The organism is Planosporangium mesophilum (assembly GCF_016863255.1).
Lineage (GTDB): Bacteria > Actinomycetota > Actinomycetes > Mycobacteriales > Micromonosporaceae > Planosporangium > Planosporangium mesophilum.
The window spans coordinates 1-56581 of sequence record NZ_BOON01000053.1 but is presented as its reverse complement, the minus strand read 5'-3'; the positions used below and the strand labels follow the sequence as shown (position 1 = coordinate 56581).

At 72.2% G+C, this 56581-nt stretch carries 54 protein-coding genes and 2 tRNA genes (1 of these 56 cut by a window edge); 26 read left to right on the top strand and 30 right to left on the bottom strand.

What is annotated here, in order from left to right; all coding sequences use genetic code 11:
• A protein-coding gene (locus Pme01_RS31865) for a protein kinase domain-containing protein (protein ID WP_168117512.1) crosses the window boundary here: on the bottom strand, nucleotides 1-1150 show its 5' portion. The gene continues 662 nt to the left of window position 1, outside the view; 1150 of the gene's 1812 nt are visible here — the first part of the coding sequence; the start codon lies at nucleotides 1148-1150; its stop codon lies beyond the left edge, outside the window.
• 81 nt (nucleotides 1151-1231) lie between these two features.
• Between Pme01_RS31865 and Pme01_RS25645 the strand changes: the two genes are divergently transcribed.
• On the top strand, nucleotides 1232-2467 hold the full coding sequence (locus tag Pme01_RS25645; protein WP_239088461.1) for a GNAT family N-acetyltransferase: 1236 nt from the start codon (nucleotides 1232-1234) through the stop codon (nucleotides 2465-2467).
• A gap of 270 nt (nucleotides 2468-2737) precedes the next feature.
• The gene (locus tag Pme01_RS31950) at nucleotides 2738-3124 is read left to right on the top strand and encodes a hypothetical protein (protein WP_420850539.1); all 387 of its coding nucleotides are present in this window, start codon (nucleotides 2738-2740) and stop codon (nucleotides 3122-3124) included.
• 52 nt (nucleotides 3125-3176) lie between these two features.
• Here the strand turns inward: Pme01_RS31950 and Pme01_RS25635 are convergent, their stop codons facing one another.
• From Pme01_RS25635 to Pme01_RS25615, 5 genes are all read right to left on the bottom strand, one after another.
• Nucleotides 3177-3644, bottom strand: a complete 468-nt coding sequence (locus Pme01_RS25635; RefSeq protein WP_168117511.1) for a ribose-5-phosphate isomerase — start codon at nucleotides 3642-3644, stop codon at nucleotides 3177-3179.
• Between the two features lie 13 nt (nucleotides 3645-3657).
• Entirely contained in the window at nucleotides 3658-3924 is a 267-nt protein-coding gene (locus Pme01_RS25630) for a hypothetical protein (protein WP_168117510.1), read from the bottom strand.
• A gap of 49 nt (nucleotides 3925-3973) precedes the next feature.
• A complete protein-coding gene (locus Pme01_RS25625) occupies nucleotides 3974-5197 on the bottom strand; it encodes a DUF1015 family protein (protein ID WP_168117509.1) in 1224 nt (407 codons plus the stop codon).
• Nucleotides 5198-5266: 69 nt separating this feature from the next.
• The gene (locus tag Pme01_RS25620; RefSeq protein ID WP_168117508.1) at nucleotides 5267-5629 is read right to left on the bottom strand and encodes a hypothetical protein; all 363 of its coding nucleotides are present in this window, start codon (nucleotides 5627-5629) and stop codon (nucleotides 5267-5269) included.
• Between the two features lie 104 nt (nucleotides 5630-5733).
• Nucleotides 5734-6360 (bottom strand): mycothiol-dependent nitroreductase Rv2466c family protein, encoded by a 627-nt coding sequence (locus Pme01_RS25615; protein ID WP_168117507.1) that lies wholly within the window; start codon nucleotides 6358-6360, stop codon nucleotides 5734-5736.
• Nucleotides 6361-6547: 187 nt separating this feature from the next.
• On the opposite strand from Pme01_RS25615, the gene pepN reads away from it, so the two are divergent.
• Nucleotides 6548-9130: an aminopeptidase N gene (gene pepN / locus Pme01_RS25610; RefSeq protein WP_168117506.1), complete on the top strand. Its 2583-nt coding sequence runs from the start codon at nucleotides 6548-6550 to the stop codon at nucleotides 9128-9130.
• Between the two features lie 57 nt (nucleotides 9131-9187).
• On the opposite strand, the gene Pme01_RS25605 is transcribed toward pepN, so the two are convergent.
• Together Pme01_RS25605 and ctaJ are read right to left on the bottom strand one after the other, a co-directional pair.
• Nucleotides 9188-9601, bottom strand: coding sequence for a DUF5130 family protein (locus tag Pme01_RS25605; protein WP_168117505.1), 414 nt, complete (start codon nucleotides 9599-9601; stop codon nucleotides 9188-9190).
• On the bottom strand, nucleotides 9588-9896 hold the full coding sequence (ctaJ, locus tag Pme01_RS25600) for an aa3-type cytochrome oxidase subunit CtaJ (RefSeq protein ID WP_205864376.1): 309 nt from the start codon (nucleotides 9894-9896) through the stop codon (nucleotides 9588-9590). The genes Pme01_RS25605 and ctaJ overlap by 14 nt, the downstream gene beginning before the upstream one ends.
• A gap of 179 nt (nucleotides 9897-10075) precedes the next feature.
• Between ctaJ and kynU the strand changes: the two genes are divergently transcribed.
• Nucleotides 10076-11329, top strand: a complete 1254-nt coding sequence (gene kynU / locus Pme01_RS25595; protein WP_203935860.1) for a kynureninase — start codon at nucleotides 10076-10078, stop codon at nucleotides 11327-11329.
• Between the two features lie 3 nt (nucleotides 11330-11332).
• On the opposite strand, the gene Pme01_RS25590 is transcribed toward kynU, so the two are convergent.
• Nucleotides 11333-11857, bottom strand: a complete 525-nt coding sequence (locus Pme01_RS25590) for an HNH endonuclease (RefSeq protein WP_168117502.1) — start codon at nucleotides 11855-11857, stop codon at nucleotides 11333-11335.
• Nucleotides 11858-12180: 323 nt separating this feature from the next.
• On the opposite strand from Pme01_RS25590, the gene Pme01_RS25585 reads away from it, so the two are divergent.
• The 4 genes from Pme01_RS25585 to Pme01_RS25570 all read left to right on the top strand — a co-directional run bounded on the left by Pme01_RS25585 (nucleotide 12181) and on the right by Pme01_RS25570 (nucleotide 16794).
• Nucleotides 12181-13290: a mechanosensitive ion channel family protein gene (locus Pme01_RS25585; RefSeq protein WP_239088462.1), complete on the top strand. Its 1110-nt coding sequence runs from the start codon at nucleotides 12181-12183 to the stop codon at nucleotides 13288-13290.
• Between the two features lie 235 nt (nucleotides 13291-13525).
• Nucleotides 13526-14974 carry an MFS transporter gene (locus tag Pme01_RS25580; RefSeq protein WP_239088459.1) on the top strand — a complete coding sequence of 483 codons (1449 nt, stop codon included), beginning with the start codon at nucleotides 13526-13528 and terminating at the stop codon, nucleotides 14972-14974.
• A gap of 74 nt (nucleotides 14975-15048) precedes the next feature.
• Nucleotides 15049-15453, top strand: coding sequence for a globin (locus tag Pme01_RS25575; protein ID WP_168117500.1), 405 nt, complete (start codon nucleotides 15049-15051; stop codon nucleotides 15451-15453).
• A 90-nt stretch (nucleotides 15454-15543) separates the two neighbouring features.
• Nucleotides 15544-16794 carry a delta-60 repeat domain-containing protein gene (locus Pme01_RS25570; protein ID WP_168117499.1) on the top strand — a complete coding sequence of 417 codons (1251 nt, stop codon included), beginning with the start codon at nucleotides 15544-15546 and terminating at the stop codon, nucleotides 16792-16794.
• A gap of 58 nt (nucleotides 16795-16852) precedes the next feature.
• Here the strand turns inward: Pme01_RS25570 and Pme01_RS25565 are convergent.
• Nucleotides 16853-16928, bottom strand: a tRNA-His gene (locus Pme01_RS25565).
• Between the two features lie 132 nt (nucleotides 16929-17060).
• Nucleotides 17061-17675 (bottom strand): oligoribonuclease, encoded by a 615-nt coding sequence (gene orn, locus Pme01_RS25560; protein ID WP_168117498.1) that lies wholly within the window; start codon nucleotides 17673-17675, stop codon nucleotides 17061-17063.
• Between the two features lie 168 nt (nucleotides 17676-17843).
• Between orn and Pme01_RS25555 the strand changes: the two genes are divergently transcribed.
• Nucleotides 17844-19154 (top strand): glycosyltransferase 87 family protein, encoded by a 1311-nt coding sequence (locus Pme01_RS25555; RefSeq protein ID WP_168117497.1) that lies wholly within the window; start codon nucleotides 17844-17846, stop codon nucleotides 19152-19154.
• 286 nt (nucleotides 19155-19440) lie between these two features.
• On the opposite strand, the gene Pme01_RS25550 is transcribed toward Pme01_RS25555, so the two are convergent.
• The 3 genes from Pme01_RS25550 to Pme01_RS25540 all read right to left on the bottom strand — a co-directional run bounded on the left by Pme01_RS25550 (nucleotide 19441) and on the right by Pme01_RS25540 (nucleotide 26007).
• Complete coding sequence (locus Pme01_RS25550) at nucleotides 19441-20643, bottom strand: hypothetical protein (RefSeq protein ID WP_168117496.1); 1203 nt, start codon at nucleotides 20641-20643, stop codon at nucleotides 19441-19443.
• A 183-nt stretch (nucleotides 20644-20826) separates the two neighbouring features.
• Nucleotides 20827-24165, bottom strand: a complete 3339-nt coding sequence (lysX, locus tag Pme01_RS25545; protein ID WP_205864375.1) for a bifunctional lysylphosphatidylglycerol synthetase/lysine--tRNA ligase LysX — start codon at nucleotides 24163-24165, stop codon at nucleotides 20827-20829.
• A gap of 84 nt (nucleotides 24166-24249) precedes the next feature.
• On the bottom strand, nucleotides 24250-26007 hold the full coding sequence (locus Pme01_RS25540; protein WP_168117495.1) for a copper resistance CopC/CopD family protein: 1758 nt from the start codon (nucleotides 26005-26007) through the stop codon (nucleotides 24250-24252).
• 139 nt (nucleotides 26008-26146) lie between these two features.
• On the opposite strand from Pme01_RS25540, the gene Pme01_RS25535 reads away from it, so the two are divergent.
• From Pme01_RS25535 to Pme01_RS25520, 4 genes are all read left to right on the top strand, one after another.
• Nucleotides 26147-26677: a MauE/DoxX family redox-associated membrane protein gene (locus tag Pme01_RS25535; RefSeq protein WP_168117494.1), complete on the top strand. Its 531-nt coding sequence runs from the start codon at nucleotides 26147-26149 to the stop codon at nucleotides 26675-26677.
• A complete protein-coding gene (locus Pme01_RS25530; RefSeq protein ID WP_168117493.1) occupies nucleotides 26674-27378 on the top strand; it encodes a DsbA family protein in 705 nt (234 codons plus the stop codon). The genes Pme01_RS25535 and Pme01_RS25530 overlap by 4 nt, the downstream gene beginning before the upstream one ends.
• A gap of 17 nt (nucleotides 27379-27395) precedes the next feature.
• Complete coding sequence (gene bcp, locus Pme01_RS25525) at nucleotides 27396-27869, top strand: thioredoxin-dependent thiol peroxidase (RefSeq protein ID WP_168117492.1); 474 nt, start codon at nucleotides 27396-27398, stop codon at nucleotides 27867-27869.
• Nucleotides 27870-27999: 130 nt separating this feature from the next.
• Nucleotides 28000-28083, top strand: a tRNA-Leu gene (locus Pme01_RS25520).
• Between the two features lie 11 nt (nucleotides 28084-28094).
• On the opposite strand, the gene Pme01_RS25515 is transcribed toward Pme01_RS25520, so the two are convergent.
• Both Pme01_RS25515 and Pme01_RS25510 read right to left on the bottom strand, forming a co-directional pair.
• Nucleotides 28095-28421, bottom strand: coding sequence for a hypothetical protein (locus tag Pme01_RS25515; RefSeq protein WP_239088458.1), 327 nt, complete (start codon nucleotides 28419-28421; stop codon nucleotides 28095-28097).
• 23 nt (nucleotides 28422-28444) lie between these two features.
• Nucleotides 28445-28915: a hypothetical protein gene (locus tag Pme01_RS25510; RefSeq protein WP_239088457.1), complete on the bottom strand. Its 471-nt coding sequence runs from the start codon at nucleotides 28913-28915 to the stop codon at nucleotides 28445-28447.
• A gap of 184 nt (nucleotides 28916-29099) precedes the next feature.
• Between Pme01_RS25510 and Pme01_RS25505 the strand changes: the two genes are divergently transcribed.
• Nucleotides 29100-29699 carry a TetR/AcrR family transcriptional regulator gene (locus Pme01_RS25505; protein ID WP_168117490.1) on the top strand — a complete coding sequence of 200 codons (600 nt, stop codon included), beginning with the start codon at nucleotides 29100-29102 and terminating at the stop codon, nucleotides 29697-29699.
• Nucleotides 29696-31324: an isovaleryl-CoA dehydrogenase gene (locus Pme01_RS25500; protein WP_168117489.1), complete on the top strand. Its 1629-nt coding sequence runs from the start codon at nucleotides 29696-29698 to the stop codon at nucleotides 31322-31324. The genes Pme01_RS25505 and Pme01_RS25500 overlap by 4 nt, the downstream gene beginning before the upstream one ends.
• Nucleotides 31325-31381: 57 nt before the next feature.
• On the opposite strand, the gene Pme01_RS25495 is transcribed toward Pme01_RS25500, so the two are convergent.
• Together Pme01_RS25495 and Pme01_RS25490 are read right to left on the bottom strand one after the other, a co-directional pair.
• The gene (locus Pme01_RS25495; RefSeq protein ID WP_168117488.1) at nucleotides 31382-32191 is read right to left on the bottom strand and encodes an MOSC domain-containing protein; all 810 of its coding nucleotides are present in this window, start codon (nucleotides 32189-32191) and stop codon (nucleotides 31382-31384) included.
• Between the two features lie 31 nt (nucleotides 32192-32222).
• On the bottom strand, nucleotides 32223-32657 hold the full coding sequence (locus tag Pme01_RS25490; RefSeq protein WP_168117487.1) for a hypothetical protein: 435 nt from the start codon (nucleotides 32655-32657) through the stop codon (nucleotides 32223-32225).
• Between the two features lie 164 nt (nucleotides 32658-32821).
• On the opposite strand from Pme01_RS25490, the gene Pme01_RS25485 reads away from it, so the two are divergent.
• Genes Pme01_RS25485 through hutH form a run of 6 tightly spaced genes read left to right on the top strand, consistent with a single transcriptional unit; the run spans nucleotide 32822 to nucleotide 40571 of the window.
• Entirely contained in the window at nucleotides 32822-33661 is an 840-nt protein-coding gene (locus Pme01_RS25485) for a MurR/RpiR family transcriptional regulator (RefSeq protein ID WP_168117486.1), read from the top strand.
• A 12-nt stretch (nucleotides 33662-33673) separates the two neighbouring features.
• Nucleotides 33674-35332, top strand: coding sequence for a urocanate hydratase (gene hutU, locus Pme01_RS25480; RefSeq protein WP_168117485.1), 1659 nt, complete (start codon nucleotides 33674-33676; stop codon nucleotides 35330-35332).
• On the top strand, nucleotides 35322-36530 hold the full coding sequence (locus Pme01_RS25475; RefSeq protein WP_168117484.1) for an allantoate amidohydrolase: 1209 nt from the start codon (nucleotides 35322-35324) through the stop codon (nucleotides 36528-36530). The genes hutU and Pme01_RS25475 overlap by 11 nt, the downstream gene beginning before the upstream one ends.
• Nucleotides 36527-37840: a formimidoylglutamate deiminase gene (locus Pme01_RS25470; RefSeq protein ID WP_168117520.1), complete on the top strand. Its 1314-nt coding sequence runs from the start codon at nucleotides 36527-36529 to the stop codon at nucleotides 37838-37840. The genes Pme01_RS25475 and Pme01_RS25470 overlap by 4 nt, the downstream gene beginning before the upstream one ends.
• Nucleotides 37834-39036: an imidazolonepropionase gene (gene hutI, locus Pme01_RS25465; protein ID WP_168117483.1), complete on the top strand. Its 1203-nt coding sequence runs from the start codon at nucleotides 37834-37836 to the stop codon at nucleotides 39034-39036. The genes Pme01_RS25470 and hutI overlap by 7 nt, the downstream gene beginning before the upstream one ends.
• A complete protein-coding gene (gene hutH, locus Pme01_RS25460; RefSeq protein ID WP_168117482.1) occupies nucleotides 39033-40571 on the top strand; it encodes a histidine ammonia-lyase in 1539 nt (512 codons plus the stop codon). Before hutI ends, hutH begins: the two co-directional genes overlap by 4 nt.
• A gap of 69 nt (nucleotides 40572-40640) precedes the next feature.
• Here the strand turns inward: hutH and rdgB are convergent, their stop codons facing one another.
• The 6 genes from rdgB to murI all read right to left on the bottom strand — a co-directional run bounded on the left by rdgB (nucleotide 40641) and on the right by murI (nucleotide 45989).
• Nucleotides 40641-41234 (bottom strand): RdgB/HAM1 family non-canonical purine NTP pyrophosphatase, encoded by a 594-nt coding sequence (gene rdgB, locus Pme01_RS25455; protein ID WP_168117519.1) that lies wholly within the window; start codon nucleotides 41232-41234, stop codon nucleotides 40641-40643.
• 2 nt (nucleotides 41235-41236) lie between these two features.
• Nucleotides 41237-41962, bottom strand: a complete 726-nt coding sequence (gene rph / locus Pme01_RS25450) for a ribonuclease PH (protein WP_168117481.1) — start codon at nucleotides 41960-41962, stop codon at nucleotides 41237-41239.
• Between the two features lie 33 nt (nucleotides 41963-41995).
• Nucleotides 41996-42994 (bottom strand): YihY/virulence factor BrkB family protein, encoded by a 999-nt coding sequence (locus tag Pme01_RS25445; protein ID WP_168117480.1) that lies wholly within the window; start codon nucleotides 42992-42994, stop codon nucleotides 41996-41998.
• A 184-nt stretch (nucleotides 42995-43178) separates the two neighbouring features.
• A complete protein-coding gene (locus Pme01_RS25440) occupies nucleotides 43179-44324 on the bottom strand; it encodes a glycosyltransferase family 4 protein (RefSeq protein ID WP_168117479.1) in 1146 nt (381 codons plus the stop codon).
• 80 nt (nucleotides 44325-44404) lie between these two features.
• Nucleotides 44405-45154, bottom strand: a complete 750-nt coding sequence (locus Pme01_RS25435) for an MBL fold metallo-hydrolase (protein ID WP_168117478.1) — start codon at nucleotides 45152-45154, stop codon at nucleotides 44405-44407.
• 22 nt (nucleotides 45155-45176) lie between these two features.
• On the bottom strand, nucleotides 45177-45989 hold the full coding sequence (gene murI, locus Pme01_RS25430) for a glutamate racemase (RefSeq protein WP_168117477.1): 813 nt from the start codon (nucleotides 45987-45989) through the stop codon (nucleotides 45177-45179).
• A gap of 186 nt (nucleotides 45990-46175) precedes the next feature.
• On the opposite strand from murI, the gene Pme01_RS25425 reads away from it, so the two are divergent.
• Nucleotides 46176-46592: a hypothetical protein gene (locus Pme01_RS25425; protein ID WP_168117476.1), complete on the top strand. Its 417-nt coding sequence runs from the start codon at nucleotides 46176-46178 to the stop codon at nucleotides 46590-46592.
• Between the two features lie 61 nt (nucleotides 46593-46653).
• Here Pme01_RS25425 and Pme01_RS25420 read toward each other — a convergent pair whose 3' ends face one another.
• From Pme01_RS25420 to Pme01_RS25395, 6 genes are all read right to left on the bottom strand, one after another.
• Nucleotides 46654-47604, bottom strand: coding sequence for a PLP-dependent cysteine synthase family protein (locus tag Pme01_RS25420; RefSeq protein WP_168117475.1), 951 nt, complete (start codon nucleotides 47602-47604; stop codon nucleotides 46654-46656).
• Nucleotides 47605-47608: 4 nt separating this feature from the next.
• Nucleotides 47609-47902, bottom strand: a complete 294-nt coding sequence (locus tag Pme01_RS25415) for a MoaD family protein (protein WP_168117474.1) — start codon at nucleotides 47900-47902, stop codon at nucleotides 47609-47611.
• 74 nt (nucleotides 47903-47976) lie between these two features.
• Nucleotides 47977-48468: a M67 family metallopeptidase gene (locus tag Pme01_RS25410; protein WP_168117473.1), complete on the bottom strand. Its 492-nt coding sequence runs from the start codon at nucleotides 48466-48468 to the stop codon at nucleotides 47977-47979.
• A gap of 62 nt (nucleotides 48469-48530) precedes the next feature.
• A complete protein-coding gene (locus Pme01_RS25405) occupies nucleotides 48531-49022 on the bottom strand; it encodes a DUF2017 family protein (protein ID WP_168117472.1) in 492 nt (163 codons plus the stop codon).
• Nucleotides 49022-49312: an ATP-dependent Clp protease adapter ClpS gene (gene clpS, locus Pme01_RS25400; RefSeq protein WP_168117471.1), complete on the bottom strand. Its 291-nt coding sequence runs from the start codon at nucleotides 49310-49312 to the stop codon at nucleotides 49022-49024. Before clpS ends, Pme01_RS25405 begins: the two co-directional genes overlap by 1 nt.
• Before the next feature lie 83 nt (nucleotides 49313-49395).
• Nucleotides 49396-51099, bottom strand: a complete 1704-nt coding sequence (locus Pme01_RS25395; protein ID WP_168117470.1) for a GTPase — start codon at nucleotides 51097-51099, stop codon at nucleotides 49396-49398.
• Between the two features lie 179 nt (nucleotides 51100-51278).
• Between Pme01_RS25395 and Pme01_RS25390 the strand changes: the two genes are divergently transcribed.
• The 4 genes from Pme01_RS25390 to Pme01_RS25375 all read left to right on the top strand — a co-directional run bounded on the left by Pme01_RS25390 (nucleotide 51279) and on the right by Pme01_RS25375 (nucleotide 56315).
• Nucleotides 51279-53903: a LuxR C-terminal-related transcriptional regulator gene (locus Pme01_RS25390; protein ID WP_168117469.1), complete on the top strand. Its 2625-nt coding sequence runs from the start codon at nucleotides 51279-51281 to the stop codon at nucleotides 53901-53903.
• A gap of 32 nt (nucleotides 53904-53935) precedes the next feature.
• The gene (locus tag Pme01_RS25385) at nucleotides 53936-55237 is read left to right on the top strand and encodes a nicotinate phosphoribosyltransferase (RefSeq protein ID WP_168117468.1); all 1302 of its coding nucleotides are present in this window, start codon (nucleotides 53936-53938) and stop codon (nucleotides 55235-55237) included.
• On the top strand, nucleotides 55234-55809 hold the full coding sequence (locus Pme01_RS25380; RefSeq protein ID WP_168117467.1) for an isochorismatase family protein: 576 nt from the start codon (nucleotides 55234-55236) through the stop codon (nucleotides 55807-55809). The genes Pme01_RS25385 and Pme01_RS25380 overlap by 4 nt, the downstream gene beginning before the upstream one ends.
• A gap of 125 nt (nucleotides 55810-55934) precedes the next feature.
• Nucleotides 55935-56315 (top strand): STAS domain-containing protein, encoded by a 381-nt coding sequence (locus Pme01_RS25375; RefSeq protein ID WP_168117466.1) that lies wholly within the window; start codon nucleotides 55935-55937, stop codon nucleotides 56313-56315.
• The last annotated feature ends 266 nt before the right edge of the window (nucleotides 56316-56581 follow it).

The following is a 56581-nucleotide window of genomic DNA, read 5'->3' as shown; positions in this document are numbered from 1 at the left end:
GCCCGGCCACCCGGGTGGCCGGTTGCTCGTGGCTACCGAGGGCGCCGCGCAGCTCGACCAGCTCGCGCTCCAGCTTCTCGATCCGCTGGAACGCGTCGGTCTCGGTACCGGCAACCGGCGGCCGCGGCCTGGCCCGGCCGATGATGCGCGCCGTCTCCTGCTCACCCCAGTCGACCCCGACGTCCGGGGTGTCGCTGCGGCGCACCAGGTCGGCGAGGCGCTCCAGCCACCCCGACAGCTCGAGCGTGCTCGGCCGGTCGGCGGGCCGGTCGGCGAGGATCTGGTGCAGGTGGTCGCGCAGCGCGGGCACCTGCTCCAGTACGTGGTGGCGCCGGAGCACGCTCCAGGCCGGCGGCGACTCCTCGCCGCCCGCGGACTGGCGACCGGGCTCGCGCGGGTACTCACCGGTGACCAGGAAGTAGGCGACGGCGCCGAAGCCGTGCACGTCGTACGCGGGTCCAACCTGGGAGACGCCGCCGAAGGCCTCCGGGCCACCGGACTCCGGCGTGTACGCGATCTGGGTGATCTCCTCGGGCCGCCAGTACCGGGCCCCGGTGAAGTCGATCAGCTTCACCTCGCCGGTGGCGAGCACCATGACGTTGGACGGTTTGACGTCCATGTGCAGCACCGGGGTGGCCCCGGACTCCTGCGGGTGGTGCAGCGCGCGCAGGACGCCGGCGAGCGTGGCCAGCGCGGTGACGGCGTTGAGCCGGCGGGCCCCGTCTGCCAACCCGGCCCGGTTGACCACGTACTCGCGCAGGTTGACCCCGTGCAGGTAGTCGTACACCTGGTAGGGCACCGCGTCGCCGTCTTCCGGGGGCTGGCCCGGGCGGTGCGGCGGTGGCCCGTAGAAGCCGTCGGCCCGGCGGCAGATCGCCTGGACGCCCCGGTTGTTGAGGTCCATGAGGGCGGCATCGCCCTTGTCCCAGGAGCGAAGCTCGTCGACGAGCGGTCGGCGCGGGTCGACCCGGAAGACCTTGACCGTCAGCGGCGCGGACGTCACTCCCCCGCACAGCCGTACGGCACGGTACACATCGGCCTGTCCCCCGGAGCCGAGGTGCGCCACGAGCTGGTACCGCTGGTACGTCTCCGGCAGCGGACCGGCCGGACCACACACGAGATCCAGCAACCGCGTACCGTTCGCAGTCATCCAACCTCCCCGAAGCGAACCTCAGCGTAGCGGTCCGGCAAATGCCTCGCGGTCGACAGGCGGGACGGGTAGACAGAGCCGGTGACCACTGACCCGTACCGCCTGCGCACCCTCGAGTCGATCGACGACTTCCACGCTGCCTTCGATGTTCTCCGGGCCGCGTTCGGGGAGGACTTCCCCGAGGCGGAACTCGAGGGGAACCGGCTGGTCTTCGAGCCGACGCGGTCCCACGTCATCGACCACGACGACGGGACCGTCGCGCACGCCGGGGTGTACACCCGGGAGGTGACGGTGCCCGGCGGCGTCGTGCCGGCGGCCCACGTCACGCTGGTCGGAGTCCGCCCCACGCACCGCAGGCGGGGCCTGCTGACCCGGCTCATGACCCACCAGCTGCGCCAGATCCGTGAGGGTGGCGAGCCGATCGCGATGCTGTGGGCCAGCGAGGGCCGGATCTACCAGCGGTTCGGGTACGGGCTGGCGGGCATGCGCCACCTGCTCACGGCCGACAAGCGCGAGGTACGGCTGAACCGGTCGGCCGACCCGGCGGCGGGCCGCCTGCGCGACAGCACCCCGGAGCAGGCCAGAAAAGACCTACAGCAGGTGTACGAGCGGGTGCGCGCCGAGCGGCCGGGCTGGTCGAGCCGCGACGAGAACTGGTGGGGTCGCCGGCTGGCCGACCCACCGAGCCGCCGGCAGGGCTGCACCGAGTGGCGGGCGCTGCTGTTCGAGTCGCACGACGGCCCGGACGGGTACGCGCTGTGGCGGCGCAAGGGCGACTGGGACGAGACCGGCCCGAAGGGCAAGGTCCAGGTGGCCGAGGTGGTCGCCGTGACGCCCGAGGCCTACCTGGCGCTGTGGGAGTTCCTGTTCTCGGTCGACCTGACCCGGACCGTCCAGTACGGGTTCGGCGCGACCGACGAGCCGCTGCGTTACCTGGTCAACGAGCCCCGGGCACTCGGCGAGCGGGTGAGCGACTCGCTGTGGGTACGGGTGGTGGACGTGCCGGCCGCGCTGTCGGCCCGCCGGTACGCGGCGCCGGTCGACGTCGTGCTGGAGGTCACCGACGCCCTGCTACCCGACAACGCCGGCCGCTGGCGGCTGACCGGCGACGCGAACGGTGCGACCTGTACCGCGACGACGGACGCGGCGGACCTGGCGTGCGACGTGGCCGACCTGGGGGCGCTGTACCTGGGTGGGACGGCGCTCGGCGCGCTGGTGGCGGCGGGCCGCGTACGCGAACTGCGTCCCGGAGCCGTCACCGCGACCGCGGCGGCGTTCGGCTGGCAGCGCCAACCGTCGGCGCTGGAAATCTTCTAGGGTCCGGGGATGGGGACGGAGCGGCGCCGCCGACGGACAAGGCGACAACGGCCCGGCGAGGCGACCGGCCCTTCGGCCGGCGCGCGACAGGCAGGTGGGCAGGGCAGCGGCCTGGCCGGCGAACCGGCAAGCGGGCCGGTCATGGAGCCGGTCAGCGGTCCGGCCCCCGGGTCCGGTGACGCGGGTCCGGCGGCGCCCGGGGTGACACCGCGCGTCGCCACGCCGAACGACCTCGCCGAACGGGGCGGCGCGTTCGCGATCACCGCCGAGGTGGCCGATCCCGAGGACGACGAGCCGGAGGCCGGTACCGCCCGGAAGCGCCCGGCCGCGACCGGCGGGCGCGGCGAGCCCGGCAGCGGGCGCGGCGAGCCCGGCAGCGGGCGCGGCGAGCCCGGAGGCGACAAGAGCGACAAGCCGGAGTTGACCGGGGATCCGGCCGGTCCCGGGCGGCTGACCGACGAGGCGCAGACCGAGCGGGGGCTGCGTGGCCTCGTCGGTGGCGGCTCGTCGCAGGTGAGCATCGGGGCGGCGCTACGGGCCCGGGACGCCGCACGGCCGACCGAGGCCGACCTGGTGGCGGCCGAGGAGGAGTTGGTCATCGTCCGCCGCGGCTGGGTGCCCCGCGAGGACCTGCCGCCCCGCTCCCCCCGCCATTGATCCTGAACACCTGGGCCGCGTGTAGCCGGCCCAGGTGTCCAGGTTCGATGAACTAGGGCAGTGGGGGAAGCTCGTGGGTCTTCTCGTACTCGGCGATCTGGGAGATCCGCCGTACGTGCCGCTCGCCGCCGGAGAACGGCGTGGTCAGGAATGCCGTGACGATCTCGGTCGCCTCGTCGAGGGTGTGCATCCGGGCGCCGACCCCCGCCACGTTGGCGTCGTTGTGCTCGCGGGCCAGTCGCGCCGTCTCGACGCTCCAGGCCAGCGCCGCGCGTACGCCGGGGACCTTGTTCGCGGCGATCTGCTCGCCGTTGCCGGAGCCGCCGACCACCACCCCCAGTGAGCCGGGGTCGGCCACCACCCGGGCGCCCGTGTGCAGGCAGAAGGCCGGGTAGTCGTCGTCGGGGTCGAAGCTGGACGGCCCCACGTCGACCACCTCGTACCCCTGCGTGCCGAGGTGGCTGGCGAGATGCACCTTCAGTTCGTAGCCGGCGTGGTCGGAGCCCAGGTAAACGCGCATGCGACAGAGTCTTTCACCAGAGGATCAGGCCCGCGCACGAGCCAAGCATCAAGATCGTGCCGATCACAAGGACGATGAGGATCGTCACGGACGGCGGCAATGCGGTGACCGCCCGTACCAGCGTGGCCGCGCGGCCGCTCGGTACGGGCGTCTCGGCCGCCTCCGCGGAGCGGGCGGCGCGCCACCCGTACAGCACACGGCGCCGGTCGAACATCAGCGCCGCCGCCGCGTACAGCCCCAGACCGACGGCGAACACCGCCAGCGTCAGGATGAAGCTCATGCACAGACCCCCAGGTCCACTCGATGAAGCGGCCTGGGTATATCACGCCTCACGCCTCGGCCGCGAGATCGGCCACTACCAATCCGGCCCGTGCCTTGGGCGTGAACCAGGTGCTCTTGCGGGGCATCTTCTGCCGGGCGAGATTGACCGCCACGAAGTCCCCGACCGTCACCGGGGCGATCAGCACGGCCAGCTCCGCGCGGCCGGAGTCGACCTCTCCGCGCAGCCAGTCGGCCGGATAGTCGCCCCCGACGTAGGTGATCCGCTTGTCCCCCGGCTCCAGACCGAGGGCGTCGCCGAGCAGGTGCCGCTCGACGAGCGCGTGGTCGAGGTTGTCCACCGCGCTGTCCGAGCCGGCTGTGGGCAAGGTCACCGCCCAGGCGCCGGCCGCCGTGTACAGGTGCACCACACCACCCTGGTTCGGCACCTCGGTCGTACCGGCCAGCGGGGTGACCGTGGCGCCGGCCGCCGCCAGGCGCGCGACCAGGTCGGCGGGGGCCATCCCCAGCTCGCTCACGAGCCGGTTGTACGGCTGGATCGCCACCGAGCCGGGCGTCGTCACGACCGCGAGGAAGCGCGGCAGGCCGGCGGTCTGGGCGGCCAGGCTGCGGTGGTTGCCGTCGGCTACCACCAGCTCGCCACCGCCGGCCAGGTCCAGCAGCCGGTCGCGGGTGGTATCGGCGCCGAGCGCCCAGATCTCGTGGGTACGGCCGGCCGGGTCGACGTCACTGGCGGCCGGCGCGCCGGCCTCGGCGATCGCCGAGGCGAGCGCGGCGTGCAGGTCGTCGCCGCGCGCGGTCTGGAGCAGGAGTACGGGTGAGAGCAGGTGGCCGGTGGCCTGCGCGAGCGCGACCCGCTCGCGGACCTTCTCGAGGAACACGTCCTCGTTGCGGATGACCAGGCCCGGCTCGTCGGCGCTGGTGGAGATCTGCGCCGTCTCGACCATCGTCCACAGGCCGTAGCCGCGCGAGCCTTCGGGTGAGGTGATCCGGTACACGACGGCGACGTCGTCGTTCTGCGCGTAGTGGCCGTCGGCCTTGGCCGTGGCCAGCCGCGCGACCGCGTCGGGCAGGCAGTCGGCGAACGGCCGCCCCAGGCTCTCGGGCGCCCGGTGGGGCATCTCGACGGCGAGGGCGCTGGCCGGGTTGGCCGCGATGATCGCGGTGATCTCGGCGTCGTCGGCGAACTCGTCGTAGTTCTGCGCCGCGGTGGTCTGCCCGGCGCGTCCGCCGGTCGTCAGCCAGGCCCGGGCGATCGGGTGGGCGATCGTCATGGGCCGACGGTATCCGGTCGAGGAGCGTCGCTTCCCGCGCGGGGTGCGCCGCTCAGACCGCCGAGAGGACTACGCCGCGTGGGCCGGGCGCCGGTTGCGCAGCCGCCGGTGCAGGCCGGGCGTGATGAACCGGCTCGTGGCGTCGTCGGGCGCGGCGTGCCGGGGACCGTAGGCGACCGGCGCGCTGTTGTCGCGCGGCGTGCGCCCCGAACCGGCCGACGCGCCGTTCTCGTGGCGCGACCGGACGGTGGTCGGGGCGAACGCCTCGGCCGAGACGATCACCGGCGGGGCGAGCAGCGCGGCCACCTCGGCGGGCAGCCCGGCGGACCACGCGCCCTCCCGTACCGACCAGCAGGCGCGGGGTCGGCTGCCCTCCACCTCCTCGGCGGAGACGGTTACCTCACTGGGCGCCGGATCCATGCTGGTCGACACCGGTCCTCCTCATGCGCGAAAAGCGGAAAGCCTCCGCCGAGGAGTAACGATGCGCGATGAGCGGACGTGACGCACACCACGTCGAGAAATGCGACAGTGGCGGATTACTCAAATGACGGCGGGACGTCGCGCGTCCGCTTCAGCTCGAAGAATCCGGGGGTACCGGCGACGAGCAGAGTGCCGTCCCACAGCCGGCCGGCCGCTTCGCCCTTGGGCGCCGGCGTGACCACCGGTCCGAAGAAGGCGATCTGCTGTCCGTCGGGTCCGGGTACGTGGATGACCGGCGTGCCGACGTCCATCCCGACGGGCCGCATGCCCGCCTCGTGGCTGGCCCGCAGCGCCTCGTCGTACTCGCTGGACTCCGCCGCGGCGGCCAGTTCGACCGGCAGGCCGGCGTCCGCGAGGGCCGCCTCGTACAGGGCCCGGCCCCGCTCCTCCTTGCCGAGGTGGATGCGGGTGCCCATGGCGGTGTACAGCGGACGTAGCGACTCGTTGCCGTACTTGCGCTCGGCGGCGATCGCCACCCGGACCGGCCCCCAGGCGGTCTTCAGGAACTCGCGGTACTCCTCCGGCAGTTCCTCGCGGTTCTCGTTGAGGACGGCGAGGCTCATCACGTGGAAGCGGATGTCGACCGGGCGTACCTGCTCCACCTCGAGAAGCCAACGGGAGGTGATCCAAGCCCAGGGGCAGGCCGGGTCGAACCACATATCGGCGGTGACGCGCTCGGTCACGGCGACTCCTCACGATTTTCAGGTATGACAGGCGGTGGCGCTCCTTACCGATCCTCACCCCACCCGGTGCGCGCGGCGAAACTAACGTAACGTGACCTGCGCCACTTCGTGGCCGACAACCAGTTGTGAAAAGATCGCTTCCCAGCCGCGACCCGGACCATTGGGGCGGCGATCGCACCGAATACAGATGGAGACGACAACCGTGGCCGGAGTTCGAAACCTCAGGCAGGTGGAGGCCGCCGAGCGGGCCCGCCTGCTCGACGTCTCGGCGTACGACATCAGCCTTGACCTCACGGACGGCGCCGGTTACCCGGGAGAGGGCACCTTCCGCTCGGTGACCGAGGTCCGCTTCACCTGTCGCGAGCCCGGTGCGACCACGTTCGTCGAGATCGCCGCCGACTCGCTACGCGGGGCCACCCTCAACGGCGAGCCGCTGGACGTCTCCGACTGGGCCGCCGACTCCGGGCTGGTGGTGCCCGGCCTGGCCGCGGAGAACGTACTGGTCGTCGACGCCGACTGCGCGTACTCCTCCACCGGCCAGGGCCTGCACCGCTCGGTCGACCCGGTCGACAAGGAGGTGTACCTCTACAGCCAGTTCGAGACGGCCGACGCGCAGCGCGTGTTCGCCTGCTTCGACCAGCCCGACCTCAAGGCCGAGTTCACCTGGCACGTGACTGTTCCCAACCATTGGCGTGTCGTGTCGAACATGCCCATCGAGGATGAGTCGGTCGGACCAGGGTCGGGTGCGGCGAAGCTTGTCCACTTCGCGCGCTCGCCACGGATGAGCACGTACGTCACGGCGATCTGCGGCGGCCCGTACCACGAGGTGCGCGACAGCCACGACGGCATCGACCTCGGCGTGTTCTGCCGCGCGTCGATGGCCCGGTACCTCGACGCCGACGACATCCTGCTGATCACCAAGCAGGGCTTCGACTTCTTCCACCGCGAGTTCGGCGTGCGGTACCCGCTGGCCAAGTACGACCAGGTGTACAGCCCGGACTTCAACGCCGGCGCGATGGAGAACTTCGGCTGCGTCGTGCACGCCGAGCAGCACTACATCTACCGCAGCCCGGTCACCGACTACGAGTACGAGCAGCGGGCCAACACGATCCTGCACGAGATGGCCCACATGTGGTTCGGCGACCTCGTCACCATGCGGTGGTGGGACGACCTGTGGCTCAACGAGTCGTTCGCGGAGTGGGCCAGCCACTGGGCCAACACGTCGGCCACCCGCTTCACCGACGCCTGGACGACCTTCCTGTCGGTACGCAAGAACTGGGGGTACCGGCAGGATCAGCTCTCGTCGACCCACCCGGTGTACTGCGAGATGCCCGACGTCGACGCGGTCGAGGTCAACTTCGACGGCATCACGTACGCCAAGGGCGCGAGCGTGATCAAGCAGCTCGTCGCGTACGTGGGGATCGAGCCGTTCCTGGCCGGCCTGCGCGCCTACTTCAGCCGGCACGCCTGGGGCAACGCGACCTTCGACGACCTGCTCACGGCCCTCGAGGCGGCGTCCGGCAAGGAGCTGCGCAAGTTCGCGGCACAGTGGCTGGAGACGGCCCAGGTCAACACGCTACGCCCGGAGATCATCCTCGCCGGTGACGGCACGTACGAGTCGGTGGCCGTGCTCCAGGACGCGCCGGAGCGGTACCCGACGCTGCGCACCCACCGCATCGGCATCGGGCTGTACGACCTGACCGAGGACGGGACGCTCACCCGGCGCGAGCGCATCGAGGTCGACGTGGACGGGGCCCGTTCCCTGATCCCGCAGCTCGCCGGGGTACCCGCCGCCGACGTCCTGCTGCTCAACGACGACGACCTGACGTACGCGAAGCTGCGGCTGGACGAGCGCTCGATGGCGACCGTGGTCGACCACATCGCCGGCTTCGACAACCCGCTGGCCCGGGCGCTGTGCTGGGCGGCCGCGTGGGACATGGTGCGCGACGGCGAGCTGGCCGCCCGCGACTACGTCCGGATGGTCGTCGCCGGGCTGCCCGGCGAGCAGGACATCAACCTCGTCACCGCGACGCTCGCCCAGGCCCGGTCCGCGCTGGCGTTCTACACCGACCCGGCCTGGGCCGCCGAGGGGCTGCAACTGCTCAACGCCGCCGCCGAGCGGGCGCTGGGCGCCGCCGAGCCTGGCGGCGGCTTCCAGCTCGCGTGGGCGCGTACCTTCGCCGTCTCCGCCCGCCGGGAAGAGCAGCTCGCCGTGCTGGCCAGCTGGCTGCGCGGCGAGAACGTACCGTCGGGGCTGGTGATCGAGGCGGATCTGCGGTGGAGCCTGCTGCACGCGCTGGTCGCCAACGGTGCCGCCGGACCGGACGAGATCGAGGCCGAGCTGGACCGGGACCGGACCGCCAGCGGTGAGCGGCAGGCGGCGCTCTCCCGGGCGCTGGTGGCCACGCCGGAGTCGAAGGCGGAGACCTGGCGCCGGCTGGTCTCCGACAGCCACCTGCCGAACTGGCTGCAGCGGTCGATGCTGCAGGGCTTCCAGCACCCGTCGCAGACGGAGCTGACCGCGCCGTACACGGCGGAGTACTTCCGGGTCGTGGACGACATCTGGGAGACCCTGGACAGCGAGCCGGCGCAGGACTTCGTGGCGCTGGCGTACCCGGCCTATCAGGTCAGCACGGAGACGGTGGCGCTGACCGACGACTGGCTGGCCCGCGAGGGTACCCCCGGCCCGCTGCGGCGACTGGTCGCCGAGGGGCGCGACGGGGTGGTGCGTGCCCTACGGGCGCGCGCCAAGGACGCCGACGCGGCCTGAGACCGCGGACGAAAAGGGCCCCCGCCGAGATCGGCGGGGGCCCTTTTAGTATCAGTCTCAGCTTGCTGCCTTGCCTGCCTGGTTCGCGAGCTGGGCGATCCCGGTGACGACGCCGCCGGCCAGGTCGCCGCCGCCGAACGCCGCCGCCATCGACAGCGCGGCCAGCTTGGCCGAACGGTCCGGGATGCGCTTGCGGGCCGCGGCACCGGTCACGACCTCGAGCATCCGCTGGTTGGGCGACACCACGATCAGGACCGAGTGGTCCGGGTTGGTCAACTGGCCGTGCAGCTTCTCGGCATGACCGCGTACCGGTTCGTCGAGGTCACCCACGTACACGCTGAAGGTCAGGCCGGTCGTCCGGTCGGCCACCCGCAACGCCTCGTCCAGCCGCAACAGCTGCCGGGTGTTGAACGGACCGTCGAGGACCTCTGGACGTCCGGTCACCCGGTTGTCCTGCTCACCAGCGGTCACTTGCGCCTCCAGTCGCGCGCTCCTCGGCCGACTTGCGGGCGGACCACTCCGTCGCGGGGCTCGAGCCACCAGCGGGCAACGCGGTCGCCGCAGCGGCGCCGTGCAGCGCCCTGTGCTCGTCGGGGCCCTGTTCGGTCAGCCGCTCCGGCGAGGAGAGGAACCAGACGGGCCGGAACTCGAAGGGCCGACCCGGCCGGTACCGCTTGCCACGCCGCACGTCACCGGCGAAGACCAGGCCGGTGATGACCAGGATGACGAGAGCCGGTATGCCGACGTAGATGAGCACCGTCTCCATTATTGACAAGCCAACGCCCCCGGCGTCGAAGGGACCATATGCGGACCTCACGTTAGCGGCTGGCGCATGCTACTCCGCGACGGGGGTGCCGGAAACCCCGAAGAGTGCCGACCGGGGAGGGCACGCACGAGCGGGCGCGCCTCCCCACTACGGTGCCCTTCCCCACTACGGTGCCCTTCGTGAAGGATCTTCATGCCGCGGCCCGGGCGCTGGACGCCGAAGACCCGCTCGCGACGTACCGGGAGCGCTTCGTCATCGCCGACCCGGACCTGGTGTACTTCGACGGCAACTCGCTCGGGCGGCTGCCCGTCACCACCGGGCAGCGGCTGGTCGAGGCGGTTTCCCGGGAGTGGGGCGGTGAGCTGATCCGCGGCTGGGACCGCTGGATCGGGCTGGCCCGCGAGGCCGGTGACGTGCTCGCCACCGGCGTGCTCGGAGTCGATCCCGGCGAGGTCGTGCTGTCCGACTCGACCAGCGTCAACCTGTACAAGCTGGCCGCCGCCGCGCTGGACGCCCGGCCGGGCCGGAGCGTGATCGTCACCGACGACGACAACTTCCCCACCGACCGGTACGTGCTGGCGGGGCTGGCCGAGACGCGCGGGCTGACCCTGCGGGTGGTCGAGACCGACATCAACCAGGGGCTGGACCCGGCGCACCTGCGGGCGGCGCTCGACCCCGACGTCGCGCTGGTGTGCCTGTCGCACCTGGCGTACCGCTCGGGCGCGCTGGTCGACCTGGTGGCGGTGACCGAGGCCGCGCATGAGGTGGGCGCGCTCACGCTGTGGGACCTGTGCCACTCGGCCGGGTCGGTACCGGTACCGCTGCGCGAGGCCGGCGCGGACCTCGCGGTGGGCTGCACGTACAAGTACCTGAACGCGGGGCCGGGCGCGCCCGCGTTCCTGTACGTACGCGCCGACCTGCAGTCCCGGCTGCGCCAGCCGATCTGGGGCTGGTTCGGCCAGCGCGACCAGTTCGCCATGGGTACCGACTACGACCCGGTCGAGTCGGTCGAGCGGTTCGTGGTCGGTACCCCGCCGGTGCTGGGCGGGTACGCCGTCCTCGAGGGCGCGTCGATCACCGCGGCGGCCGGTATCGGGGCGATCGCGGCCAAGGGCGCGGCGCTCACGTCGTACGCGATCTCGCTCTTCGACGCCTGGCTGGCGGCGGAGGGCTTCGAGCTGGCCACACCGCGCGAGCCGGAGCGGCGGGGTGCGCACGTCACGCTGTACCACCCCGAGGCCTGGCGGATCTGCCAGGCGATGAAGGCGGCGGGCGTCGTACCGGACTTCCGCACCCCGGACCGGCTGCGGATGGGCTTCGCCCCGCTGTACACGCGGTTCGTGGACGTACACGAGGGATTTGCGCGGCTGCGGGAGGTCATGCGGTCGGGCGGGTGGACGCGGTTCCCGGCCGAGCGCGGCCGGGTCACGTAGGCGCTACGCGACCTCGGGCAGGTTGAGCCAGTCCGACCAGCGGGGATCGGGCGTGCGGTGGCCCAGCACGCGCCACGCCGTTCCCTTGGGGGCGGCGGGCGCGGCGTGCAGCCGCCAGCCCAGCTCGTTCGGCGTCCGGTCGCCCTTGGTGTGGTTGCATCTGGCGCAGGCGGCGACGACGTTGTCCCAGGCGTGGGCGCCACCTCGGCTGCGCGGAAGGACGTGGTCGATCGTCTCTGCCGCCCCCCGGCAGTAGGCGCACCGGCCGCCGTCACGCGCGAAGATCGCGCGCCGGGAGAGGCCGACATGGGTGCGGTAGGGCACCCGAACATACCGGGTCAACCGCACCACGGACGGGACTGGCAGCTCGGTCCGGACGCTGTGCAGCGTCCCGTCACCGTCGCTGACACACACCGCCTTCGCGGATAAGACAAGGATTGCGGCCCGCCTGACCGACACGACACACAGCGGCTCGTACGTGGCATTCAGAACCAGGGTGCTGCCGACTGTCAGTCGTATGTCAGGCATCGCTGCCGCCCTCCTAGGGTGAAGCGGTCTCCCGTCGTCGCCTCGACCTGTCCTGGCGCCAATCGTCCCCGATAGATCGCCAAATTGCACGCGCTAATCGGGGGGGCCTCGGGGTGAAGCTCTACCCACTCGGACCGCCGCCTCGCCCACAGGAGAGGGTCGCGGAGGGGGAAGTTAGCCGAGAACGGGTGATTTGCCGCCATCTGCGGAACGTTCCCCATCACTGTTCCGGGGGGCCGTGCCGCGGCGGCGCGGGCGATGCGGTACGAAACTATCCCGTGACCCCCCTTCACCAGATCGCCACGGCGGTCCGGGCCAATGCCGTGCTGGCCGCGTCGCCGTCGCCCCACCCGACGCCGAGTTGCCCGCAGGCTCCCGTGTTGTGCGGGTGGGTCTTCGACAAGACCGGGCAGGCCTGGCTCGCCGAGGGCAGCTACCTGTTTCTGCTGAAGCCGCTGCGGATCGTGCTGATCGTCGCGCTGGCGATCCTGGCGCGGACGTTGATCCACCGCACGATCAACCGGCTGGTGCGCACGACCAACGGCTTCAACGGCTCCGGCTCCGCCCCCGCGCTGCTGCGGCCGCTGCGCGAGAAGATGCCGGCCACCCTGTTACGCGACGCGGTCGCCCTGCCCGAGCGGCGCCGGCAGCGGGCGGAGGCGCTCGGCTCGGTGCTGCGCAGCATCGCGTCCGCCGTCATCTTCGTGATCACGTTGATGCTCGTGCTGAGCGAGCTCGGTCTCAACCTCGCACCGCTGCTGGCCAGCGCCGGAATCGTCGGCCTCGCCGTCGGCTTCGGCGCGCAGAACCTAGTCAAGGACTTCGTGGCCGGCATGTTCATGCTGCTGGAGGACCAGTACGGGGTGGGCGACGTGGTCGACGCGGGCCAGGCGAGCGGGACCGTCGAGGCGGTGGGGCTGCGCATCACGACGATCCGTGACGCCCAGGGCGTGGTCTGGTACATCCGCAACGGCGAGATCACCCGGGTGGGCAACAAGAGCCAGGGCTGGGCGCAGGTCGTGGTCGACATCCCGGTCGGGTTCGCCGGCGTGCGCGAGGCGGCCGAGATCCTGCGTACCGCTGCGGCGAAGCTGGCCGACGACCCGCAGTGGAGCGACGATCTGATCGACCCGCCGGAGGTGCTCGGCGTGGAGCAGATCACCGCCGACGGCGCGGTCCTGCGCACCACCGTGAAGACGACCTCCGAGTCGCAGTGGCGGGTCGGCCGGGAACTGCGGCGTTGCCTCACCGACGCGCTGGACCGGGCCGGCATCGCGGAACGGCTCGGCGCCGGACGGATACTCCTGCACCCCGCCGGCGGCGCCGTGGACCAGCCGCCGCCACCCACCGCCACTCCGGCCGGCACGGCCGGCCCCGCGGACACCGGGCAGCACAGCGGCGAGAGCGGACTCGGTACCGGTTCCCAGGTCTGACCCGCCGAAATCCGGAGGTTTTTCAGCTCTGACGACGTCGCGGCGCCGACCTGTATGGCTATAGCCGTTTTGCGCAATACCGCTGGCAACCTTCGGATGAGGGCTCGCGCGCCGGCCGGTTGCTGAGCTATGGTCCGTTCGTTCAGGTCCGACGACAACATCACCCTTTCGGCTGAGCGCTCTCTCCCGGAAGGGACGACAGCGACGTCGGCCGCCGCCGCACCGACTGGACGCCATGTCGGACCGGACCTTGGAGGACCCACCGGTGTCCGAGCCGGATCTCGTCGATCGTCCGGCGACTTTCCGCGACGTTCTGGCGAACGGTGAATTCCGAGCGGTCTTCTATGCGGGTGGGCTGTCGGCCTTAGGCGACTCGATGGCGCGGGCCGCCGTGACGGCCCTCGTCTACCAGCGCACCGAATCCACGCTGATCGCAGCGGCCACCTTCGCGATCAGCTTCCTGCCGTGGTTGGGGCTGGGCCCGATCCTCGCCGCGCTGGCCGAGCGGTACCCGTACCGGCGGACCATGGTCCTCTCCGACCTGGTGCGCATGGCCACCATGGCCTTGGTCGCCATTCCGGGCGTGCCGGTGCCCGTCCTGCTGGTCCTGCTGTTCGTGACGGCGCTGTTCGACCCGCCGTTCCGGGCCGCCCGGTCGGCCCTCACCCCACGACTGCTCCACGGTGACCGATACGTGCTGGGCATGTCCCTGATGGACACCAGCGCCCACCTCGCGCTCATCACGGGATACTTCGCCGGCGGCGCCATCGCGGCGTACCACCCCCACATGGCGGTGCTGTTCAACGCGGCCACGTTCGGCATCTCGGCGTGTGTCATCGGCCTGTGGGTCCACCACCGCACCCCGGCGCTCGCGCCGGACCAGCGCAGACACCTGCTACGGGAGACCGCCGAGGGCATCGGCGTCGTGTTCGGCAGCCGGGTGCTGCGGGCCATCACGCTGATCGTCTTCTCCACGGTGCTGTTCGGGGTCGTCCCGGAAGGTCTCGCCGCCGCCTGGGCAGGTCACCTCACCGGGAACGAGCACGACCGCGGCTGGATGCAGGGCTTGATCATGGGCAGCACGCCGGTCGGCTTCATCGCGGGAAGCCTCCTGATCAACCGTTTCGTCGGGCTCTCGACGCGTCAGCGGCTCATCCGCCCGTTCGCGGTCGTGGCGCCCCTCGCCCTGGCCGCCGCGCTCGCGGACCCCAACGTGTACGGGACCGCGGCGATCGCGCTGGTCAGCGGCTTCGGCGTGGCGGCACTGCTGCCCGCGGCCAACGGACTGTTCGTACAGGCCCTGCCCGACCACTTCCGGGCACGGGCGTTCGGCGTGGTGAGCAGCGGCGTGCAGCTCTGCCAGGGCGGGGCGGTGTTCCTCACCGGCGCGCTCGCCAACCGCTTCGACCTGCCGCTCGTGGTCGGCCTGTGGGGAGCCGGCGGCGTCGTGTTGATGCTGCTGGTCAGTCTCATCTGGCCCGGGCAGGACGCGGTGGCCAGGGCGATCGACCGGGCACGGCGCGGCAACGCCGGCGCGACGGTCCCCGAGCCCGCGCCGCGCGTACAGCCCCCGCGGACCGACGAGCCGTTCGCCGGCCCCCGTGCCGGTGAGACCACGGGACCGATCGCCGCGCCCCGTACCGGCGAGACCGCCGGGCCGCCGCTGCCGACCGCCTCGCACTGAGGCGCACCGGCGCCTCGGCGCCCGCGCTGCCGAGATCGGCGCTGAGTTCACACCCATTCGCCTGGCAGAATCGAATGGTGACCACGCCAGCCCAGACCCCCTCGTTCTACGACCAGGTCGGCGGCGAGCCGACGTTCCGGAAGCTCGTCGACGAGTTCTACACCGGGGTCGCGACCGACCCGGTGCTGCGACCGCTGTACCCGGAGGAGGACCTGGGCCCGGCCAACGAGCGGTTCAGGCTGTTCCTGATCCAGTACTGGGGCGGCCCGAACACGTACTCGGCCACCCGCGGGCACCCACGGCTGCGCATGCGCCACGCGCCGTTCCGGGTCGGCCCGGCCGAGCGGGACGCCTGGCTGCACCAGATGCGCCGCGCCCTGGACACCCTGGCACTCCCGCCCGAGCAGGAGGCCGAGCTGTGGAACTACTTCACCCGGGCGGCGTACTTCATGGTCAACACGCTCGACGACGAAGGCTGAGACAGGGCGCGCCCATTCGGGACGGTGAATCGTTGGTCCGTTTGTGCCCGATTTCCGGGCATTCGGGTGACCACGGAGGACCGAACCGACATGCGCCGAAGACTGATCATCCTGGCCGCAGTCCTCGCCGGGCTGGCCGCGACGCTGCCCGCGATGGCCGACACGGCGCAGCCGAGGACCGTGTCCGCGAACCCGGTCGACAACACACCGCACATCCTCGACGGCACGGTGCGAGACATCGCCGTCGTCGGCGGCACGGTGGTCGTCGGCGGAGACTTCACCCAGGTCACCGACTCGTCCCGGCGCAACACGTACCGGCGCAACTACCTGTTCGCGTACGACCTGGGCAGCGGCCGGGTCCTCGACTTCGCACCGGCCCTGGACGGCCCGGTCCTCGCGCTCTCGCCCGGCGCCGGCGGCACGGTGTACGCCGGTGGGTCCTTCCGCCAGGTCGGCGGCGTCGCGCAGCGCGGTCTGACGCAGCTGCGCGTCGACACCGGCGCCCGGGTCGCGACCTTCGCGGCGGCGATCAACTACGGCGAGGTCCGCAGCCTGGTGGCTCGGGGACCGTGGGTGTACGCCGGCGGCACGTTCACGGCGGTCAACGGGGCCCCGCGCACGGCGCTCGCCCGGCTGTCGGCGACGACCGGCGCCGTCGACGCCGGCTTCGACATGAAGCTGGCCGCACCCCGCCACGGCGGGGCGAAGCTGCAGGACCTGGCGGTGAGCCCGGACGGTAGCCGGGTGGTGGCGGCGGGGGCGATCGAGCAGGCCTCCGGCCAGTACCGTGCCCAGCTCGCTGTGATCGACACCGCCGCCTCGCCCGCCCGGCTGGCCGACTGGTGGACCACCGCCTACGACGCCGAGTGCTGGTACGGCTTCGACACGTACCTGCGGGGGGTGGACTTCTCCCCCGACGGCTCGTACTTCGTGGTCGTCACCACCGGCAAGATGTCGGACCCGAAGCTGGCCTGTGACACGGCCGCGCGCTTCAACGTGGCCGGCACCGGGGCACACAGCCCCGTCTGGGTCAACCACACCGGCGGCTACTCGCTGTACGCGGTGTCGGTGACCGGCCCGGCGGTCTACGTCGGCGGCCACCAGCTCTACCAGGACAACCCGTACGGGCACAAGTCGGCCGGCCCGGGCGCGGTGAGCCGGATCGGCATCGCCGCCCTCAACCCGGTGACCGGAAAGGCGCTGCCGTGGAACCCCACCCGTACCCGCGGCGCCGGGGTGCGGGCGTTCGCGGCCACCCCGGCCGGGCTGATCGTCGGGTCGGACACCGAGGAGCTGGGCCACGAGTACCACGGCCGGATCGGCATGTTCCCGCTCGGCTAGGTACCCCACAGACGGTTCAGGCCCGGTCGCGTGACCGGGCCTGAACCGTCTTACCAGCTGGGGTGACTGAAGGGATTTGAACCCTCGACACCCGGGACCACAACCCGGTGCTCTGCCAACTGAGCTACAGCCACCACGTACTGCGCCGAAGCGCAGCCTGTGACGAAGCGCAGCTTCGTCACGCCGCCGCGGAGCGATGTCCGCGGCGCCGACCCATGATAGCCATACCGGCCCCCTCCGCGTCGAGCGGGATCCGGCGTGGCGCGTCAGCCACCGTCGCGGTCGCTCTCCAGCAGCGCGGCGGCGACCGCCTTGGCCGTGTCGACGTCCGGGCCGGGCTGCGGCACGAACACGGTGCGCCGGTAGTACTCGAGCTCCCGCACGCTCTCCAGGATGTCTGCCAGGGCGCGGTGTGCCAGCCCCTTCGCCGGCTGACCGAAGTACACCCGCGGGTACCACCGGCGGGTCAGCTCCTTGATCGAGGAGACGTCGATCATCCGGTAGTGCAGGTGCGCGTCCAGCCTCGGCATGTCACGCGCCAGGAAGCCCCGATCGGTGGCGATCGAGTTGCCGCACAGCGGCGCCGTACGCGGCTCGGGAACGTGGCGGCGCACGTACTCCAGGACGATGTCCTCGGCCTGCTCAAGCGTCACGGTCGACTGCCGGACGGCCTCGGTGAGGCCGGAGCGTGCGTGCATGTTCCGTACCACGTCGACCATGCCGTCCAGGGCGGTGTCGTCGGCGTGGATCACCACGTCGATACCGTCGTCCAGAAGCTTGAGGTCCGGATCGGTGACCACCACGGCGACCTCGATGAGGGCGTCGCTGGCCAGATCCAGTCCGGTCATCTCACAGTCGATCCAGACCAAAAGATCACTCACGCAGTAAGCCTAGTCCGCCGGCGAACTTTCTTGCGGCAACCCGTAGTGCGATTAACGCCCAGGGCGCCGTGCGGTGGGGCTTCGCGGCACCCCGCTCGCCGCACTCCGGCAGACCCGGCCGCCGGCCGATAGAGTGGCCACGTTCCGGTTGGACCGAATGGGAGCGCCATGGCCATCACACGCGCCACAACCGGGCGCGTCGGCTCCGCCGAGCACGCCGGTCAGGCCGGGCGCGTCGGCCCCGCTCACCTGGCCGCCGTGGCGCTGCTGTGGGCCGGCGCCGTCGCGGGCCATCTCTGGTACGGCAACCGCCACGACTTCTTCGACTTCAACATCTACTACAGCGCGGTCCGCTGGTGGGCGGACGGGCACGACGTGTACTCCTACAGCCGACCCGACCCGGTACAGGGCGCCCTCGGCTTCACCTATCCGCCGTTCGCCGCCGTGGTACTGCGTCCACTCGTGGAGCTGCCCCTGGGGGCCGCCCAGGCGGTGTTCGGCGCGATCTCGGCCGCCGTCCTGGCCGCCGTGGTCTGGCGGCTGGTCGCGCCGGTGGCGGTGCGGCACGGGTACCCGCCCTGGTTCGCCGTCGCGCTCGTGCTCCCCCTGGTGAGCTGGCTGGAGCCGGTACGGGAGACGTTCTCGTTCGGGCAGATCAACGTGATCCTGCTCGGGCTCGTCGTGGCGGACGTGCTGGTCGCCGTGGACCGGCGGTCCCGGCTGGCCGGGGTCGGCATCGGGCTGGCGGCAGCGATCAAGCTGACACCGGCGATCTTCGTGGTGTACCTGCTGCTGACCCGCCGGTGGCGGGCCGCGGCGACCGCCGTCGGCACCGCGGTCGCGGTGAACCTGGCCGGCGCCGCGCTGCTGTGGCACGACACCTGGTGGTTCTGGACCGATCTGCTGTGGCGGACCGAGCGGGTCGGCCACACCGACCGGCTCGAGAACCAGTCCCTGATGGGCGCGCTGGCCAGGCTGGGCGACGGCGGGCCGAACCGACTGGCGTGGGCGTTGCTGGTCGTGGTGGTTCTCGGGTACGGGCTGTGGCGGGCCCGGCGGGCCGCGCTCGCCGGGGACGAGGTGACCGGTCTGACCCTGACCGCCCTGGTCGGTTGCCTGGTCAGCCCCGTGACGTGGTCACACCACCTGCTGTGGTTCATACCCGCGCTGGTCGTGCTCGTCGACGCGGCAGCCGACACGGGCCGCGCCCGGTGGCGGCGGTGGTCGCTCGCCACCCTGGCGCTGGTGCTCTATTCGACCGTGTCGTTCTCGGTGATCAGTTGGTACGACTGGCACGTCGTCGAGCGCTCCACGACCACGGGCCTCGCGGCCGTCCTCATCGGCGACTGGTACCTCGCACTGATGATCGCGCTGCTGGTCGCGCTGCCGGTACGGGCGGGCGGGCCCGTCCGGGGGCGATCCGTCACAGTGAAAACTCCACTGACGGATCGCCCGTATAGCACACCTCAACACAAATAGACAGGCTGTTGCGAACGCTTTGCTCGCATTACCGTGTGGCTTGTCCGAAATGATCCCCACGGACAGGAAATACGGCACGGTCATACCGTCGCCGCCGACGGTCAGGTGCATCCCCCCGCGCCGAACCGCCGACAACCGACAACGTCGCCATCCCCCCGGTGACGTACGTGGCCTCCGTCGCGGCGGAGGCCACGGTCGTTTCTGGCATCTTGATCGTCACAACGTGTGGAAACTCGTTGTCTCCGGGGCAGGCTGAGGCCACGACCTCGCCGACGTGGTGACGGTCTCAGCGGTCACCGCCGACCCCGACCGGCGCAGCGTCGCTGTCGGCCGACAGCCACGGCGGCAGGAGCAGCGAGTCGGCGTCCGAGGCGGCCAGGTACCACCGGGAGTCGTCAGCTGGCGGTACCAGCGTGACGGGCTGCGTGGCGCGGTCGGCCCGTACCGGCGGCCAGGCGCCCGGCAGCGGATCGCCGGCCGGATCCGGCTCGTCCGCCCCGACCTGATCAGCCCGGGGCGTGGAGAGGTCGGCGACCGGTCCCGGGTCCGTGGAGGCCGTCAGGCTCGGGTCGTCGGGTGGGCGGATGTACCGGCGACCGGTGGGCGCGACGCTCGAGGCGTGCGGCGGGCAGCCGCCCACCCGGGCGAACCAGGGCGCGGGCCCCGAACCGCCGGACCCCTCCGCGGACGCCGAACCGCCGGACCCCTCCGCGGGCTGCGAACCGGACTCGCGGCGGGATGCGGCCGGGCCCGCCGGCGTCCCCACCCCCAGCCGGGCGGCGATCTGGGGTAGCTGGGCCGGCTCCACCACGTACACGATGTCGCGGTTGCGCCGCCACACCAGCGCCGCCGAGCCGACCACGAACAGCACGGTTCCCAGGATGAGCAGCGCCCAGGTGGTCGGGCTGATCCAGCCGGGGTGTACGGCGGCGGTGAGGTCGGCGGTGACCCCCGCGGCGCCGCTCGCGTTCATCACGACCAGCGTGACCTCGTGGCCGCGCATCGACGAGGGTGACCACGTCAGGTCCGTGCGGCCGGTGGACCGGTCGCCGACCGCGAGCCAGAACGGCCACGCGGCCGGCGGCGGCGCCGCGAGGCTGTCGACCGGCTGCGGTACCTGCGTCACCTCGACCGGCAGCGGGCCGTGCGCCAGCCGTACCCGGTTCAGCCGGGCGTACGACCGGTCCCGCAGGTACCGTTCGACGTCGGCGGTCGGTCCGATACCGACGAACAGCCGCTGCGGCCCGGTGGCCGTGATCCGCAGCGTCGTCTGCCCGCCCCGCGCGAACGGCGCCTCCCGGCGCAGCAGGCCGTCGAGGTCGGGCGCTGAGATCGCGTACCCGCTGGTGGTCAGCGGCGAGATCCGGGCGCTGAACGTACCGTCGGGCGCCCGGTGGTGCATCGCGCCCCACAGCGCTCCGCCGGTGACCAGCATCGGCAGTGCGACGACGACCAGAAGTGTGCCGGTGATGATGCGCATGACGCGCATTCGCGGCCTCCCTTTCCCGCGGCTGCCCACAGGGCGCGAACCGGCCGCCCCACGACCGGAGTGTCGGTTTTAGGGCGACTATCCGTATTCGCCCGTTCAACGAGCGGGAGGTCCGTTCAGGTGCGCGGCACTAACCCGAACGGCTGAGCCGCGCCGGCCGTCCGGCCGACAGCGAAGGTCTACTCAGGAGATCGGTTTCACCAACGGGAACGGCAGCGTCTCGCGGATCGTGCGGCCGGTCAGCAGCATGACCAGCCGGTCGATGCCCATCCCGAGACCGCCCGTCGGCGGCATCGCGTACTCGAGCGTGCGCAGGAAGTCCTCGTCCAGCTCCATCGCCTCCGGATCGCCACCGGCGGCCAGCAGCGACTGGGCGGTCAGCCGGCGCCGTTGCTCCACCGGGTCGACCAGCTCCGTGTACGCGGTGCCCAGCTCCATCCCGAACGCCACCAGGTCCCAGCGCTCGGCCAGCCGGGGGTCGTCGCGGTGCTGGCGGGTCAGCGGCGACACGTCGGTCGGGAAGTCGGTGTAGAACGTCGGCTCCTCGGTCTGCCCCTCGACGAGGTGCTCGTACAGCTCCAGCACGACCTGGCCGGCGCCCCAGGACGGCTGGACCGGCACGCGCGCGGCGGCCGCCAGCTCCCGCAGCCGCTCCAGCGACGTGTCCGGGGTGACCTTCTCCCCCAGTGCCGACGAGATCGCCTCATGCACCGGTAGCACCGGCCACTCGCCGCTGATGTCGATCTCCACGCCGCCACGGCGTACCACCGGCTTGCCGTACGCGGCGACGGCCGCACCGATCACCAGATCACGGGCCAGGGCCCGCATCGAGGTGTAGTCGGCGTACGCCTCGTACGCCTCCAGCATCGTGAACTCGGGGTTGTGGGTGGCGTCGACGCCCTCGTTGCGGAAGTCGCGCCCGAGCTCGAAGACCTTCTCCACCCCACCGACGGCGAGCCGCTTGAGGTACAGCTCGGGCGCGATGCGCAGGTACAGCCGCAGGTCGTAGGCGTTGCTGGTGGTGATGAAGGGCCGGGCGTTGGCCCCACCGTGGATGCGCTGCAGGATCGGGGTCTCGACCTCGAGGTACCCCCGGTCCACCAGCGCCGTACGGACCGAGTGCAGCGTGGCCGCGCGGACCCGGAGCATGTCCCGCGCGGCCGGGTTGACGATCAGGTCCAGGTGCCGCTGACGCACCAGCGTCTCCGGGTCGGCCAGGCCGTGGTGCTTGTCCGGCAGCGGGTGCAGGCACTTCGCGGTCAAGGTCCACTCCCGGGCGGACACCGACACCTCGCCGCGCCGGGACGTGATCACCTCGCCCGTGACCCCGACGTGGTCGCCGAGGTCCACGGTCCGCTTCCAGTCGCCGATCGCGTCGCCGGCGAGCATGACCTGCACGTCACCCGACCAGTCCCGCAGCGTGGCGAAGATCAGCCGGCCGTGGTCGCGGACCAGGACCACCCGGCCGGCGACCGCGACCTCGTCACCGGTCGCCGTGTCCGGCGCGAGGTGCGCGTACTGCTCCCGCACCGTGCCACAACCCCGGGTACGGGCGAAGCCCGGCGGGTACGGTTCGACCCCGCCCGCCCGCAGGGTGTCCAGCTTCGCCAGCCGTACCCTCGTCTGCTCCGGCAGCGGCGCGGCGGCCGGCACCGAGGGGGCCTGGTCGACCACCTCGGCGGGCTCCGGCGCCACCGACACGTCCGGCGGCAGCACCCGGGCCGGCGCGGCGGAGCCCCGGCGCAGCAGGGTGCGCAGGCTGGGCACCACGACGAAGCCCTCGGCGATGCCGGAGGCGAGCCCGACCTTGGCCAGGTCGCGGATGTCCTCGAAGCACAGGTAGCGCGGCACCCACTCGGGCCGGTACTTGACGTTGGAGCGGTACAGCGACTCCAACTGGAACCACCGCGAGAAGAACAGCAGCAACCCGCGCCACGCCCGCAGGATCGGGCCGGCGCCGATGCGCGCCCCCTCCTCGAACACGGCGCGGAACACCGCGAAGTTCATCGAGATCCGCTCGACCCCCAGCCGGGGCGCGGCCGCCACCAGCTCGGCGACCATGAACTCCATCAGACCGTTGTCGCTGGACCGGTCGCGGCGCATGAGGTCCAGCGAGAGGCCGGTCGTCCCCCACGGGGTGAACGACAGCAGCGCCGCCTCCCGCCCCTGTTCGTCGAGCGCCTCCACCAGCACGCAGCGGCCGTCGGCCGGGTCGCCCAGCCGACCGAGCGCCATCGAGAAGCCGCGCTCGGTCTCGGTGTCGCGCCAGCGGGCGGCGAGGTCGATGATGTGCGTCATCTCGTCGGTGGAGATCTGCGAGTGGCGGCGGATCCGGACGGTGTACCCGGCGCGGCGCACCCGGTTGACGGCCTGCCGGACCGGGCGCATGTCCCGGCCGTCGAGCCCGAACTCGCGTACGTGGACGATCGCCTCGTCGCCCAGCTCGATCACCCGCAGGCCGGCGCGGGCGTACGCGGTCGCGCCCTCCTCGCCGGCGCCCATCACCGCCGGCGTCCACGCGTACGCCCGGCACAGCTCCAGCCACGTGGTGATGCCCGGCCCCCACGCCTCCGGGTCGCCGATCGGGTCACCGCTGGCCAGGCACACCCCGCCCACCACCCGATAGGTGACGGCGGCCTTGCCGGTGGGCGAGAACACGACCGACTTGTCGCGGCGGGTCGCGAAGTAGCCCAGCGAGTCCCGCTCCCCCGAGGTGGCGAGGAGGGCGCGTACCGACCGCTCGTCGTCGGGCGACAGCGCCGCGGCCGCACGCTGCGAGCGGAACAGCACGTACAAGGCGGTGAACAGGCTGATCGCGCCGAACAGGCCGAGCACCAGGTTGACCCAGCCGGGCGCCTTGCCGGTACGGGCGATGTCGAAGACAAACGCGCCACCGGTGACCCGCTCGGCGGCGTACGTGAACTCGTCCACGCCGTCGCGCAGCGAACCCGGGAACGCCTCGACCAGCGCCCATCCGGCCAGCAGGAAGCCGGCGAGCAGGCCGAACAGGGTGATCAGCGCCTTGGGCAGGCTGGCTCGCTGCACCCGGGCGTAGAACTGCCGGTGCGAGGCGGCCAGTACGGCGAGCACGGCGGTGGTGAGCAGCAGGTTGCCGGCGGCGATCCACGGCTCGAAGGGCTTGAGGTCGCTCTCCCAGTACTCCGACGGGGACGTGCGGATCAGGTCGTACACGCCGAACAGGGCCAGGTCGGCGACGGCCTGCAGCCCGAAGCCGACCACCAGCATCCAGAAGGCGACCCGCTTGCGGTGGGCCACCGCGACGGCCAGCACCCCGACGAACGCGGCGTAGCCGAGGTTGGCCGGCGCCGGTACGAGCAGCTCGTCCACGGCCACCCGCACCCACTGGACCCGGTGGTGGAACGCCCCGCTGACCGCCGCGACAGCGCAGAGAGCCGCCAGTACGGTGAGCGCTGCGGCGAACACCCGCGGTACCCAGTCCTGCCAGCCGCGCCGACCCTCCGCCGCTCGCCGGGTCTCTCCTCGCACCACCGCTTCAGTCACCACGACTCCTGCTACCCGCTGTCGATCCCAAAGATAGGCGCCCGGCCGGGGCGAATGCTGCCCCGGCCGTTGTTTCGTTCTCGCTTACCTGATGGGAACGGTCGCGACGACGGTCGCGGCGTCGATCTCGGTGGTCCGCAGCGTGAACCGCAGCTCCCAGGTCCCCGGCGTGGAGAGCTGGGCCTGCGCCAGCGCGTGGTTGCCGGCGATCGGGAGTACCGGTACGTCGACCGGTTCGATGCCCTGGGCGGGCAGGGCGGCGGTCGCCTTCCACTCCTTGATCTCCAGCGCGGCACCGCCATCGGGGGCGAAGGCGTACAGGTGGATCGTGTTCGCTCCGGTGCGCTTCGGTTCGAGCTGCACCTGTACGGAGTACAGGTTCGTGCTCAACGTCGCGGTGTACTCCGAGCTCACCCGGCTGTCGGCCTGCTCCAGCGCGGCCCGGGCCGGCGTGGTCTGCACGAGTGCCGCGCTCAGCGCGAGGACGACCACGGTGCCGGCCAGTTCGAGCAGGACCGATCGGCGCAGCCGCCGGGCCGGCGGCGCGGCGGGGTTCGGCTGCAGGGCCTCGTCGGGCTCCGCTGCGTCGTCCGGCTCCGCTGCGTCGTCCGGCTCCCGGATGTCGTGCGGCGGCTCGGTGCCGTCGGCGCCCAGCCGCCGCAGGGCCAGCCGTCGGGAGTACCACGCGGCGGCGAGCACCAGGGCCAGGATGCCGATCTTGACCAGCAGGAGCCGCCCGTACGTGGTGCCGTAGAGCCCGCGCACCGAGCCGAGCGAGACCAGCGCCTGGGCGGTACCCGCGAGCACGAGCACGCCGACGGCGGTCATCGCCCAGCGCGACCACACCGGCAGGATCGCCGCCAGCTCGCGGCCGTCGGCCCGCCGCAGCACGAACCCGAACAGCATCACCAGCCCGCCGAGCCAGACGGCCATCGCGCCCAGGTGGGCGGCGTCGGCGACGGTGGTCAGGACGGGTACCGAACTCGCCGCCGGATGGCCCGAGATCGGCCAGGTGGTCAGTCCGACCACGGCGAGGATCGCGATGAGGGCCCGGTCGGTCCAGCCGGCCCGGTCCGCGCCCGCTCGGACGAACACGGGCAGCAGCACCATGAGCGCGGCGATGACGCCGATCCGGACCAGGTGCGCCGCTCCGAACTGGCTGTTGAACACCTCGCGCAGGTCGTCGGCGCCGGCCCCGAGCAGGCCGGTACCCGCGTGGTAGGGCGCCTGCAGGTACTGCTCGGCCAGCGCCGACACCGCGATCAGGCCCACGCCGACCCTGATCAGCCGCAGCGGGCCGCGCCGGGACAGCCGCTGCGGCCACAGCAGCGACAGGAACAGCGCCGGGCCGGTCACGAGGACGAGCCCCGCGTACCCGAGGTAGCGCGCACCGGCCAGCAGCGTGGTCACCACCGGGTCACTCGGCGCCCCGCTCGTGGTGGCGCTCGGCGCGTTCGCCGAGGGCGCGCCGATCGAGAACGGGATGCTGCCCGAGATCGGGTGGCTGTCCGCCGAGATGACCCGGAAACTGATCAGGTACGTGCCGCGCTCGGTGGTCGGCTTCATCGGGATGCGAAGCCGCGCGCCCTCGGTGGTCGGGTTGCCGCGCTCGACCTTGCGCCCGTCCGGGCCGATGAGGTGGCTCTTGCCCGGCGCCAGGCGTACCGGCTCGCTGAAGGTCAGCACCACCTCGTTCGGCGCGTTCGCCAGTACCGCCCCGGACTGCGGATCGCTCTGCAGCAGCGCGGCGTGTGCGCTGGCCGGGGCGGCCGGCGAGGCGAGAGCCACCAGCAGCCCGAAGATCAGCCCCGCCAACGCGGCGGCGGCACGGCAACGTGTCATGCGCTCATGTTTCCCACGTTTCGGGCGCGAGTGCCAGTTCGGCCCCGGTCGTCAATCACGCGGGATAGTCGCCCCATCCGGTCGGAAAGTTCCAGGGGACCCGGCAGGCGCGACCATGCCGGGAGTGATACAGACCACTATGAGGAACTGGACCTCGGACGGGAGGCGACAAACCCCGGTGAGCATCGCGCATCGCTGGTCGGACCTCAGGCCCTGGCTCGGCACGCTGGCCCGGCTCGGGCTCGCCGCCGTATGGCTGGTCGCCGGCGGGTCCAAGGTCGGTGACCTGGCGGGATCCGGCCGCGCCGTGGCCGCGTTCCGGCTGATGCCGGCGGACGCGGCCCGGCTCGTGGGCGCCGCCCTGCCGTTCGTGGAGATCGCTCTCGGCGTACTCCTGCTGGTGGGCCTGGCCACCCGGCTGGCCGCGGCCGTCTCGGCGGCGCTGTTCGCCATCTACATCGTGGGTATCGCGGCCGCATGGGCGCGGGGGCTGTCCATCGACTGCGGCTGCTTCGGCGGGGGCGGGCAGCTCGCGCCGGGCCAGCACCCCAACTACGCCCCCGACATCCTGCGTGACGTGGGCCTGCTCCTGGTCGCCGGGTTCCTGGTGATCTGGCCGCGCACACGTCTCGCCCTCGACGAGTGGCTCCTGGTGGGAGAGGCGACATGAGTTCACGGGCCAACAAGAAGCAGGCCGCGCGGGTGGTGCGCGACCAGATCGCCCGGGAACGGGCCCGGGCCCGGACGTTGTGGATCTCGATCGCGGCCGTGGCGGTGCTCGTCATCGCCGGGCTCGCCGGCCTGGTGGTGTACCAGAGCCAGCGCTCGGGCGAGCACGTCAACCCGCAGCACGCCACCGCGAACGGCGACGGCCTGGTCGTCGGTTCCGGCCCGAAGACCGTCGACGTGTACCTGGACTTCATGTGCCCGCACTGCAAGGACTTCGAGGAGACCGCCGGCGGCAGCCTCAACCAGATGGCCGCCGCCAACCAGATCACGCTCGCGTACCACCCGGTCGCGTTCCTGGACAACGCCTCCACGACGAAGTACTCGACGCGGGCGGCCTCGGCGACCGGGTGCGCGTCGGACGCCGGGAAGCTGACCGAGTACGTGCAGGCGCTGTTCGCGAACCAGCCGGCCGAGGGCAGCGCCGGCCTCAGCGACGACCAGCTGATCCAACTGGGCCACACGGTCGGGATCTCCGGTTCGGGCTTCGACACCTGCGTCCGTGACGGCAAGTACCGACCCTGGGTGCAGCACGTCACCGACCAGGCCCTCAACCGCGGCGTCTCCGGCACGCCCACGGTGTACGTCAACGGCAAGCAGGTCGAGCCGAGCCTGCCCGCCATCACCCAGGCCCTCGGCGGCTGACCGGTAGGTTGGGACGCATGACCGCGACTCGGCTCTCCCCGGGTGACCAGGCCCCGGACTTCACTCTGCCCACCGCCGACGGTGGCCGGCTCTCGCTGCAAGACCTGCGTGGCCGCAAGGTCGTCCTGTACGCGTACCCGGCCGCCATGACGCCGGGGTGCACCACGCAGGCCTGCGACTTCCGCGACTCGCTCGCCTCGCTGCAGGGCGCCGGGTACCAGGTGGTGGGTATCTCGCCGGACAAGCCGGAGAAGCTGGCGAAGTTCGTCGAGCGGGACGCGTTGACCTTCCCCCTCGTCGGCGACGAGGACCGGTCGGTGCTGAGCGCGTACGGGGCGTACGGAGAGAAGCAGAACTACGGCAAGACCGTCGTCGGGGTGATCCGCTCGACCTTCGTCATCGACGAGGAGGGCCGCATCGAGCGGGCCCTGTACAACGTGAAGGCGACCGGTCACGTCGCCAAGCTGCGCCGCGACCTGGGCATCGACTAGTCCTCTTCCCGCGATCTTGGCCATCTGGCGGTGCTGTCGGCCTGCCGGGTGGCCAAGATCGGAGAAGGAGCGGGGAACGACAACCCGGGCGACACCAGTCACGCCGGAGCCCTAGACTCAGGGGCGCCGCGCGGGAGTGGCGGAATGGCAGACGCGCCAGACTTAGGATCTGGTGTCTTCGGACGTAGGGGTTCAAGTCCCCTCTCCCGCACCAGAGTAATCGCGCTACTCGGTCAGTTTCGGATGGCCGGTGCCGGCGTGCTTGATCCAGCAGGTCCGGGTCTCGTGGTCGACGAGGTACCAGATCCGCCCACCGCTGGTGACCTCGTACTGCCACTGAGCCAGCAACTTTCCGGCGTGGGTGTCGGTGGCCAACCGGCCTTTGAGCGGATGATGGCGGGGCGTCGGCGGGTTCGGGCACGGGTCGACCTCGATCGCGTCGTAAGCGGCGCGGGTGTTGGCGGCTGCCTGGCGGCACAGCTCCTCCCAGCCCTTGGCCGCGTCGTTGGTGGCGAACCGCAGTGCGTACCCACCGGGGCGCGGTGGTGGCACGGCCCGGTCACCTCGCTTGGCCCTCACCGGCCGTCCGGCCGGGGCACCGCAGCGAAATCGCCGAGCTTCTGGCCGGTCAGCGCGTGGTACAGCTGCGGGTCGGCGTGGATTTCGGCGGTGTGCCGCCACTCGGTGAGCAACTGCGACACCGCTGCGGTATTGCCGATCGCCGCAGCGGCCTCGGCGGTCGTCACGAACTCGTCCGCCATGGTGTTCGCATCCTCGAGCGGCAGGAACCGCACCCACGGCAGCACCGTGGGCAGCACATCGCGCACCAGGTCCGGGTCGCGGCGCACCAGACTGGCCAGCAGCCGGGCGGCCAGGTCGACGACCTCCCCCTCCGCCTCAGCTCGGTCAGCCGACATCAGGACCAGGTCAGCGGCGTCACGGCGGCGCAGCCGTACGGCACGGGCCCGGGTCAGCCGCTCGGCGGTCTCGGCCGGCTGACGCAGCAGATCGGAAAACGGCACGGACTCCACGGGCACACTCGTCACACATCAACACTACTTCTGAAGTTGGTCGGGAGCCATGCATCCGCCGTCAGCTTCTGAAGATCCGCGCAGTTTGGGCGCATTGCCGTCCACCGTCACTGGATGGCAGCAGTTTGGCCTGAACTGCCGCTGAATCAGACCGGAGCAGGCGTTGCGCTCAAGGTTTGAATCCTGGTTCACTTCTTGTATGGCGTACCGGAGCACCGACCGCGTGAAGGCGCGGCTGAACGCTTCCCGGGACCGGATCGTCGCCGCGGCGCTCGGCATCATGGCCGAGCAGGGGTACGCGGGCTGCTCCGTCGCGGCCGTCGCCGAGCGCGCCGGGATGGCGACCGGCAGCGTCTACCGCCACTTCCCCACCAAGGCCGACCTGTTCGCCGAGGTGTTCCGCATCGCCTCGCAGCGGGAGGTCGACGCCGTCGCGCGTGCCGCTGCCCTGGAGGCCACCATGGCCGACCGGATCGCCGCGGTCATCGAGACGTTCGCCGGCCGCGCGTGGAAGTCGCCGCGGTTGGCGTACGCCCTGCTCGCCGAGCCGGTCGACCCGGCGGTCGACGCCGAGAGGCTGGTCTTCCGCCGCGCGTACGCGAAGGTGATCGCCGGCCACGTCGCCGAGGGCGTGGCGAACGGCGAAGTTCCCGCGCAGAACCCCGAACTGACCGCCACCGCGCTGGTCGGCGCCCTCGGCGAGGCCATGGTCGGCCCGCTCGCCGCCGGCGTCGCCGGCCCGGACACCATTCCCGGCCTGATCACTTTCGCCCACCGCGCACTTGGAGTGTCGACGTGACCACACACGAGGTGTTCAATCAGGTCCCGCCGCTGGTCGGCTACGACGCCGCGGACGACGCGGCCCTGCTCGACGGAGTGGAGCGCGAAGGCGCCGGTTGGGCCGCCGCCGAGATCCACGAGCTCGGCCGGTTGGGCGGCTCCGAGCAGGCGATCGAGTGGGGGCGGCTGGCCAACGAGCACCCGCCGATCCTGCGCACCCACGACCGGTACGGGCGCCGCATCGACGAGGTGGAGTTCCACCCCGCCTGGCACGACCTGATGCGTACCGCGGTCGCGCACGGCCTGCACGCGGCACCGTGGGCCGACGAGCGACCCGGCGCGCACGTCGCCCGGGCCGCGAAGTTCTACACCTGGCGCACCGACGCCGGCCACGGCTGCCCGATCTCGATGACGTACGCGGCGGTGCCCGCGCTGCGCCACAACCCCGACCTGGCGGCGCAGTACGAGCCGCTGCTGACCAATCGGGCGTACGACTTCGGGCTGCGGGCGCCGCTGACCAAGCAGGGCCTGCTCGCCGGCATGTCGATGACGGAGAAGCAGGGCGGCTCGGACGTGCGCGCCAACACCACCACGGCTCAGCCGCAGCCCGACGGCGGCTACCGGCTCGTCGGGCACAAGTGGTTCACCTCCGCACCGATGTGCGACGTCTTCCTCACCCTCGCCCAGGCGCCCGGCGGCCTCACCTGCTTCCTGGTCCCACGCGTCCTGCCGGACGGCACGCTCAACCCGCTGCGGCTGATGCGCCTGAAGGACAAGCTCGGCAACAGGTCCAACGCGTCGTCGGAAGTCGAGTACGAGCACGCGGTCGCCTGGCGGGTCGGCGACGAGGGCCGGGGCGTCCGCACGATCATCGACATGGTCAACCTGACCCGGCTGGACTGTGTGATCGGCGCGGCGGCCGGCATGCGCCAGGGCGTGATCACCGCCGTCCACCACGCCACCCACCGGCAGGCCTTCGGTAGGTACCTCGTCGACCAGCCGCTGATGCGCAACGTCCTCGCCGACCTCGCGGTCGAGTCCGAGGCCGCGACCGTGCTGATGATGCGCCTGGCCGGGGCGACCGACCGGTCCGCGCGGGGCGACACCGGCGAGACCGCGTTCAAGCGGCTGGCCCTCGCGGTCGGCAAGTACTGGGTCTGCAAGCGCTGGCCGGGGCACGCCGCCGAGGCCCTGGAGTGCCTGGGCGGCAACGGCTACGTCGAGGAGTCCGGCATGCCGCGGCTGTTCCGCGAGTCGCCGCTCAACGGGATCTGGGAGGGCTCCGGCAACGTCGCCGCGCTGGACGTCCTGCGCGCCATGACCAAGGAACCCCAGGTCATCGAGGCGTTCCGGGCCGAGGTGGCCGCCGCCGCGGGCGCCGACGCCCGGCTCGACGCCGCGGTACGCCAGGTCCAGGCCGACCTGTCCGACCCGAACGACCTGGAGGTACGGGCCCGCCGCGTCGTCGAGCGGCTCGCCCTGGTCCTGCAGGGCTCGCTCCTGGTACGCCACGGCCACCCCGCCGTCGCCGACGCCTTCTGCGCCTCGCGCCTGTCCGGCGACCACGGCCAGGCGTACGGCACGCTGCCGGCCGGCGTGGACTTCGCCGCGATCATCGCCCGCGCTACTCCGAAAGTGGGCTGACGTGCCGTTCTCCGTGCCGATCCGCCGCGTGACGACATGGCGGGCATCCCACGAGGGTCAGGCTCCGGCGAGCTCGACCTGATCCCCGACCGCGATCGAACCGACGCCGTCGGGGATCAGGTAGATCCCGAACAGCAGCCCGGCCGGGAAACGCCGGAGCTGTCCGAGGGCGCGCAGCGGTTGCCGGGTGCGCTCGGCGGTCTCCTGGTCGATCAAGGTCACCTGGCACCGGTCGCACGGCTTGACCGCCCGGAATGCCACGGCGCCGATGCGTACCCGACGGCCGAGCCAGTCGTCCTCGGCCCAGGCCGGCGCGCCGGACACCACCACGTTCGGCCGGAACCGGGTCATCGGCACCGGCTCGTCGCCGCGTTCGACCAGCCAGTCGTTGACCGCGTCGAGCGAGGCCGCGTTGGCCAGCAGCAGCGGGTATGAGTCGGCGAGGCTGACCCGGTCGCCGGGCTGCGCGTACTTCGGGTCGGGTGAGCGGCGGGTCGGGTCGTCGAGGTGGACCAGGCGCACCTCCCGGTCGAGTGCGGCGCTCAGCCAGTCGTCGGCGGCGGCGCCGGCCGGGGTGGCGTCGACGGTGTCCTTCCAGACCGTCACCGGGATCAACTCGCCGGCGGCCACAGGTACGTCGAGATCGGGCATTCCGGGGGTGCGCAGCACCAGCTCGCCGCCGTTGCCGAGGCCCGGACGGACGAGGGCGAGGCGCGGCTCGGCACGCTGGGTGACCAACCTGCCGTCCGGCTCGACGACGAGCCAGCGGCGGTCACCGGCCAGCCCCCACGGCTCCACGACCGCGTCGGTGTGGTCGAGCCGGTGGCAGCTCTTGATCGGGTACGTGGAGATCGACGCGAGCCGCATGCCGCCAAGGTTCGCATACGTGTACATCGCGCTACGTCGGCCCGGGGTTGACGTACCAACGGCCGTCGACCAACTGCATCGACAGCTTCTCCTCGTGCGGCTCCAACGTCCCGGTACCCATGATGTTCAGGGCCAGGGTGACGTTGAGGTACGAGGTGCTGATGTCCAGGTTGCCGATGACGATCCGCTCCACGAGCAGGTTCTTCGACCCGTACGCCGCGAGCCGCTTGCGGATGTCGGCATCGGCGTCGCTGCCCGGACGAGACAGCGCCCGCAGTCGCCCGGCATCACCCTTGCGCAGCGCGCCCACGTACGCCAGCGCCAGGTGGAACGGGTCCGCGGTGTCCGACGGCGCGGCCGCGGGCCGGTCGCACGCGGCGGTGACCGCCACGGCGGCGAGGGCCGCTCCGAGCAGCCCTCGCCGTGACGGGTTTTGCTTCAGGTGCGGTGTGCGTAGGAAAGACAATGTGGGTTCCCTGCATGCACTCGGACGAGTACTTCACTGAACCTCTTGATTGAGGTAAGTCAATGTACAGGTCAAGCAAGGAGTGCGCAGGCCGGGCGGTGCCGGTTGGGCTGAAACCATACATTCAATTGACGACGGAATAAAATGATGCTTACAGTCCGGGTGTGCAGACGGCGTCACGCGTACTCGAGCTGTTCGACGGGCAGCGACTCACCCCGGCCCAGCGGCGCATCGCGCAGTGCCTGGTCGAGCACGCCGCCGACGCCGCATACCTGTCCAGCGGCGAGCTGGCCGAGCTGGCGCAGGTGAGCCAGCCGAGCGTGACCCGGTTCGCCACGGCGCTCGGCTTCGACGGCTATCCGGACCTGCGCCGCCGCATCCGCGAACTGGTCGCGGACGCACCCGCGCGGACCGACGAGCGGGACGAGCAGAACGAGGTGCAGCGGGCCGTGCTCGCCGAGGCGGCCAACCTCAGCCGCCTCGCCGCGACGCTCGCCGACCGCGCGCCGGTCGAGGAGGCGGGGCGGCTCCTCGCGGCCAGCCGGCCGCTGCCCGTACTCGGGCTGCGCGCCGCCGCGCCGATGGCCGCCTACTTCGGGTACTTCGCCGCGAAGGTCCACCCCGACGTGCGGGTACTGGACGCGGGCGGCAGCGCCCTCGCGGATCGGCTGGAACAGGCCCGCGCCGGCGGCGCGACCGCCATGCTTGCCTTTGTGCTGCCCAGATACCCCAGAGAGGCCCACGACGCGCTACGGGAGGCCAGGGACCTCGGCCTGTCCACGATCGTCGTCACGGACTCCCCCGTCAGCCCCGTCGCCGCCGACGCCGACCTGACGCTGGCCGCCGCCGTCGGGTCCCGGCTCGTGTTCGACCTGCACACCGCGCCGCTGGCGCTCGCCTGCGTGCTGCTGCAGGCGATGTGCGACGCGGCGCCGACCCAGACCCAGTCCCGGCTGGAGGCGTTCGAGCAGTCGGCCGCCCGCCGACAGGTCTTCCTGCCCTAGAAGGAGGTTGTCGTGGAACCGATCCGCGCCGCGCGCGGTACCGAACTGTCCGCCCTCGGCTGGCAGCAGGAGGCCGCGCTGCGCATGCTGCACAACAACCTCGACCCCGAGGTGGCCGAGCGCCCGCAGGACCTCGTCGTGTACGGCGGCACCGGCAAGGCGGCGCGCGACTGGCCGAGCTTCTCCGCGCTGACCCGAACCCTGCGGACGCTGGAAGCCGACGAGACCATGCTGGTGCAGTCCGGCCGCCCGGTCGGGGTGTTCCGTACCCACGAGTGGGCCCCGCGCGTACTCATCGCCAACTCCAACCTGGTCGGCGACTGGGCAACCTGGCCCGAGTTCCGGCGCCTGGACGCGCTCGGGCTGACCATGTACGGGCAGATGACCGCCGGCTCCTGGATCTACATCGGCACCCAGGGCATCCTCCAGGGCACGTACGAGACGTTCGCCGCCGTCGCCGCGAAGCGCTTCGGCGGCAGCCTCGCCGGCACGTTGACGCTGACCGCCGGCTGCGGCGGGATGGGCGGTGCGCAGCCCCTCGCCGTGACCATGAACGACGGGGTCTGCCTGGTCATCGACGTGGACGCACGCCGGCTGCGACGGCGGGTGGAGACGCGCTACCTCGACGTCGTGGCCGACTCGCTGGACGAGGGCCTGGCCACAGCGCTGAAGGCCAAGGCGGAGCGCCGGGCGCTGTCGGTCGGCGTGGTGGGCAACGCCGCGACACTCGTACCCGAGATCCTGGCCCGTGGTGTCGGAGTCGACATCGTCACCGACCAGACCAGCGCGCACGACCCGCTGTCCTACGTACCCGAGGGCATCGACCCGGACGACGCGCCGGACTACGCGGCGAAGAAGCCCGAGGAGTTCACCGACCGGGCCCGCGCGTCGATGGCCAAGCACGTCGAGGCGATGGTCGGGTTCAAAGACGCGGGCGCCGAGGTGTTCGACTACGGCAACTCGATCCGGGGCGAGGCGAAGCTGGCCGGCTACGAGCGGGCGTTCGACTTCCCCGGCTTCGTGCCGGCGTACATCCGGCCGCTGTTCTGCGAGGGCAAGGGTCCGTTCCGGTGGGCGGCGCTGTCGGGCGACCCGGCCGACATCGCGGCCACCGACCGGGCGGTCCTCGACCTGTTCCCGGAGAACGAGTCGCTGGCCCGCTGGATCAGGATGGCCGGCGAGCGGGTGGCGTTCCAGGGGCTGCCGGCGCGCATCTGCTGGCTCGGGTACGGCGAGCGGGACAAGGCGGGTCTGCGGTTCAACGAGATGGTCGCGTCCGGTGAGCTGAAGGCGCCGGTCGTGATCGGCCGTGACCACCTGGACTGCGGTAGCGTCGCGAGCCCGTACCGCGAGACCGAGGCGATGCGCGACGGCTCCGACGCGATCGCGGACTGGCCGCTGCTCAACGCCCTGGTCAACACCGCCAGCGGTGCGAGCTGGGTCAGCATTCACCACGGCGGCGGCGTCGGCATCGGCCGGTCCATCCACGCCGGCCAGGTCACGGTCGCCGACGGCACTGCCCTGGCCGCGCAGAAGATCGAGCGGGTACTGACCAACGACCCCGGCATGGGCGTGGTCCGCCACGTCGACGCCGGGTACGAGCGCGCCGAGCGGGTGGCCGCCGAGCACGGGGTACGGGTACCGATGCGGGAGTCCGATCATGTCGCCTGAACACTTCGCCGCGCTGTGGCGCTCGCTGCTGCCGATCGGGCGGGACGGGCGCGACGGCGGATACCTGCGCCGCTCCTGGGGGCCGGCGGACCTGGAGTGCCGGGAGTGGTTCACCGAGGAGGCGCTCGACCGCGACCTCACTCTCGACCCCGACGGCAACGGCAACCTCTGGGCCTGGTGGGGCGACCCGACCGCCGGCGATGCGGTCGTCACCGGCAGCCACCTGGATTCGGTGCCGCACGGCGGCGCGTACGACGGGCCGCTCGGCGTGGTCTCCGCCCTGCTCGCGATCGACCTGCTCCGCGAGCGCGGCGCGACCCCTCGCCGGCCCATCGGGATCACCGTCTTCACCGAGGAGGAGGGGGCCAGGTTCGGCGTCGCCTGCCTCGGTTCCCGGCTGCTCACCGGTGCGATCGACCCCGCCCGGGCGCGGGCCCTGACCGACCGCGACGGCCTGACCCTCGCGGACGCGATGACGAAGGCCGGGTACGACCCGGCGGACCTGGGCGCCGACCCCGCGCGGCTGGGCCGGATCGGGGCCTTCCTGGAGCTGCACATCGAGCAGGGGCGCGCCCTGGTCGGGACCGACGCGGCGGTCGGGGTCGGCAGCGCGATCTGGCCGCACGGTCGCTGGCGGATGGAGTTCACCGGCGAGGCCAACCACGCCGGTACGACCCGGATGGCCGACCGGCGCGACCCGATGCTGACCTTCGCGTACGCGGTGCTCGCCGCCGACGAGGAGGCCCGCCGGCTCGGCGCGCACGCGACCGTCGGCCGGGTCGAGGCGACGCCCAACGCCACGAACGCGATCCCGTCGGCGGTCACCGCCTGGCTGGACGCCCGGGCGGGCGACGCGTCCGTTCTGCAGGAAATGGTGGAGGCGCTGCGACGGCGCGCGGCCGAGCGTGCCGCCGCCGACGGTACCGGCTTCGCGGTGAGGCCCGAGTCCGAGAGCCCGGTGGTGGAGTTCGACAGCGGCCTGCGCGACCGGATCGCGTCGCGGCTCGGCGGCGCGCCGATCCTGCCGACCGGCGCCGGTCACGACGCCGGCGTGCTGGCCTCGCACGTACCGACCGCGATGCTGTTCGTGCGCAACCCGACCGGCGTGTCGCACGCGCCGGCGGAGTACGCCACCGACGTCGACTGCTGGGCCGGGGTGACCGCCCTCGCCGACGCCCTGGAGGAGTTGGCGTGTTGACTCGCTACTGGGCCGAGCATGCCCGGGTCGCGGACACCACCGAGCCGGGCGTGCTCATCGAGGTCTCCGCCGGGCGGATCACGTCGGTCACCCCCGGCGCGGCGCCCGACGGCGCGACCCGGCTGCCCGGCCTCACCCTGCCGGGGCTGGCCAACGCGCACTCGCACGCGTTCCATCGGGCGCTGCGCGGCCGTACCCACGACGGCAGCGGCACGTTCTGGAACTGGCGGGAGCGGATGTACGCCCTCGCCGCCCGCCTCGATCCGGACAGTTACCACGCGCTCGCCCGCGCCACGTACGCCGAGATGGTCCTCGCGGGGATCACGTGCGTCGGCGAGTTCCACTACCTGCACCACTCCCCGACCGGCGAGCCGTACGACGACCCGAACGCCATGGGCGACGCGCTGATCCGGGCCGCGGGCGACGCCGGGCTGCGCATCACCCTGCTCGACACCTGTTACCTGACGTCCACCGTGGGCGGTGAGCCGCTGGAAGGGCCGCAGCGCCGCTTCGGCGACGGCGACGCGCAGCGGTGGGCGCAACGGGCCTCAGCGATGACGCCGGCGCCGCACGCGAAGGTCGGCGCCGCCGTCCACAGTGTCCGGGCGGTACCCGCCGACCAGCTCGGCACAATCGTCGACTGGGCCGCCTCATACCAGGCTCCGCTGCACGTACACCTCTCCGAGCAGCGCGGCGAGAACGACGCCTGCCTGGCGCACTACGGGCGTACCCCCACCGAGGTTCTCGCCGACGCCGGGGCGCTCGGCCGGCGTACGACCGCCGTGCACGCCACGCACCTCACCGACCTCGACCGCACCGAGCTGGGCGACACCGACACGGCCGTCTGCCTCTGCCCCACCACCGAACGCGACCTGGCCGACGGCATCGGCCCGGCCCGCGCCCTGGCGGACGCCGGCAGCCCGATCTGCCTGGGCAGCGACAGCCACGCGATCATCGACCCGTTCGAGGAGGCCCGCGCGCTCGAACTGGACGAGCGGCTGCGGACCGAGCGCCGCGGCCACTTCGACGCCGCCGAGCTGCTGCGCGCCGCGAGCGTCGCCGGCCACGCCGCGCTGGGCTGGGACGACGCGGGCACCATCGCGGTCGGCCAGCGCGCCGACCTGGTCACGGTCCGGCTCGACTCGGTCCGCACCGCGGGCGTCGGCCCCGGCCCGGCGATCGTCTTCGCAGCGAGCGCCCCCGACGTGAGCCATGTCGTCGTCGACGGCCGGATCGTGGTCCGCGACGGCGGACACGTGAGCATCGACGTCGCGGGCGAACTGGCCCGCGCGGTCGGAGCGCTGTGGTGAGCCTCCTCGTCACCGACATCGGTGAGCTGGTCACCAACGACCCGGCGCTCGGCGACGGGCCGCTCGGGCTGCGCCGCGACGCCGCGGTCGTCGTCGACGGCGGGCGCGTCGCGTGGGTCGGGGACGCCCGTTCCGCACCGGCCGCGGACGCCGTCCTCGACGCGGCCGGCCGGGCCGCGCTGCCCGGCTTCGTCGACAGCCACGCCCACCTCGTGTTCGCCGGGGACCGGGCCGCGGAGTTCGGTGCGCGGATGGCCGGCGAGCCCTACACCGGCGGGGGCATCCGCACCACCGTCGCGGCCACCCGCGCCGCCACCGACGACGAGCTGCGGGCCAACGTGGCGCGGCTGCGGGGCGAGGCGCTGCGCCAGGGCACCACCACGATCGAGATCAAATCCGGGTACGGGCTGAGCGTCGCCGACGAGGCGCGGTCGCTGCGGATCGCCCGCGAATTCAGCGACGAGACCACCTTCCTCGGTGCCCACGTCGTGCCGCCCGAGTACGCCGATCGCCCCGACGACTACGTCGGAATGGTCTGCGGGTCGATGCTGGCCGCCGCATCGCCGCACGCGCGCTGGATCGACGTGTTCTGCGAACGGGGCGCGTTCGACGTCGACCACGCCCGCGCCATCCTGGCCTGCGGCCAGGCCGTCGGGCTCGGCGTGCGCGTGCACGCCAACCAGCTCGGCCCCGGGCCCGGGGTACAACTCGGCGTGGAGCTCGGGGCTGCCAGCGTCGACCATTGCACCCACCTGAGCGGCGCCGATGTCGACGCGCTCGCCTCGACCCGGTTCGACTGCATGTGCCCGGACGGCGGACACACGACCACGGTGGCCACGCTGCTGCCGGGAGCGGAGTTCTCGACCCGGTCGCCGTACCCGGACGCGCGCCGGCTGCTCGACGCCGGCGTCACCGTCGCGCTCGCCACCGACTGCAACCCGGGCAGCTCGTACACCTCGTCGATGCCGTTCTGCATCGCGCTGGCCGTCCGGGAGATGCGGATGACCCCCGCGGAGGCGGTCTCCGCCGCGACCGCGGGCGGCGCGCGGGCGCTGCGCCGCGACGACGTGGGCGTGCTGACCGTCGGCGCCCGCGCCGACCTGCTGCTGCTCGACGCCCCCTCGTACCTGCACCTGGCCTACCGGCCCGGCGTTCCGCTGGTTTCCACCGTGCTGCTCAACGGAGAGTCGCAATGAACACCGTCATCGTCCAGCCGACCGGGATCACGCCGGCCGACGTCCTCGCCGTCTCGCGCGGCGGCGCGCGGGTGGAGATCTCGGACGCTGCGATGGAGGCGATGCGCACCAGCCGGGCGCTCGTCGACGACATCGAGCGTGCCGGTCGTCCCGTGTACGGGGTCTCCACCGGCTTCGGCGCCCTGGCCAACACGTCGATCGCACCGGAGCGGCGGGCCGAGCTCCAGCACGCGCTGATCCGCTCGCACGCTGCCGGGATCGGGGCGCCGATGCCGGCCGAAGTGGTCCGGGCGATGATCCTGCTCCGGGTACGGTCGCTGGCGCTCGGCCGGTCGGGGGTCCGGCCCGACGTCGCCCGGGCGCTGGTGGACCTGTTGAACGCCGGCATCACCCCGTGGGTACCCGAGCACGGCTCCCTCGGCGCCTCCGGCGACCTGGCGCCGCTGGCGCACTGCGCGCTGGTCGCCATGGGCGAGGGCTGGGTGCTCGGCAAGGACGGCGCCCGCGTCGGCGCGGCGGAGGCGCTGCACGCGGCCGGCCTGCGCCCGATCGAATTGGCGGCCAAGGAGGGGCTCGCGCTCATCAACGGCACCGACGGCATGCTCGGCATGCTGCTGCTGGCGCTGAACGACCTGTGCCATCTGCTGACCATGGCCGATCTGACCGCCGCGCTGGCGATCGAGGCCATGCTCGGCACCGACCGGCCGTTCCAGCCCGAACTGCACGCGATCCGGCCGCACCCGGGTCAGGGCGTGTCGGCCGCCAACATCCACCGGCTGCTCCAGGACTCGCAGATCATGGATTCGCACCGCAACGACCTCGTCCACGCCGTGCAGGACGCGTACTCCATGCGCTGCGCCCCCCAGGTCGCGGGCGCCGCGCGGGACACCGTCGCGTTCGCCACCGAGGTGGCCGCCAGGGAGCTGGTGTCCATCGTGGACAATCCGGTGGTACTGCCGGACGGGCGGGTCGAGTCGACCGGCAACTTCCACGGCGCCCCGCTCGGCTTCGCCTGTGACTTCCTCGCGATCGCCGCGGCCGAGGTCGGCGCGATCTCGGAGCGGCGGGTGGACCGGCTGCTGGACGTGTGCCGGTCGCGGGACCTCCCACCGTTCCTGACCCCCGACGCGGGCGTCAACTCCGGGCTGATGATCGCCCAGTACACGGCGGCCGGCATCGTCGCCGAGAACCGGCGGCTCGCGTCACCGGCGAGCGTCGACTCACTGCCGACGAGCGGCATGCAGGAGGACCACGTCTCGATGGGCTGGGCCGCGGCCCGCAAACTGCGTACCGTGCTGGACAACCTGACCAGCCTGCTCGCCGTCGAACTGCTGGCCTCGGTACGGGGATTGCAGCTACGCGCGCCGCTGACCCCCTCGCCGGCCGGCCGCGTCGCCGTGTCGATGGTGGAGCCGTTCGCCGGGGCGCCGGGACCGGACGTGTTCCTCGCCCCGGTACTGGAGAAGACCCGGGGTCTCGTCGCCGGCCCGGACCTGCGAGCGGCCGTGGAGGCGGAGGTCGGTCCGCTGCGGTGACCGCCGACAGCTGATCACCGAGCTCGTCTACGACGTGCCGGTCAGGGTCGGCTGAGCCGGCCGCCCGGCTCAGCCGCCCTGCTGACGGATGATCTCCGCGAGGGCCCGCATCGCCTGGCCCCGGTGGCTGATCGCGTCCTTCTCCTCGGCCGTCAACTCGGCGTTGGTACGGGTGTTGCCGGCGGCCACGAAGATCGGGTCGTAGCCGAACCCGTTCTCCCCGCGCGGCTCGCGGATCAGCTTGCCGGGCTGCCGGCCGTGGGTGACGTACTCGCGGCCGTCGGGGAAGGACAGCGCCGCCGCGCACACGAACTCGGCGCCCAGGTGCTCGTCGGGCACCTCGGCCACCTGGCCCAGCACCAGCCGCAAGTTGGCCTCGTCGTCGCCGTGCCGCCCGGCCCACCGGGCGCTGAACACACCCGGCATGCCGCCCAGCACGTCGACGGTGATCCCGGAGTCGTCCGCGATCGTCGGCAGGCCGGTCACCTTCGCTCCGTCGCGCGCCTTGAGCAGCGCGTTCTCCTCGAACGTCAGCCCGGTCTCCGGGGTCTGCGGGTACGGCGGGGCGTCGTCCAGCCCGACCAGTTCGACGTCGGTACCGGTCGCGGCGAGGATGCGCCGCAGCTCCTTGAGCTTCTTGGCGTTGCGGGTGGCCAGCAGCATCCTCACGACAGCGCCTCCCGCTGGATGCGGGTCAGCTCGGCGCAGCCGGCCGCGCCGAGGTCGACCAGGACGTCCAGCTCGGCGCGGCTGAACACGCTCTGCTCACCGGTACCCTGCACCTCGACGAAGTCGCCGGTGCCGGTGCAGACGACGTTCATGTCGACGTCGGCGACGACGTCCTCCTCGTAGCACAGGTCCAGCCGGGGCTCGCCGCCGATGATGCCGACGCTGACGGCGGCCACCGACCGGTGCAGCACCTTCTCCGGCGAGCCCTTGAGGGAGCCGTGCTTGCCGAGCCAGTGCACGGCGTCGTGCAGCGCCACGTACGCGCCGGTGATGGCCGCGGTCCGGGTGCCGCCGTCGGCCTGCAGCACGTCGCAGTCGAGGACGATCGAGTTCTCCCCGAGCGCCTTCAGGTCGACACAGGCCCGCAGGCTGCGCCCGATCAGCCGGGAGATCTCGTGGGTACGCCCGCCGATCTTGCCTCGGACGCTCTCCCGGTCGCCGCGGGTGGTGGTGGCGCGCGGCAGCATCGCGTACTCCGCGGTGACCCAGCCCAGCCCGGAGCCCTTGCGCCAGCGCGGCACCCCCTCGGTGACGCTGGCCGTGCACAGCACCCGGGTGTTGCCGAACTCGACGAGCACCGAACCTTCGGGGTGCATGCTCCAGTTACGTTGCAGGGTCACCGGGCGCAGCTCGTCCGGTGCGCGTCCATCAGGTCGGGCCATGACCATCACCCTATGCGGCGCCGCCGACGCTTCTTACCCGAGGCTGTTGTTCTTGCCGGCGTGCTCGTCCTCCTTGACCTTGCTGTCGTCGCGCAGCGGCAGGTACGGCTCCTTGTCCTTGGGCCGCATGCCGCCCTCGATGGCCCGCTCGCGCTCCAGTTCCGCGTCGAGCTCGGCGCCCATCAGCAGCGCGATGTTGGAGATCCACAGCCAGACCAGGAACGCGATGGCGCCGCCCAGGGTGCCGTAGGTCTTGTTGTAGGAGGCGAAGTTCGACAGGTACAGCCCGAAGCCGACCGAGGCGACCGCCCAGACCACGACGGCCACCAGGCTGCCCGGGGTGATCCAGCGGAAGCCGGTGTGCCGCGCGTTGGGCGCGAGGTAGTACAGCAGCCCGAACGCCAGGCTGATCAGCAGCAGCAGGACCGGCCACTTCGCGATGTCCCAGACCACGACGGCGGTGTGGCCGAGGTGCAGCAGGTTGCCGATCACCTGCGCCAGCCGGCCGGTCATGACGATCGTCAGGGCGCTGACCACCAGCAGGACGCCGACCAGGACGGTCAGGCCGAGACGCAGCGGCAGGGTCTTCCAGAACGGGCGGCCCTCCGGCACGTCGTAGATGGCGTTGACGGCCCGCATGAACGCTCCGATGTAGCCGGACGCCGACCAGAGCGCGCCCAGCAGACCGAGGATGGCGAACAGCCCGGTGGGCGCCTGCCGGGCGCCATTGATCACGTTTCCGATGATCGGCTTGGCCACCGGCGGCATGAAGCTCTGCAGCGTGTCGGTCACCGTCTTGGCGGTGCTCTCCCCGAGGAAGCCCAGCGACGACACGAGTACCAGCAGACCGGGGAAGATCGACAGGACACCGTAGTAGGTCAGGGCCGCGGCCCAGTCCGTCAGGTTGTCGTCCTGGAACTGCTTGATCGTGCGCTTGAGCGCGCCCCACCAACCGCGCTTGGGAAGGTCGGACGGGCTCTCGGGGCCGGGCTGCGGCTGGGTCGGTGCCTGCTCGGCGGGTGGCTGGTTCACCGTGTGCTCCTTCCGGGGATACACCTGGGTGTTTCCCTGGACGGGGCACGGCGAACCGTCATTGGCATCCCCGGTCACCCCGACGGGCGGGGATTTCCCGCGCAGCGGTCGTAGCTGTCGGCGGTACGGGCGTTGAACAGGCCGCCCGAGCGGGGCATGACAAAGGCGGCCAGGCGGACGACTCTCACGCCGCGACTCCGACCCGCGTGGCCGGCGAGCCGCCGTGCACGGCCACGTAGTGGCCGATCAGCTCGTCGCCGACGGCGGCCCAGCCGCGGCCTTCCACCGCGGCGCGGGCGTTGGCGCCGAACTCGGCGCGGCGCGCCGGGTCGGCGACCAGGCCGGCCACCGCGCCGGTCAGCGCCGCGGCGTCACACGGGGGTACCAGGTACCCGGTGCGCCCCGGCTCGACGAGGTCCAGTGGCCCGCCGGCCGCCGGGGCGACCACCGGCAGCCCACTGGCGAGGGCCTCCTGGACGGTCTGGCCGAAGGTCTCGTACGGGCCGGTGTGCGCGAACACGTCGAAGCTGGCGTAGAGGCGGGCGAGTTGGCCGCCGTGGCGGGCGCCCAGGAAGACCGCGTCCGGCATCGCCCTGCGCAGCGACGCCCGCGCCGGTCCGTCACCCACGATCACCACCCGTACCCCGGGCAGCCTCGTCACCGGCGCCAGCAGGTCGACGCGCTTCTCGGGGGCCAGCCGCCCGACGTAGCCGACGATGACCTCACCGCCGGGGGCGAGCGCGCTGCGCAGCGCCGGGCTGCGCAGCTGCGGGGTGAAGCGGGCGGCGTCGACGCCGCGCCGCCATAGCCACACCCGCTCGATGTCGTGGCCCATCAGCGCCGTCGCGGTCGCGGTGGACGGGGCGAGGGTACGGTCGGCGGCGTTGTGGATGCGGCGCAGCCACCGCCAGGCCGCCTCCTCGCCCCAGCCGAACCCGCGGTAGAGGGCGGCGTACGCGGGGACGTCGGTCTGGTACACCGCCACGGTCGGCAGGCCGAGCCCGCGGGCGACGCTGACGCCGCGGGCGCCGAGCACGAACGGGCTGGCCAGGTGTACCAGGTCGGCACGGTGCTCGCGGAGCGCCGCGGCGATGCGGCGGCTGGGCAGGCCGAGGCGGAAGCTGGGGTACCCCGGCGTCGGCAGCGAGGGAACCCGGATGACGGGGTACGGCAGCTGGCCGGTGACGGCCCGGCAGCCGGAGGCCGGCTGCGGCGCGATGACCAGCGGGGTGTGGCCGCGGCTCAGCAGGTGTTCGGCCACCCGTACCACTGAGTGCGCGACGCCGTTGACGTCGGGCGGGAACGACTCGGTGATGATCGCGATCCGCATGCCCTCACGGTGCGGGGCCGCCGGGTGCAGCAGACCAATCGACGTTGACGGAAGGGCGAAATGTGAGCGACGAGATCGTCCTAGATCTCGTACCGGCAGCCGGGGCGGACGATCTCGACGGGCCCGGCGAAGGCGGTGGACGCCGCCTCGACCGTGGACAGTTCGTCCCCCCACGCCGGTACGAGGTGGGTCAGCAGCAGCCGGCCGACGCCGGCCTTCGCCGCGTGCTCGCCCGCCTCACGGCCGGTCAGGTGCAGGTCGGGCGGGTTCTCCGCACCGTCGAGGTAGCTCGCCTCGCACAGGAACGCGTCGGCGCCGTGGGCCAGGCGGACCAGCGCCTCGCAGGCCGCGGTGTCGCCCGAGTACGCCAGCACCCGCCCGCCGTGCTCCACGCGTACGCCGTAGGTCTCGACCGGATGGTTGACCCGATCGACGGTGACCTGCATCGGGCCGATCGGGAACGAGCCGGGCTGGAGCGCGTAGAAGGCGTACACGTCGTCGACCGGGCCCTCGTCGGGGCCGCCGTACGCCGTGGCGAGCCGCTCCGGGGCGCCCGCCGGCGCGTACATCGGGATCGGCGGCAGCGGGCCGCCGGGCGCGTACCGCCGCGTCACCACGTACGAGCAGGCGTCGAAGATGTGGTCGGCGTGCAGGTGCGACAGCAGGATCGCGTCGATGCTGTGCAGCCCGCAGTAGCGCTGCAGCGTCGACAGCGAGCCGGTACCGAAGTCGATGAGCAGGCGGAACCCCTCGGCCTCGACCAGATAGGCCGAGCACGCCGCCTCCGGCCCCGGGAAGCTACCGGAGCACCCGAGGATCGTCAGCCTCATGCCGCCCCCTCGCACCGCTCGCTCATGCCGCCACCTCCACGACGGGGCCGTCACCGGCCACGCCGACCTCGGGGCCGATGAACCGGCGCGCCAGGCGGGCGAACGGCTCGGGGTCGCCGGTGGCGACGAACCGGTGTACCGGCGGTGGCGCGTCGTCGGGGCGGAGCAGGTCGCGCTCGGTCAGCATCCGGTAGACGTCCTTCGCGGTCTCGTCGGCACTCGACACCAGCGTGACACCGTCACCCATGACCAGTCCGAGCAGTCCGGCCAGCAGCGGGTAGTGGGTGCAGCCGAGCACCAGCGTGTCGACCCCGGCGCGCTGGAGCGGCTCCAGGTACGCGCTGGCGAGCCCGAGCAGGGCCCGACCCGAGGTGACGCCGCGCTCGACGAAGTCGACGAACTGCGGGCAGGCGGCGCTGTGCACGGTCACCTGCGGCGCGGCGGCGAACGCGTCCTGGTACGCGCCGCTGGTGACCGTCGCCCTGGTGCCGATGACGCCGATGTGGCCGTTGCGGGTGGCCGCCACGGCACGGCGCACGGCCGGCCGGATGACCTCGATGACCGGTACCCGGTAGCGCTCGCGCGCGTCGTGCAGACACGCCGCCGAGGCGGTGTTGCAGGCGATCACCAGCATCTTGACGCCTTGATCGACCAGATGGTCGAGGCACTGGAGCGCGTAGCGGCGCACATCGGCTATAGGCTTAGGGCCGTACGGCACATTCACGGTGTCTCCGACATACACGACCTGCTCATGTGGCAACTGGTCGAGGATGGCGCGAGCCACGGTCAGGCCGCCGACGCCTGAGTCGAAGATCCCGATGGGCGCGTCCGTCACGCAGCGCAGCCTACGCCGCCCGCCGGGGCTCCCTCCCGACATCACGCGCTACATGTCACCAAGGTGACACCCAAGCTCGGGACACATCGGTACCCATTACGCAAGGTCAACTAGCTCGTTGCAGTCAGTGAAGTCGTACAGTCGCGCTGTTTGACGACACCGGGTTCAAAAGGGAGGGCACCGCCCATGAGCGGCAAGTCCGCCACCCCTACGGTGGCGACGAAGACCAGGTCCAGGTTCCACCCTGTCGCCGTGCGCCTGTCGCAGCGGCTACCCACGCAGGAGGCCCGCGAGGCGCTGGCCGACCTGAGAATGCCCGGCACACCCGACCCGGACGTGCGACTACGCCGACTTCTCGGCGTCTGCACGTGGGCGGCGACGCTCGGCTTCATCGGGCTGATCATCGGCGTACGGATCGTGTTCGGCATCTTCACCCACATCCCGATGTGGTACCTGCTCGTCGCCTTCGCCCTCGGCGTGCCCGGCATCGCGGCGACCGTCGCCGCCTTCGCCAGCCTCCACAGGGACCGGCTGCCGTGGCAGCTGCTCGGCGTCGCCACGGCGGCCGAGGCGCTCTGCTTCGGGGTCACCCTGCTGCTGTGACCCGATACGACGGCGGCCCTCCCGGTACCGGGAGGGCCGCCGTCGTGAGCGGTGGATGGGATCAGGCCCAGAGCTGGCCTTCCAGGGACTCCTCGGCCTCGCCGAGGGTGCCGGTGTAGGCGCCCGTCGACAGGTACTTCCAGCCGGCGTCGGCCACCACGAACGCCACGTCGGCGCGCTTGCCGGCCTTGACCGCCTCGTGCGCCACCGCGAGGGCGGCGTGCAGGACCGCCCCGGTGGAGAAGCCGACGAACAGCCCCTCGACCTCGACGAGCTGTCGGGTACGCAGGACGGCGTCACGGGTACCGACCGAGAACCGGCGGGTCAGCACCGCGGCGTCGTAGAGCTCCGGGACGTACCCCTCGTCGATGTTGCGCAGCCCGTACACCAGCTCGCCGTAGCGCGGCTCGGCGGCCACGATCTCGATACCGTCGACCTTCTCCCGCAGGTACCGCCCGACGCCCATCAGCGTGCCGGTGGTACCCAGGCCGCCGACGAAGTGCGTGATCGTCGGCAGGTCCCGCAGCAGCTCGGGGCCGGTGCTCTCGTAGTGCGCCCGGGCGTTGGCCTCGTTGCCGTACTGGAAGAGCATCACCCAGTCGGGGTGCTCGGCGGCGATCTCCTTCGCCATCGCGACGGCCCGGTTCGAGCCGCCGGCGGCCGGCGAGAAGATGATCTCCGCCCCGTACATGCGCAGCAGCGCCACCCGCTCGCTGGAGACGTTCTCCGGCATGACGCAGACCAGCCGGTACCCGCGCAGCTTCGCCACCATCGCCAGCGCGATGCCGGTGTTGCCACTGGTCGGCTCCAGGATCGTGTCGCCGGGGCGCAGCCGGCCGGCCTCCTCGGCGGCCCGCACCATCCAGAACGCGGGCCGGTCCTTGATGCTGCCGGTGGGGTTGCGGTCCTCGAGCTTGGCCCACAGCCGCACGTCGGCGCTGGGAGACAGCCGGGGCAGGCCGACCAGTGGGGTGTTGCCGCACGCGTCCAGAAGTGACTCGTAGCGGGCCATCAGGTCAGCTCCAGGTCGCGAGCGCGCCGCCGGCCACGGCGGGCAGGATCGTCACGTTGTCGCCGTCGTTCAGCTTGGCGTCGAGGCTGCCGATGAACCGGACATCCTCGTCGTTGACGTAGATGTTGACGAAGCGGTGCAGCGCACCCTCTTCGGTGATCAGGCGGCCGCGGATGCCGGCGTACCGGCTGTCCAGGTCGGTGAGTAGGTCGGCGAGCGTGTCGCCGCTGCCCTCGACGGACTTCGCGCCGCCGGTGTACGAGCGAAGGATCGTCGGGATGCGAACCTCGATGGCCATGATTTCGGTGCTCCTCATAAGTCGGACAGACGGAGTGGGACAGCAGTGACGTCGAAAGGGGACCGCGGGCGGCGTCAGTTGCCGGCGCGACACTCGTAGTCGACAGCCGCCGGGCTCTGCCCGAACATGTAGGACTGAACGGCGTGCTGGTCCACGTCCGCGTTGACGACGCGCACCGGCTCCTCGGTCACGACTCCGTCCAGGATCCGGTACGACCGGATCTCGGTGGTCTCCGGTTCCCGGGTCGACACCAGCATGTAGTGCGCGTCGGGGTACGCCGCGAGACCGATGTCGGTACGCGACGGGTAGGCCTCGGTCGCGGTGTGCGAGTGGTAGATGACCACCGGCTCCTCGTCGAGGTCGTCCATCTCCCGCCACACCCGCAACTGCTCGCCCGAGTCGAAGCGGTAGAAGGTCGGGGAGCGCTCCGCGTTGTCCATCGCGACGTGGCGGGTCGGCTGGTCCGACCCGATCGCACCGGCCACGATCCCGCACGCCTCGTCCGGGTGGTCCCGGCGGGCGTGCGCAACGATCGCGTCCAGAATCGCGGCGTCGATGGTCAGCACGCGCCCCAGACTACCGAAGTTTCCGCACCGGGCGTCAGGTGAGCGTCAACACATGGCCGGGGTCACCCCGCGAGCGCCTCGACCAGTGACTCCTGCAGCTCACTGAGGTACGCGTACACGGACAGCCGGGCCACCCGCACCGAGACCGGGTCGTGCAGCACCGCCTCGTCCATCTCGTCGACGAGATCGGTCTCGTCGGTGATGCCCAGTTGCATGCCGAGCGCGAGCCGGGCGTCGGTGAGCCCTCGCAGCCACGCCTCGGCCTGCTCCTCGGACAGGCGCACCTCACCGCCGTCCGGCGGCAGTGCGGCGAGCATCGCCCCGGCCTGGTCCAGCTTGGCGGACCTGAGGTCGGCCTCGATGTACCGGCGCAGGTCGGCGGAGCCCTGCGGGTCGTCCCGGTAGACGTCCGGGAACAGCCGCGCCACCACCGGGTCCTCGCGGTCGAGCCGCTCCGACAGCAGCGCGACAACCTCGATCATGACCTGCTGGAGCACGGCCGCGCCGGTGGAGTCGAAGTGACCGACGCATGCGTCGCCCTCGCGGATGAACATCAAGACTGGTCCACCGTTGCCCACAGCCCGTACCCGTGCAGCTGGGACGCGTCGTGCTCCATGCGCTCCCGCGCGCCGCTGGAGACGATCGCCCTGCCCTTGTGGTGCACGTCGAGCATCAGGCGCTCGGCCTTCTCCCGGCTGTACCCGAAGAGCTTCTGGAAGACCCAGGTCACATAGCTCATGAGGTTGACCGGATCGTTCCACACGATCGTCACCCAGGGTCGATCGGTCGCCGGCACCTCGGCGATGTCAGGGGTCTCGAGTGGTGTGACCTGTGGAGCAGCCATAACGCCATTCTTCCCTCAGCCGGCCGGGATAGCGACAACCGCGCCGGGTGGCGGCGCGGTTGTCGCTGTCGGGGGGCAGTCGATCAGGCTAGGAGTACGCCGTGTTCCACGGTGTCCAGGGCCACCACGGCAAGCGCCTCCCGCAGGTAATCGAAGCGCCACGTGAGTTCGCGGCCCAGGTGGGTCTCGAGGGTCTGTACCGCCTGCCGCAGCCACTGCCGGCTACGGTCGGTGCCGCGGTGGCCGGCCAGGTAGCAGACGGCACTCAGGCCCACCCCGATCGGCGGCAGCAGTTCCTCCTCGACCGGCCGGGGCGCGACGGCCGCCAGCGCCGCGACCGCGCCGCGCCCCGTCGTCACGGCGATCCCCGACGTCGAGGTGACCAGCAACACGCGGTTCCAGTCGGGCACGCCCGCCTCGGCCTCCTCGACCGCGCGCCGGGTGGCGCGGCGGATGCGCTGCAGCGCGGCCCGGTCCGGCCGGGCCTCCAGGATCTCGGTGAACAGCCGACGCATGATCGCCGCGGCGGCGTCGTCGACGGACCGGGTCGCCCGGACCGAGAGCGCGTGCAGCTCCCGGTCGACGACGTGCGCCAGGCGCGCGCAGCCCTCCGGGGAGTCGGTCGACCGCACGCACCGGGCATGGATGGCGGTCAGGTCCATGGCCAGCCGCTGACCGGCGGCGGTGCGGTGGGTCTGGATCTCGTCGTCGAGGACCTGGGTCCAGCGCTCGTCGGTGACGCCAGCGGCGACGCGGGGTGCCGCCGGGTTCTGACCCGCGGCTTTCCGCTGGACCGGGACCGCCTGAACAGCCGGCGTCGCCAGCGGTGCCCGCTCCCCCGGCGGCGGCTCGCTGATCGCCCGCCGCAGGGCGTCGACGCCCAGCCCGGCCAGGCCGCGGGCCGCCTCCTCCACCCCGGCGGGTGGCGCGCCGTCACAGCCGTACCGGGTGCTCAGCGCGTACCACGGGGCGGTGGCCAGGCGCGGCGCGTGGTCGTGCACGAGCTTCTGGTCGGCCGACAGGACCGCCGGCCACTGCGGAACGGCATCGATCTTGGTCAGCGCGAAGATCACGGGTACGTCGCGCTGATCCACCTGGGCGAGGAAGTCCAACTGGGCCGGCTGAAGCGCGGTGGTGGCCTCGGTCACGAACAGGAGCGCGGTGCGTTCGTCCAGCCCATCCAGCACGATATCGGTGTACACCTGATCAAAGCCGCCGATGCCGGGCGTGTCGACCAGGTTGACGTGGTGCAGCAGGTCGGCGGGGTGCAGCACCTCGACGCGGCGCGGCGGGCGGCCGAGGCCGTCGCGTGCCAGCGTCGCCGCGTCGCCGGCAAGGACCTGCTCGACGCCGAGCGGGCGGGGCGAGCGCCGGCCGGGCACGTACGCGTACGCCATCGGCCGGTCGCCGCGGCGGAAGGACACGAAGGCCGAGGTTTCCGACCGGGCGACCACGGTGGCACCGGCGTCATCCGATTCGCCGGCCACCGGTACCAGCTCCGCCGCCGGCGTCCCCAGCAGCGCGTTCGTCACCGAACTCTTGCCGCAGCCGGGAGCACCCGCGACCACGACCGTCGACACCCGGCCGGCGTCCGGCGCGGCGGCGACGTCCGGCATACCGGTGACCTCCGGCATACCGGTGACCTCCGGCGTACGGGCGACGTCGGGCATACCGCCGATGTCCGGCCTACCGGTCGGGACGGCCCCACCGTCGGACACCGCGGCCGACCCGGTGGGCGGACCCGCCCCGAGGGTCGCCATCGGCGTACGTGGCACTGCCGACTTCATGCGCCACCCTCCTGGGATCCGGACCAACCAACCCCGTTGCCGGTCGGCACGCGAACGCTACGTGAACGGTCACTTACGGGGGCAGGAGCGACGGTACTCAAAGGACGGACGAAGCACTACTCAAACTTTGGTACTTTCAAGGGAGCGCACAGTAACGGGAACATCTATATGCTGCGACAGTGCCTCCGTGGAGTTTCGTCGGGCGAGTGGAGGAGCTGGCCCGGCTGACCGAGGCGGCCGCAGGCGCCACCGGCCGTGGCCTGATCCTGGGCGGTGCTGCCGGCATCGGCAAGAGCCGGCTGCTCCGTGAGGCGGTCGCGACCCTGGACACGGAGCGCCTGTCGGTCTGGTCGGCGACGGCCAACACGGCCACCGCGGGGCTGCCGCTGGGCAGCCTGTCACAGGTGCTACCCGCGGACCAACCCGCCCCCGCCTCCACCTCCGGCCTGCTGCGGTGGGCCGTGGACGCCCTGCGCCAACGCGCCGCCGGGCGGCCCGTCGTGCTCGCGATCGACGACGGGCACCTGCTGGACCCACTGTCGGCGACGCTGATCTACTACCTCGCCCACAACGAGCGCACCACGATCCTCGCGACGGTACGCACCGGCGAGCCCGTACCCGACCCGGTCCGGGCACTATGGACGGATGACCTGGTAGAACGCGTCGAGCTCGGCCCGCTTACCCAGGACGAGGTCGCCGAGCTGCTGAGCCGGGTGTTCGGCGGCCCGGTGGACTCCGCGTCGGTGGACCGGCTGTGTCAGCTGTCCCAGGGCAACGCCCTGCTGCTGCGCGAACTGGTGCTGGCGGCGCGCGCCGGCGAGGAGATCACCTCGTCGTACGGGGTCTGGCGGTGGACCGGCCGCTTCGAGCTGATCCCGACCCTGACCGAGGTGATCGACGCCCGCATCGGCCAGCTCACCACCGAGGTACGGGACGTGCTGGAACTGGTGGCGTTCGGTGAGCCGATCGGGCTGCAGATGCTGGTACGGGCCACCGACGCCGCCGCGGTCGAGCAGGCCGAGGAGCGCCAGCTCATCCGGGTGGTGCCCGACGACCGCCGGGCCAACGTCCGCCTCGCCCATCCGCTGTACGCCGAGGTGGTGCGCCAACGCTGCCCGGTCACCCGGTTCCGGCGGCTGCTGGCCGAGCTCGCCGACCTGGTCGACGGAGTGGGCAGCCGCCGGCGTGACGACCTGCTCCGGGTCGCGGTCTGGAGGCTGGACAGCGACACCGCCCGCGACCCGCGCCAGCTGCTGGACGCCGCCCGGCAGGCGTCCGCCGGCTACAACATCCCACTCGCGATCCGGCTGGCGCGCGCGGCGGTCAACGCGGGCGCGGGGTTCGAGGCCGCGTTGACCCTCGGCACCCTGCTGATGTTCGCCGACCAGCCGGCCGAGGCGCTCGCCGTCCTCGACCTGGCGGGCGACCTGGTCACCGACGACCGCCAGCGCGCGGACTGGCTGAGCGTCCGGGCCAGCGTCCTGTACTGGGGGCTGGCCGAGGAGTGCGCGGCGGCCCGGCTGTCCAAGGACGCGGAACAGATCACCGAGCCGGCCGCGCGGGCCGGGGTCCGCGCGGTCGAATCGATCATGCACCTGCACCGCGGCGAGCACGAGACCGCGCTCGAGCTGGCCCAGAGCGTCCTGGACGACGCCGAAGCCGAGCCGGCGCCGCGGGCGCTCGCCGCCGGTACGGTCGCGCACCTGCAGGCGGCGCGGGGCGCGTTCGTACAGACCCTGCGCGCGATGGCGGTGGTGGACGCCGACGCGCCGCGGTGGCGGCTCGAGGCGCCCTACATCCAGCTCGCCGTCGAACTCGCCCGGGGCACCGCGATGATCCTCGCCGGCGACCTCGGCGCGGTACGGGCGATGGTGGCCGCGGAGTTCGCCGGCCTCGCCGACGCCGGCGACTTCCACCTGGGCGCGGGCTACGTCACGCTGGTCCGGGCGCAGGCCGCCCGGCTGCGCGGCCGGCTGCCCGACGCCGCCCGCTTCGCCGGCCAGGCGGCCGCGACGCTCGCGGCCGGCCACGTGTACGGGGCGCTGGCCAACGCCGAGCGGGCGCACGTGGCGGCGCTCTCCGGCGACCACGCGCTGGCGGCCCGGGCGATGGCCGAGTGCGACGCCTGCCACCGGCCCACCATGAACATCCTGTACCCGTGGCTCGAGCAGGCCCGGGCCTGGGTCGCGATCTGCTCGGGCGAGGCCCGTACCGGGGTCGAGGTGCTCTCGGACCTGATCGGGCGGCTGCGCGCGGACGGGTTCGCCGGGTACGAGCTGCACGCCCTGCACGACCTGGTACGGCTCGGCCGCGCCGGCGACGTGGTCGAGCGCCTGGCCTACCTCGCGGGCGTCATCCAGGGGCCGCTCGCACCCGTGATGGCCTGGCACGCCCGGGCCGCGGCGTCGGCCGACGGCGGCGGCCTGCTCGGCGCCGCCGAGGCCTTCGCCGACCTGGGCCTGTCGCTGTACGCGGCGGAGGCCGCCGCCGGCGCGATCCCGCTGCTGCGGGCCGCCCGCTCGCCCCAGACCACGACCGCGTCGGAGCTGCTCACCGTGCTGCTGCAGCGCTGCGAAGGGGTGAAGATCCCGACCCTGGTGGTGGCCCGGCCGGCGCTGACCACGCGGGAACGCCAGATCGCCAAGCTCGCCGCGGCCGGCGTGCCCAGCAAGGAGATCGCGGACAAGCTCTACCTGTCCTCGCGCACGGTCGACAACCACCTGCTCCGGGTGTACGCGAAACTCGGCGTCGCCGGCCGGGCCGAGCTGGCCGGCGCGCTCCGGGCACTGCCCACCGACGAGTAACCCGGGCGGCCCGGCGCATTAGGCTCTGATCCGTGAACTCGGATATCGCCCTGTACACGGACCACTACGAGCTGACGATGCTGTCGGCCGCCCTGCGGGACGGCACGGCCGACCGGCAGTGCGTGTTCGAGGTGTTCGGCCGGCGGCTGCCGCTGGGCCGCCGCTACGGCGTGGTGGCCGGAACCGGCCGGATCATCGAGCAGTTGCGGGACTTCACCTTCACGCCGGAGATCGTGGAGTGGCTGCGGGACCGCCAGGTGGTCGACGACCGCACCGCCGACTGGCTGCGACGCTACCGGTTCAGCGGCGACATCGACGGGTACGCCGAGGGCGAGCTGTACTTTCCCAACTCCCCCATCCTCACCGTGAGCGGCACCTTCGCCGAGTGCGTCGTGCTGGAGACGTTCGTGCTCTCGGTGCTCAACCACGACTGCGCGATCGCGTCGGCGGCCGCCCGCATGGTCACGGCCGCCCGGGGACGGCCGCTGATCGAGATGGGCTCCCGGCGTACCCATGAGGAGGCCGCGGTCGCCGCGGCCCGCTCCGCCTACCTGGCCGGCTTCGCCTCGACCTCCAACCTGGCGGCCGGCCGCCGGTACGGGATCCCGACGGCGGGGACCGCGGCCCACGCGTTCACGCTGCTGCACGACGACGAGAGGGCCGCGTTCGCCTCGCAGGTGGCCACCTTCAGCAAGGACACCACGCTGCTGGTCGACACGTACGACATCAGCCAGGGCATCCGCAACGCGGTCGCGGTCGCGGGCCCGGACCTGGGCGCCATCCGCATCGACTCCGGCGACCTGTCCATGCTCGCGCAGCAGTCCCGGGACCTGCTCGACGAGCTGGGCGCCACCGAGACCAGGATCGTGGTCTCCGGCGACCTCGACGAGTACGCGATCGCGTCGCTGGCCGCCGAGCCGGTCGACGCGTACGGCGCCGGCACGGCGGTCGTCGTCGGCTCCGGCGCGCCGACCGCCGGGCTGGTCTACAAGCTGGTCGAGGTCGACGGCAAGCCGGTGGTCAAGCGGTCGGAGAACAAGGCCACCGTCGGCGGCCGCAAGACCGCGGTACGCCGGCACAAGCCGACCGGTACGGCCACCGAGGAGATCATCGTGCCGCAGGGCAGCCCGGAGCCGAGGCCGCACGACCGGCCACTGCAGCGCCCGTACGTGCGGGGCGGCGAGATCGTGCCCGACCTGCCGACCCTGGAAGACTCCCGGGAACTGCTCCGCCATAATTTGATCTCGATACCGTGGGAGGGCCTGAAGCTGTCCCAGGGTGAGCCGACCATCCCGGTGGTCTGCCAACCGGCGAGCACGAAGGAGAGCGGATGAGCCACGCCTTGATCATCGTCGACGTGCAGAACGACTTCTGCGAGGGCGGGTCGCTCGCCGTCGGCGGCGGTACCGGGGTCGCGAGCGCCATCTCGGCGGCCCTCGCGGCGGACGAGGGTCAGTGGGACCACGTCGTGGCCACCCAGGATCACCACATCGACCCGGGCGGGCACTTCTCCGACCAGCCGGACTACGTCGACACGTGGCCGGCGCACTGCGTCGCCGGTACGGCCGGGCAGGCGTTCCACGCCAACCTCGACACCGACCGGATCGAGGCGGTTTTCACGAAGGGTGACCACGCGGCCGCGTACTCCGGTTTCGAGGGCCACGCCGGCGGGGTCAGTCTGGCGGCCTGGCTGCGGATGCGCGGGGTGGACGCCGTCGACATCGTCGGCATCGCGACCGACCACTGCGTACGCGCTACCGCGCTCGACGCGGCGCGGGAAGGCTTTCACCCCACCGTGCTACTGGACATGACAGCCGGTGTGGCGCAGGTTACTGTCGATGAAGCGCTGTCCCAGATGCAATCCGCGGGAGTGATTCTGAAGGGACAGCCCGTCGTTCAGGGGTGAGGAGGCCCTGTACGCCAATTAGTAAGGCGGCGGTATACGGAACGTAGCGCGGTCGACAGTCGGTCCGTTACGCTAGCCGCACCTCAAGGCCACCGCATGAGTGGTCATACGCGGGAGGCGACGCAGTGAGCCTGTCGATCCAGACCCGCCGGCGGGGTGATCGCGAAACCGTGATCTCCCTGCACGGAGAGGTCGACTACGCCACGGCCCTTGATCTCCGGGCCGCGATCTCCGCAACACTCACCGCCGGCGACGTCGACAGCGTTGTCGTCGATCTGGCCGGCGTGACGTTCCTGGACTCCACCGGTGTCGGCACCCTCGTGGTGGCCACGCGCATCTGCAACGACCTGCGGGTGGAGTTCCGGGTGTGCGACCCCAACCCGTTCATCGCGAAGCTCTTCACGGTCGTGGGTGTGGCCGAGATGCTCGGCCTACCGCCGGCTCCCGGCGTCTCTCCGAGGACCATCCGCCAGCGGGCCAAGTCCCCCGCTTCCCAGGTCGCCTGAGCGGCCCCTCCCCCCTCTCGTCGATCCGGGAGAAACGGTCGCTGCCCCGTCCGTCTCGTGGCGCCATTGCTCCCGGCTCAACGCCGTAACGCGGAACGCCCGGCCCCCACGTCGTGGGGGCCGGGCGTTCGACGTTCGGCGCGGGCCTACCGCTCGCCGGAGGTGTCCTCCTGGTAGGTGGCACCACCGCGCGCCTCGGCCGTCAGCGGCGTCGCGCCGCCCTCCGGCGGGCTCGTCAGCGAGTGGCCGGGCGCGTGCTCCGGGAA

Bases quoted from the DNA above. Each gene is read 5' to 3' on its own strand.
- Pme01_RS25440 (WP_168117479.1), bottom strand. From the start codon at position 44,324: ATGCGGATCGCGATCATCACCGAGTCGTTCCCGCCCGACGTCAACGGC.
- Pme01_RS25635 (WP_168117511.1), bottom strand. From the start codon at position 3,644: ATGCGCGTTTACCTGGGCTCCGACCACGCCGGCTACGAACTGAAGGTG.
- Pme01_RS25580 (WP_239088459.1), top strand. From the start codon at position 13,526: ATGTCGGACCGGACCTTGGAGGACCCACCGGTGTCCGAGCCGGATCTC.
- Pme01_RS25540 (WP_168117495.1), bottom strand. From the start codon at position 26,007: ATGACACGTTGCCGTGCCGCCGCCGCGTTGGCGGGGCTGATCTTCGGG.
- Pme01_RS25535 (WP_168117494.1), top strand. From the start codon at position 26,147: ATGAGGAACTGGACCTCGGACGGGAGGCGACAAACCCCGGTGAGCATC.
- Pme01_RS25590 (WP_168117502.1), bottom strand. From the start codon at position 11,857: ATGCCTGACATACGACTGACAGTCGGCAGCACCCTGGTTCTGAATGCC.
- Pme01_RS25425 (WP_168117476.1), top strand. From the start codon at position 46,176: ATGAGCGGCAAGTCCGCCACCCCTACGGTGGCGACGAAGACCAGGTCC.
- clpS (WP_168117471.1), bottom strand. From the start codon at position 49,312: ATGGCTGCTCCACAGGTCACACCACTCGAGACCCCTGACATCGCCGAG.
- Pme01_RS25405 (WP_168117472.1), bottom strand. From the start codon at position 49,022: ATGTTCATCCGCGAGGGCGACGCATGCGTCGGTCACTTCGACTCCACC.
- Pme01_RS25380 (WP_168117467.1), top strand. From the start codon at position 55,234: ATGAGCCACGCCTTGATCATCGTCGACGTGCAGAACGACTTCTGCGAG.
- ctaJ (WP_205864376.1), bottom strand. From the start codon at position 9,896: ATGGAGACGGTGCTCATCTACGTCGGCATACCGGCTCTCGTCATCCTG.
- Pme01_RS25625 (WP_168117509.1), bottom strand. From the start codon at position 5,197: ATGACGATCGCCCACCCGATCGCCCGGGCCTGGCTGACGACCGGCGGA.
- rdgB (WP_168117519.1), bottom strand. From the start codon at position 41,234: ATGCTGCTGGCCACCCGCAACGCCAAGAAGCTCAAGGAGCTGCGGCGC.
- Pme01_RS25630 (WP_168117510.1), bottom strand. From the start codon at position 3,924: ATGAGCTTCATCCTGACGCTGGCGGTGTTCGCCGTCGGTCTGGGGCTG.
- hutH (WP_168117482.1), top strand. From the start codon at position 39,033: ATGAACACCGTCATCGTCCAGCCGACCGGGATCACGCCGGCCGACGTC.
- Pme01_RS25420 (WP_168117475.1), bottom strand. From the start codon at position 47,604: ATGGCCCGCTACGAGTCACTTCTGGACGCGTGCGGCAACACCCCACTG.
- bcp (WP_168117492.1), top strand. From the start codon at position 27,396: ATGACCGCGACTCGGCTCTCCCCGGGTGACCAGGCCCCGGACTTCACT.
- Pme01_RS25415 (WP_168117474.1), bottom strand. From the start codon at position 47,902: ATGGCCATCGAGGTTCGCATCCCGACGATCCTTCGCTCGTACACCGGC.
- Pme01_RS25475 (WP_168117484.1), top strand. From the start codon at position 35,322: ATGTCGCCTGAACACTTCGCCGCGCTGTGGCGCTCGCTGCTGCCGATC.
- Pme01_RS25495 (WP_168117488.1), bottom strand. From the start codon at position 32,191: ATGCGGCTCGCGTCGATCTCCACGTACCCGATCAAGAGCTGCCACCGG.
- Pme01_RS25570 (WP_168117499.1), top strand. From the start codon at position 15,544: ATGCGCCGAAGACTGATCATCCTGGCCGCAGTCCTCGCCGGGCTGGCC.
- rph (WP_168117481.1), bottom strand. From the start codon at position 41,962: ATGGCCCGACCTGATGGACGCGCACCGGACGAGCTGCGCCCGGTGACC.
- Pme01_RS25530 (WP_168117493.1), top strand. From the start codon at position 26,674: ATGAGTTCACGGGCCAACAAGAAGCAGGCCGCGCGGGTGGTGCGCGAC.
- Pme01_RS25575 (WP_168117500.1), top strand. From the start codon at position 15,049: ATGGTGACCACGCCAGCCCAGACCCCCTCGTTCTACGACCAGGTCGGC.
- Pme01_RS25555 (WP_168117497.1), top strand. From the start codon at position 17,844: ATGGCCATCACACGCGCCACAACCGGGCGCGTCGGCTCCGCCGAGCAC.
- Pme01_RS25550 (WP_168117496.1), bottom strand. From the start codon at position 20,643: ATGCGCGTCATGCGCATCATCACCGGCACACTTCTGGTCGTCGTCGCA.
- Pme01_RS25435 (WP_168117478.1), bottom strand. From the start codon at position 45,154: ATGAGGCTGACGATCCTCGGGTGCTCCGGTAGCTTCCCGGGGCCGGAG.
- pepN (WP_168117506.1), top strand. From the start codon at position 6,548: ATGGAGACGACAACCGTGGCCGGAGTTCGAAACCTCAGGCAGGTGGAG.
- Pme01_RS25395 (WP_168117470.1), bottom strand. From the start codon at position 51,099: ATGAAGTCGGCAGTGCCACGTACGCCGATGGCGACCCTCGGGGCGGGT.
- Pme01_RS25505 (WP_168117490.1), top strand. From the start codon at position 29,100: ATGGCGTACCGGAGCACCGACCGCGTGAAGGCGCGGCTGAACGCTTCC.